The sequence below is a fragment of the Providencia sp. PROV076 genome (genome assembly GCF_028483405.1).
In the GTDB taxonomy this organism is placed as follows: domain Bacteria; phylum Pseudomonadota; class Gammaproteobacteria; order Enterobacterales; family Enterobacteriaceae; genus Providencia; species Providencia huaxiensis.
In genome coordinates this window covers 1-56,764 of record NZ_JAMPRR010000004.1, presented here as the reverse complement: position 1 = coordinate 56,764, position 56,764 = coordinate 1, and the positions used below count along the sequence as shown (strand labels likewise).

Annotated in this window: 52 protein-coding genes and 4 tRNA genes; 18 read left to right on the top strand and 38 right to left on the bottom strand. The window is 37.7% G+C overall.

Annotated features, from left to right (window positions below; all coding sequences use genetic code 11):
• Positions 1-3: 3 nt before the first annotated feature.
• From PSF67_RS04055 to PSF67_RS04035, 5 genes are all read right to left on the bottom strand, one after another.
• On the bottom strand, positions 4-966 hold the full coding sequence (locus PSF67_RS04055; RefSeq protein ID WP_004910275.1) for a sugar-binding transcriptional regulator: 963 nt from the start codon (positions 964-966) through the stop codon (positions 4-6).
• Positions 967-1,124: 158 nt separating this feature from the next.
• Positions 1,125-1,778, bottom strand: coding sequence for a dihydroxyacetone kinase subunit DhaL (gene dhaL / locus PSF67_RS04050; protein WP_210843390.1), 654 nt, complete (start codon positions 1,776-1,778; stop codon positions 1,125-1,127).
• Between the two features lie 10 nt (positions 1,779-1,788).
• A complete protein-coding gene (locus tag PSF67_RS04045) occupies positions 1,789-2,781 on the bottom strand; it encodes a dihydroxyacetone kinase subunit DhaK (protein WP_272676557.1) in 993 nt (330 codons plus the stop codon).
• 11 nt (positions 2,782-2,792) lie between these two features.
• Positions 2,793-4,064, bottom strand: a complete 1,272-nt coding sequence (locus PSF67_RS04040; protein ID WP_102139241.1) for an MFS transporter — start codon at positions 4,062-4,064, stop codon at positions 2,793-2,795.
• A gap of 129 nt (positions 4,065-4,193) precedes the next feature.
• On the bottom strand, positions 4,194-5,306 hold the full coding sequence (locus PSF67_RS04035) for an MDR/zinc-dependent alcohol dehydrogenase-like family protein (protein ID WP_004910265.1): 1,113 nt from the start codon (positions 5,304-5,306) through the stop codon (positions 4,194-4,196).
• Positions 5,307-5,629: 323 nt separating this feature from the next.
• Between PSF67_RS04035 and rpiB the strand changes: the two genes are divergently transcribed.
• Together rpiB and tkt are read left to right on the top strand one after the other, a co-directional pair.
• Complete coding sequence (rpiB, locus tag PSF67_RS04030; protein WP_102139242.1) at positions 5,630-6,082, top strand: ribose 5-phosphate isomerase B; 453 nt, start codon at positions 5,630-5,632, stop codon at positions 6,080-6,082.
• A 36-nt stretch (positions 6,083-6,118) separates the two neighbouring features.
• Complete coding sequence (tkt, locus tag PSF67_RS04025; RefSeq protein WP_272676556.1) at positions 6,119-8,128, top strand: transketolase; 2,010 nt, start codon at positions 6,119-6,121, stop codon at positions 8,126-8,128.
• 164 nt (positions 8,129-8,292) lie between these two features.
• Here the strand turns inward: tkt and PSF67_RS04020 are convergent, their stop codons facing one another.
• The gene (locus tag PSF67_RS04020) at positions 8,293-9,054 is read right to left on the bottom strand and encodes an SDR family oxidoreductase (protein WP_166265365.1); all 762 of its coding nucleotides are present in this window, start codon (positions 9,052-9,054) and stop codon (positions 8,293-8,295) included.
• A gap of 467 nt (positions 9,055-9,521) precedes the next feature.
• On the opposite strand from PSF67_RS04020, the gene fetA reads away from it, so the two are divergent.
• A complete protein-coding gene (gene fetA / locus PSF67_RS04015; protein ID WP_102139245.1) occupies positions 9,522-10,175 on the top strand; it encodes an iron efflux ABC transporter ATP-binding subunit FetA in 654 nt (217 codons plus the stop codon).
• Positions 10,176-10,184: 9 nt separating this feature from the next.
• Entirely contained in the window at positions 10,185-10,961 is a 777-nt protein-coding gene (gene fetB / locus PSF67_RS04010) for an iron efflux ABC transporter permease subunit FetB (RefSeq protein WP_166265368.1), read from the top strand.
• Positions 10,962-11,012: 51 nt separating this feature from the next.
• Here fetB and PSF67_RS04005 read toward each other — a convergent pair whose 3' ends face one another.
• Positions 11,013-12,047, bottom strand: a complete 1,035-nt coding sequence (locus PSF67_RS04005; RefSeq protein WP_272676555.1) for a LacI family DNA-binding transcriptional regulator — start codon at positions 12,045-12,047, stop codon at positions 11,013-11,015.
• A gap of 233 nt (positions 12,048-12,280) precedes the next feature.
• Between PSF67_RS04005 and PSF67_RS04000 the strand changes: the two genes are divergently transcribed.
• Both PSF67_RS04000 and PSF67_RS03995 read left to right on the top strand, forming a co-directional pair.
• Complete coding sequence (locus PSF67_RS04000; RefSeq protein WP_102139248.1) at positions 12,281-13,009, top strand: SDR family oxidoreductase; 729 nt, start codon at positions 12,281-12,283, stop codon at positions 13,007-13,009.
• A gap of 65 nt (positions 13,010-13,074) precedes the next feature.
• Entirely contained in the window at positions 13,075-14,682 is a 1,608-nt protein-coding gene (locus PSF67_RS03995; protein WP_272676558.1) for an FGGY-family carbohydrate kinase, read from the top strand.
• 125 nt (positions 14,683-14,807) lie between these two features.
• On the opposite strand, the gene PSF67_RS03990 is transcribed toward PSF67_RS03995, so the two are convergent.
• Positions 14,808-15,137, bottom strand: coding sequence for a hypothetical protein (locus PSF67_RS03990; protein ID WP_229597600.1), 330 nt, complete (start codon positions 15,135-15,137; stop codon positions 14,808-14,810).
• Positions 15,138-16,251: 1,114 nt separating this feature from the next.
• Between PSF67_RS03990 and PSF67_RS03985 the strand changes: the two genes are divergently transcribed.
• Entirely contained in the window at positions 16,252-16,539 is a 288-nt protein-coding gene (locus PSF67_RS03985) for a hypothetical protein (protein WP_102139251.1), read from the top strand.
• 70 nt (positions 16,540-16,609) lie between these two features.
• Here PSF67_RS03985 and PSF67_RS03980 read toward each other — a convergent pair whose 3' ends face one another.
• Positions 16,610-17,503 carry an endonuclease/exonuclease/phosphatase family protein gene (locus PSF67_RS03980; protein WP_272676554.1) on the bottom strand — a complete coding sequence of 298 codons (894 nt, stop codon included), beginning with the start codon at positions 17,501-17,503 and terminating at the stop codon, positions 16,610-16,612.
• A 256-nt stretch (positions 17,504-17,759) separates the two neighbouring features.
• On the bottom strand, positions 17,760-18,794 hold the full coding sequence (locus tag PSF67_RS03975; protein WP_272676553.1) for a LacI family DNA-binding transcriptional regulator: 1,035 nt from the start codon (positions 18,792-18,794) through the stop codon (positions 17,760-17,762).
• A 359-nt stretch (positions 18,795-19,153) separates the two neighbouring features.
• Between PSF67_RS03975 and PSF67_RS03970 the strand changes: the two genes are divergently transcribed.
• The 3 genes from PSF67_RS03970 to PSF67_RS03960 are packed head-to-tail and all read left to right on the top strand — an operon-like array spanning position 19,154 to position 21,178.
• On the top strand, positions 19,154-19,600 hold the full coding sequence (locus tag PSF67_RS03970; protein ID WP_102139254.1) for a PTS sugar transporter subunit IIA: 447 nt from the start codon (positions 19,154-19,156) through the stop codon (positions 19,598-19,600).
• Between the two features lie 22 nt (positions 19,601-19,622).
• The gene (locus PSF67_RS03965) at positions 19,623-19,910 is read left to right on the top strand and encodes a PTS sugar transporter subunit IIB (RefSeq protein ID WP_102139255.1); all 288 of its coding nucleotides are present in this window, start codon (positions 19,623-19,625) and stop codon (positions 19,908-19,910) included.
• Positions 19,911-19,921: 11 nt separating this feature from the next.
• Positions 19,922-21,178: a PTS ascorbate transporter subunit IIC gene (locus PSF67_RS03960; protein ID WP_036958647.1), complete on the top strand. Its 1,257-nt coding sequence runs from the start codon at positions 19,922-19,924 to the stop codon at positions 21,176-21,178.
• Between the two features lie 52 nt (positions 21,179-21,230).
• On the opposite strand, the gene PSF67_RS03955 is transcribed toward PSF67_RS03960, so the two are convergent.
• Positions 21,231-22,037, bottom strand: coding sequence for a bestrophin-like domain (locus PSF67_RS03955; protein ID WP_166265380.1), 807 nt, complete (start codon positions 22,035-22,037; stop codon positions 21,231-21,233).
• Positions 22,038-22,245: 208 nt separating this feature from the next.
• Complete coding sequence (locus tag PSF67_RS03950; RefSeq protein WP_272676552.1) at positions 22,246-22,728, bottom strand: DUF523 domain-containing protein; 483 nt, start codon at positions 22,726-22,728, stop codon at positions 22,246-22,248.
• 333 nt (positions 22,729-23,061) lie between these two features.
• Here PSF67_RS03950 and PSF67_RS03945 point away from each other — a divergent pair, with 333 nt between their 5' ends.
• Positions 23,062-23,805, top strand: coding sequence for an ankyrin repeat domain-containing protein (locus PSF67_RS03945; RefSeq protein WP_272676551.1), 744 nt, complete (start codon positions 23,062-23,064; stop codon positions 23,803-23,805).
• Between the two features lie 165 nt (positions 23,806-23,970).
• Here PSF67_RS03945 and PSF67_RS03940 read toward each other — a convergent pair whose 3' ends face one another.
• Together PSF67_RS03940 and PSF67_RS03935 are read right to left on the bottom strand one after the other, a co-directional pair.
• Positions 23,971-24,915, bottom strand: coding sequence for an SPFH domain-containing protein (locus tag PSF67_RS03940; protein WP_004263460.1), 945 nt, complete (start codon positions 24,913-24,915; stop codon positions 23,971-23,973).
• A 258-nt stretch (positions 24,916-25,173) separates the two neighbouring features.
• Positions 25,174-25,902, bottom strand: a complete 729-nt coding sequence (locus tag PSF67_RS03935; RefSeq protein ID WP_272676550.1) for an aspartate/glutamate racemase family protein — start codon at positions 25,900-25,902, stop codon at positions 25,174-25,176.
• A 120-nt stretch (positions 25,903-26,022) separates the two neighbouring features.
• Between PSF67_RS03935 and PSF67_RS03930 the strand changes: the two genes are divergently transcribed.
• Complete coding sequence (locus PSF67_RS03930) at positions 26,023-26,907, top strand: LysR substrate-binding domain-containing protein (protein ID WP_272676549.1); 885 nt, start codon at positions 26,023-26,025, stop codon at positions 26,905-26,907.
• Positions 26,908-26,985: 78 nt separating this feature from the next.
• Here the strand turns inward: PSF67_RS03930 and PSF67_RS03925 are convergent, their stop codons facing one another.
• From PSF67_RS03925 to PSF67_RS03915, 3 genes are all read right to left on the bottom strand, one after another.
• Positions 26,986-28,272 (bottom strand): dicarboxylate/amino acid:cation symporter, encoded by a 1,287-nt coding sequence (locus PSF67_RS03925; protein WP_195698558.1) that lies wholly within the window; start codon positions 28,270-28,272, stop codon positions 26,986-26,988.
• An 809-nt stretch (positions 28,273-29,081) separates the two neighbouring features.
• On the bottom strand, positions 29,082-29,852 hold the full coding sequence (map, locus tag PSF67_RS03920) for a type I methionyl aminopeptidase (RefSeq protein WP_195698557.1): 771 nt from the start codon (positions 29,850-29,852) through the stop codon (positions 29,082-29,084).
• Positions 29,845-30,051 carry a ParD-like family protein gene (locus PSF67_RS03915; RefSeq protein ID WP_004910200.1) on the bottom strand — a complete coding sequence of 69 codons (207 nt, stop codon included), beginning with the start codon at positions 30,049-30,051 and terminating at the stop codon, positions 29,845-29,847. Before PSF67_RS03915 ends, map begins: the two co-directional genes overlap by 8 nt.
• Before the next feature lie 326 nt (positions 30,052-30,377).
• Between PSF67_RS03915 and PSF67_RS03910 the strand changes: the two genes are divergently transcribed.
• Both PSF67_RS03910 and PSF67_RS03905 read left to right on the top strand, forming a co-directional pair.
• On the top strand, positions 30,378-30,803 hold the full coding sequence (locus PSF67_RS03910) for a universal stress protein (RefSeq protein ID WP_166265395.1): 426 nt from the start codon (positions 30,378-30,380) through the stop codon (positions 30,801-30,803).
• Between the two features lie 137 nt (positions 30,804-30,940).
• The gene (locus tag PSF67_RS03905; protein WP_272530123.1) at positions 30,941-31,372 is read left to right on the top strand and encodes a DUF5339 family protein; all 432 of its coding nucleotides are present in this window, start codon (positions 30,941-30,943) and stop codon (positions 31,370-31,372) included.
• Positions 31,373-31,377: 5 nt separating this feature from the next.
• Here the strand turns inward: PSF67_RS03905 and PSF67_RS03900 are convergent, their stop codons facing one another.
• Both PSF67_RS03900 and PSF67_RS03895 read right to left on the bottom strand, forming a co-directional pair.
• Complete coding sequence (locus PSF67_RS03900; protein ID WP_272676548.1) at positions 31,378-32,151, bottom strand: nucleotidyltransferase domain-containing protein; 774 nt, start codon at positions 32,149-32,151, stop codon at positions 31,378-31,380.
• Positions 32,152-32,157: 6 nt separating this feature from the next.
• A complete protein-coding gene (locus PSF67_RS03895) occupies positions 32,158-33,363 on the bottom strand; it encodes a nicotinamide mononucleotide deamidase-related protein YfaY (protein WP_102139266.1) in 1,206 nt (401 codons plus the stop codon).
• Positions 33,364-33,583: 220 nt separating this feature from the next.
• On the opposite strand from PSF67_RS03895, the gene PSF67_RS03890 reads away from it, so the two are divergent.
• A complete protein-coding gene (locus PSF67_RS03890) occupies positions 33,584-34,141 on the top strand; it encodes a toxin-antitoxin system YwqK family antitoxin (protein WP_272676547.1) in 558 nt (185 codons plus the stop codon).
• Positions 34,142-34,246: 105 nt separating this feature from the next.
• Here PSF67_RS03890 and fabV read toward each other — a convergent pair whose 3' ends face one another.
• From fabV to PSF67_RS03805, 17 genes are all read right to left on the bottom strand, one after another.
• Positions 34,247-35,446 carry an enoyl-ACP reductase FabV gene (fabV, locus tag PSF67_RS03885; protein ID WP_102139268.1) on the bottom strand — a complete coding sequence of 400 codons (1,200 nt, stop codon included), beginning with the start codon at positions 35,444-35,446 and terminating at the stop codon, positions 34,247-34,249.
• 327 nt (positions 35,447-35,773) lie between these two features.
• Positions 35,774-36,334 (bottom strand): hypothetical protein, encoded by a 561-nt coding sequence (locus PSF67_RS03880; RefSeq protein WP_195698551.1) that lies wholly within the window; start codon positions 36,332-36,334, stop codon positions 35,774-35,776.
• A 125-nt stretch (positions 36,335-36,459) separates the two neighbouring features.
• Complete coding sequence (locus tag PSF67_RS03875) at positions 36,460-36,612, bottom strand: MbeCy (protein ID WP_102139270.1); 153 nt, start codon at positions 36,610-36,612, stop codon at positions 36,460-36,462.
• Positions 36,613-36,879: 267 nt separating this feature from the next.
• Positions 36,880-36,966, bottom strand: a tRNA-Leu gene (locus PSF67_RS03870).
• Positions 36,967-37,089: 123 nt separating this feature from the next.
• Positions 37,090-37,176: transfer RNA gene (locus PSF67_RS03865), tRNA-Leu, on the bottom strand.
• A 7-nt stretch (positions 37,177-37,183) separates the two neighbouring features.
• Positions 37,184-37,257: transfer RNA gene (locus tag PSF67_RS03860), tRNA-Cys, on the bottom strand.
• A 23-nt stretch (positions 37,258-37,280) separates the two neighbouring features.
• Positions 37,281-37,356, bottom strand: a tRNA-Gly gene (locus PSF67_RS03855).
• 166 nt (positions 37,357-37,522) lie between these two features.
• Positions 37,523-38,071, bottom strand: coding sequence for a CDP-diacylglycerol--glycerol-3-phosphate 3-phosphatidyltransferase (gene pgsA / locus PSF67_RS03850; protein ID WP_102139271.1), 549 nt, complete (start codon positions 38,069-38,071; stop codon positions 37,523-37,525).
• Positions 38,072-38,128: 57 nt separating this feature from the next.
• Positions 38,129-39,961 carry an excinuclease ABC subunit UvrC gene (gene uvrC / locus PSF67_RS03845; RefSeq protein ID WP_102139272.1) on the bottom strand — a complete coding sequence of 611 codons (1,833 nt, stop codon included), beginning with the start codon at positions 39,959-39,961 and terminating at the stop codon, positions 38,129-38,131.
• Complete coding sequence (locus tag PSF67_RS03840; protein WP_102139273.1) at positions 39,928-40,614, bottom strand: LuxR C-terminal-related transcriptional regulator; 687 nt, start codon at positions 40,612-40,614, stop codon at positions 39,928-39,930. Before PSF67_RS03840 ends, uvrC begins: the two co-directional genes overlap by 34 nt.
• Positions 40,615-40,810: 196 nt before the next feature.
• Complete coding sequence (gene pepT, locus PSF67_RS03835) at positions 40,811-42,043, bottom strand: peptidase T (RefSeq protein WP_102139274.1); 1,233 nt, start codon at positions 42,041-42,043, stop codon at positions 40,811-40,813.
• A 67-nt stretch (positions 42,044-42,110) separates the two neighbouring features.
• Positions 42,111-43,664 carry an AbgT family transporter gene (locus tag PSF67_RS03830; protein ID WP_102139275.1) on the bottom strand — a complete coding sequence of 518 codons (1,554 nt, stop codon included), beginning with the start codon at positions 43,662-43,664 and terminating at the stop codon, positions 42,111-42,113.
• A 295-nt stretch (positions 43,665-43,959) separates the two neighbouring features.
• The gene (psiE, locus tag PSF67_RS03825) at positions 43,960-44,367 is read right to left on the bottom strand and encodes a phosphate-starvation-inducible protein PsiE (protein WP_172412229.1); all 408 of its coding nucleotides are present in this window, start codon (positions 44,365-44,367) and stop codon (positions 43,960-43,962) included.
• 183 nt (positions 44,368-44,550) lie between these two features.
• Complete coding sequence (locus PSF67_RS03820) at positions 44,551-44,964, bottom strand: GFA family protein (protein ID WP_272676546.1); 414 nt, start codon at positions 44,962-44,964, stop codon at positions 44,551-44,553.
• Between the two features lie 73 nt (positions 44,965-45,037).
• Entirely contained in the window at positions 45,038-45,310 is a 273-nt protein-coding gene (locus PSF67_RS03815; protein WP_166266979.1) for a hypothetical protein, read from the bottom strand.
• Positions 45,311-45,474: 164 nt separating this feature from the next.
• Complete coding sequence (locus PSF67_RS03810) at positions 45,475-46,959, bottom strand: DUF3999 family protein (protein WP_272676545.1); 1,485 nt, start codon at positions 46,957-46,959, stop codon at positions 45,475-45,477.
• Positions 46,956-49,784: a DUF2339 domain-containing protein gene (locus tag PSF67_RS03805; protein WP_272676544.1), complete on the bottom strand. Its 2,829-nt coding sequence runs from the start codon at positions 49,782-49,784 to the stop codon at positions 46,956-46,958. The genes PSF67_RS03810 and PSF67_RS03805 overlap by 4 nt, the downstream gene beginning before the upstream one ends.
• Positions 49,785-50,379: 595 nt before the next feature.
• On the opposite strand from PSF67_RS03805, the gene PSF67_RS03800 reads away from it, so the two are divergent.
• On the top strand, positions 50,380-51,303 hold the full coding sequence (locus tag PSF67_RS03800; protein ID WP_102139280.1) for an AEC family transporter: 924 nt from the start codon (positions 50,380-50,382) through the stop codon (positions 51,301-51,303).
• A 161-nt stretch (positions 51,304-51,464) separates the two neighbouring features.
• Entirely contained in the window at positions 51,465-52,442 is a 978-nt protein-coding gene (gene glpX / locus PSF67_RS03795) for a class II fructose-bisphosphatase (RefSeq protein ID WP_181490166.1), read from the top strand.
• 75 nt (positions 52,443-52,517) lie between these two features.
• On the opposite strand, the gene dtpA is transcribed toward glpX, so the two are convergent.
• On the bottom strand, positions 52,518-53,984 hold the full coding sequence (dtpA, locus tag PSF67_RS03790) for a dipeptide/tripeptide permease DtpA (protein WP_102139282.1): 1,467 nt from the start codon (positions 53,982-53,984) through the stop codon (positions 52,518-52,520).
• 947 nt (positions 53,985-54,931) lie between these two features.
• Between dtpA and PSF67_RS03785 the strand changes: the two genes are divergently transcribed.
• Positions 54,932-55,960 carry a tetratricopeptide repeat protein gene (locus PSF67_RS03785; protein WP_272676543.1) on the top strand — a complete coding sequence of 343 codons (1,029 nt, stop codon included), beginning with the start codon at positions 54,932-54,934 and terminating at the stop codon, positions 55,958-55,960.
• A gap of 113 nt (positions 55,961-56,073) precedes the next feature.
• Here the strand turns inward: PSF67_RS03785 and dpiA are convergent, their stop codons facing one another.
• Positions 56,074-56,754: a two-component response regulator DpiA gene (gene dpiA, locus PSF67_RS03780; RefSeq protein ID WP_102139284.1), complete on the bottom strand. Its 681-nt coding sequence runs from the start codon at positions 56,752-56,754 to the stop codon at positions 56,074-56,076.
• Positions 56,755-56,764: the final 10 nt, after the last annotated feature.

Genomic DNA, 56,764 nt, shown 5'->3' with positions numbered 1-56,764 from the left:
GAGCTATTGGGACATCTTTAAAATCGTCCGCACATTACTCGCACTCGTTGCAATAATATCAATCGCCCCCGTACGCAGGGCCCCCATAATCGCCATCGCTTTTGATGACTCTGAGGCAATCGCTATTACGCAAGGAATTTTCTTGAGTTCGTCTATACTTAGGCCTATCACGCGGTCATTCATCACGGTATCAACATGTTGCCCTTGCGCATTGAAAAAATCATAACCTGCGATATCGCCAATCACCCCTTGATTCAAACTCGCATCAACAATTTCACGCGGTGTAAACCAGCCTAGCTTGACCATATAGCTATCTTCATTCATATCGCCAATACCAATTAAGGCAATATCCGCTTTACGGGCACGATCTAAGGTTTCCTTAATGGTGCCATTTTTCATAAATGATTGCTTTAATTCGTTATTTTCGACATAAGCAGGCGCGTATAAGGTTTCGCTGGTTCCGCCAAACTTTTTGGCTAAACGACGGCTGATATGATCCGCATTAATGGAATCACCTGGGCGATGGGTTCCGCCTATTCCGCAAATAAAACGGCAATCTTTTTCAGGGACGGCTCCACCGCTATCAGCCACTACCGCAACATTGCGACCTTGGCCGACCGTGACTATCATGTTGTCTCGTAACGTTGTTGACAAATAGTTAGCGACGAGAGTGCCGACTTGGTAACGTTGCTCTTCTTCGTCGGGATGATCGAGGGCAATCAATGCACGGGAAATCGGGAAGCGAGAAAGTAACTGTTGTTCTAACTGAGTGCTAAAAATAGGATGATAGCGAACATTGATCTCTACAATACCTTCTTCCTTTGCCCGCTTGAGTAAGCGGCCTACCTTAATTCGCGATATACCAAACTTATTGGCGATCTCTTCCTGAGTAATTTCATCACGATAATAAGCTATCGCAATTTCAGTCAGTAGCTCGATTTCGGAAGATGTTTGTGATCTATCCATAAGATAGTGGTTTCCTCTTTATTGGTGTTAATCGCAACAAGGGTGATAAGGTTTTAGTATAGCGTTTCTAGTGGCAATTAATAAGTGAGTTATAAAAGAGAGTGGATATATAGCAATGATATTTGACTATATATCCACGAAAGAATTATATAAAACAATTATGCATTAGCTAATGCATCCTGTTTTTCAATACTCTGCGCTAATTGACACAATAATAAACAACAAGAAGTGGCACCTGCATCCAATACCCCTCTTGAACGTTCACCAAGGCGGCTTGCACGGCCAATTTTAGCCACTAAATCTACTGTGGAATCACGACCTGCAACAGCAGCTGCCTGCATCGCATCAAGTGCTTGTTTAAAGTTTTTCCCTGCTTTTGTCGCCTCTTCAAAAGCATTAACTGCAGGGATCAATGTATCCATCAAGCACTTATCACCCACTGTCGCGCTGCTGATGTCTTGCAGCTCAGATAAACCATTTTTCAGCATATCGAGAAAATCTTGTTGCGATAACGTATTTTTTCCTGAAATACTGTCTGACATTCCCATAAAGAAGCTACCATAAAGTGGCCCCATCGAACCACCAATGCCTTCCATCAAGGCGTCTGAAATTTCTTCAAACCCTTCACTGAGTGATAATTCACGGTCTGCAATTGCTTTAGCGCATAGATTAAAGCCTTTAGCCATATTAATGCCATGGTCTCCATCCCCTATTGCGCCATCAATTTCACTGAGGTATTCACGGTTAGAAACAATAATGTTCACTAAATCAAGGGTAATTTCCTTGCCGTTGCCCGTTGAAATAACTTGCATAATTGTCTCCTTATTTAACCTGTGTTAAACCCAATGAATATGCAGGGACATCCATCAATGTTTTTAATTCATCATCCACTTTCATTAATGTCAGTGTGACCCCCATCATTTCTAGTGAGGTAAAATAGTTACCAACATAGTTACGAACAATCCGCACACCTTTCTCACTGAGTTGTTTTTCAACCTCTGCATAGTAGATGTACAGCTCCATAACTGGTGTCGCACCTAGCCCTGAAACCAAGACGACAACTTCATCACCTTGTTTTGCTTGCATATCATCTAAAATTGGCGCTAACATGGTTTGTGCCATTTGCGCGGCCGATTGAATTGGCATGATTTCAATGCCTGGCTCTCCATGATGGCCAATGCCTAGCTCCATCATCCCGTCTTCAATATGAAAATTTGGATGACCCACTGCTGGAATGGTGCAAGACGTTAACCCAACACCAATAGAGTGGCAGTTATTAATCGCTTTTTGTGCTGCATTAATAACACCGTCTAAATCATAGCCTTTGCTTGCTGCGGCAGAGCCCACTTTCCACATGAGAATTTCGCCAGCAACGCCACGGCGCTTTTCTTTTTCACTCGCAGGTGCTGAAGCGACGTCATCGGTAGCAACCACGGTTTTGACTTGCATACCCGCTTTTTCTGCCTTTTTCATCGCCATCTTGACGTTCATGTTATCGCCCGCATAGTTACCATATAAACAGGCAACACCCGCACCGCTATCGGCTGCTTTAAACGCGTCTAAAAAAGCGCCCGCAGTGGGTGAGGAGAAAATTTCCCCAATGGCCACCGCATCTAACATGTTTTCACCCACGTAGCCTAAAAACGCAGGTTCATGACCTGAACCACCACCAGTGACAATGCCCACTTTCCCTTGTATTGGGGCTTTTGGGTATTTTAGAACGCGCGCGTTATCAGTTTGTGCAAAATATTCAGGGTGCGCACCTTGAATCGCATCTTCAACAACGAGATCAGGTTCATTAATGATTCTATTCATAATTCCCTCATTTACTTATTTTCTGGTGTTAGCTGCATCTTTGCCGTCTGTTCAAGTAATTCTTCCGGCACAGTAATAAATTTCATCAATATCGCACTAAATAAATAGAGCCCTGAGAAGATCCAAATCACGCCAAAGGCTCCAACACTACTAATAAAGAGCCCAACTAATGCAGGTCCGACAAAAGTACTTAAGCCTGCACCTAAGTTAAGGACTGACATTGCAGCGCCTTTATTTTCAGGCGCTAAACTCGGCATGATGGCTGAAAGCGGTACGTATCCGGCAAGACATGCGCCGAATAACCCAGCGGCAATCATCATCAGGGTATAATTGTGCCCAAAATAATAAGGCACGTAGTAAAACATTAAGGTACAAACCATACAGCCGACACAACCAAACCAAATCACAATATTGCGCCAACCAATACGGTCACTGACAACACCAAAGATCAGATTAAAAGCGATGTTCACTGTCCAAAGTGCCGCGTAGATATGTAACCACTCTGTGCGGGAAAAACCAAAGTCAGCAAGAAACATTGGCATGAAGATCACAAAACCGTACGCTGCAGAGGTATTAATAGTACGAACAATGCCACCTAAACCAATTTTGGGGTTTTCAAACGCGATGGTGATCCCTTTAAATACATAGCTGAGCGATACTTTTTCTTTCGGTGAGTCCGTTGTATCTCCCGCTTTGTTGCGGTTAAGCGCAATAGCAATAAATGCCCCGATAGTGACAAAAATCAGTCCACTCCATAACGTTGCCATTTCACCTAAAACTGGCAACGCATAACTTGAATACATCACGCCTAAAACACCGAGTCCGCCACTATAAACAAACCAGAAGATCCCGACTGCAGAGCCCAGTTTTTTAATTGGCGCCTCATAGGCTACCCAAACTAAGAAGCCATAGGCAAACATTGGATAACCAAAACCACGCAGCGCATAGGTTGGGATCATGATAGACAGGCTGTTACTCGGTAAGCCAACAGACAAGAAAATAATCGAGCCAATGACAAACATCACAAAACCAAAAATCATCACACGACGGGCGGTATAAATTTCAGCCAACACACCGGACAACCACGCGGCGACAGCGGCAAAAAAACCATACACACTAAATAGTAATGATGATTCTTCAATACTCATTCCACGGCTAATTATAAAAGGTGACAGCCAGCCTTGTTCTAGGCCTTCCCCCATCATAAAGATCAGGACGCCAAAATAGCCAAGTAGTAACTTTGGTGAAAACCCCGTTACTTTAGACAGTTTATTGATTATCATATTGTTGACCTCAGTGCTTGTTCGCTGGGTTAGGACCTGAATAACAAGCCTTGGTAGGGTGACATTTATTCAGGTCCAATTTTTATCGTTATATTTTTAATTTCGTCTTTTTTTCAACCCACGACAGCTCTACAGGTTCGGGTCGAGAACCACTTTAATGTGCGGGTCGCCTTTCGCCATCATCGAAAAACCTTCCGCAAATTTATCTAAAGGTAAAATATCCGTCACAACCCCCTTGGTTGGGAAATCGCCATTACCAATACCTTCAATCACTAATGGGTAGCAATATGGGCCAAGGTGAGAACCTAATAAATCCAGTTCTTTACGGTCACTGATGATGCTCCAGTCCACGGTCACTGGGTCTTTAAATACAGAAAACTCAACAAAAGTACCTAATTTACGGATCATCTTAAGGCCTTGCTCTACCGATTTAGGCGCCCCAGTCGCTTCAATGTAAATGTCACAGCCATAACCTTCAGTCATCTCTTTGACAATTTTGTCTACATCATCACGTTTAGGGTTTAATACGATATCGGCACCAAATTCTTTTGCTAATTCAAGGCGTTTATCAAATAAATCCAGAACGACTAACTTACCAGCACCCGATTTTTTAATCGCTCCAATCATACCGAGACCTAATGTTCCCGCCCCTGAAAGCACGACAACATCACCCAACTTGACATTAGCGCGCTGCACGGCATGTAAAGAACAGGCGTAAGGTTCAATCAAAATGGCATCTTCGATTGGCATCTCAACAGGCACATGGTAGTTGATGGCTTCTTTGGTGAACTTCATATATTGCGCCATACCGCCATTCACATTGTTTTGGAAGCCATACAAGTCATGTTTTTCACACATCCAGTATTCACCGCGTTTACAAAAGCGGCATTCCCAACAAGGTACGATTTGCTCAGAAATAACACGGTCACCTAATGCAAAACCTTCAACTTTTGAGCCAAAGCCTACAACATGGCCAATAAATTCATGCCCTGGGATCATTGGCGCTTTGATATAAGCGGGCTGTTCTGCATCCCCCCAAAAACTAGGGGCACCTTCAAAAGCCTTCACATCACCCGCGCAGATACCACAAGCTTCTACGCGAACCAAAATTTCTTCTTCACTAATTTTAGGGACATCGACAGTTTCTAAACGGTAGTCTTTTGGTGCATAAGCAACCACGGCTTTCATTTTTTCTGGAATGCCTGCGCTCATCGTTGCTTTTGAATCACAGTGTTCACACATAGTTCTATCCTCGGCGGTTTGTAAAATGAACATAAGTTCAATGAAGATACAAATTAACCATACCCTCTTTTCTTCATCCTTGCCCATAGTGAGAGTGTGAAAGTGTGATTCAGTGCAAAAATTCTCATGAAATCGTCTTAAAACGCCTGTTTTTTACATTTTTGGCAAAAAAAATTAAATTTGAAGCTGTAGATCACAGAATTCATCATCATAAAAATAAAAACATATGTTCACCTATTGATTATTTGTTCATAAGATCCTATTTTCTAGGTAGCACATTTGATTGACTAATGAACTTTTGTTCAACAATAAGGATCTCTATCATGCTATCTATTGCTATTGGCGCGGATGACGCTGCATTTGAAATGAAAGATTTGATTAAGGCTCACTTAGCAGCATTAAACATTGAAGTGACTGATTACTGTTTAAATACAGGGGTTGCAGATGAAATGTACCCTGATGTTGCCCATGCGGTTGCAACTGCAATCGTACAAGGTAAGCACCAGCGCGGTATTCTAATTTGTGGTACCGGAATTGGTATGTCCATTGTTGCCAATAAAGTTACAGGGATCCGTGCAGCACTGTGCCATGACACATACTCCGCTGAGCGAGCTCAGAAAAGTAATGACGCGCAAATTATTACCTTTGGGGCACGAGTGATTGGCCCTGAACTGGCTAAAACCATTGTCGACACATGGCTAGCTTCCCATTATGAAGGGGGACGGTCAGCGCCGAAAGTGGCTCGAATCAGTGAGTATGAAAATGGGGAACGTTAGTTTTACTTTAGGCGCTTTTACTTTGGGAGCTTTGTAATGTCCACTCAACCACAAAATAAATTAGCCAATGCCATTCGATTTCTTTCAATAGATGCCGTACAACAAGCCAATTCAGGCCACCCTGGAGCCCCAATGGGAATGGCTGATATTGCTGAAGTTCTTTGGCGAGATTATTTACAGCACAACCCCGCAGACCCACATTGGCCTAACCGTGACCGCTTTGTATTATCAAACGGCCATGCCTCAATGCTGCTCTATAGTTTGCTTCATTTAACAGGCTATGAGTTATCCATTGATGATTTAAAACAGTTCCGACAACTCCATTCCAAAACACCGGGTCACCCTGAATTAGGCTATACCCCCGGTGTTGAAACCACGACAGGCCCGCTGGGGCAAGGTATCGCCAATGCGGTTGGTATGGCAATCGCAGAAAAAACCCTAGCGGCTACGTTTAATCGCTCGGGGTTCCCCGTTGTTGACCACTATACCTATACATTTTTAGGTGATGGCTGTTTAATGGAAGGGATCTCCCATGAAGTGTGTTCATTAGCAGGAACATTAAAACTCAATAAACTCATTGCGTTTTATGATGACAACCGCATTTCTATTGATGGAGATGTGGAAGGCTGGTTTACCGATAATACCGCAAAGCGTTTTGAAGCCTATGGCTGGCATGTAATTAGATCAATTAATGGGCATGCGCGCCCTGCGATTAAAGCGGCTATCGAACAAGCACGCCAACAAACCTCGAAACCCACACTCATTATCTGCAGAACCACGATTGGTTATGGTTCGCCCAATAAAGCCGGTACCGCAGATTCTCATGGTGCTCCTCTCGGACAAGATGAAATAACACTGACTCGCCAACAACTCGGTTGGGCGTATCCGCCTTTTGTGATCCCTGATGAAATATACCAACCTTGGAATGCCTTAGAACGTGGTGCTGAACAGCAATTACGTTGGGAACAAGCACTACGAGAATACGCCAAACAATACCCAGAACTCGCAGAGCAACTAACGCAACGATTATCCAATCAACTCCCTGAAAAATTTACAGATATCATTGATAACTTCATTCAACAATTAAATGATAACCCGGCAACGATAGCTACACGTAAAGCGTCACAAAATACACTCAATATTATTGGCCCTGTTTTATCTGAATTAATCGGTGGCTCCGCAGACTTAGCCCCAAGCAACCTGACTTATTGGTCTGGGTCACTGCCAATTAATGAACAACCTTCAGGCAACTATATTCACTATGGCGTCAGAGAGTTTGGTATGACCGCCATTGCCAATGGCATTGCATTACATGGCGGTTTTCGCCCTTACACGGCAACTTTCTTGATGTTCTCTGAATATGCACAAAATGCCGTGAGAATGGCTGCGTTAATGAAATTGCCACAAATTCTTATTTATACTCACGATTCAATTGGCTTAGGTGAAGATGGTCCAACACACCAACCCGTTGAGCAACTTGTTTCGCTGCGTGCCACGCCTAATTTGTCGGTATGGCGCCCTTGTTGCCAAGTAGAAACCGCTGTGGCTTGGAAACAGGCTATCATTCATCAACAAAAGCCAACTGCACTTGTATTATCCCGCCAAAATCTAATTCAATATTCACGAACAGCCGAACAGCTCGCTAATATTGCGCGTGGTGGATATATTTTGCGCAGCAATAGTGAGACGCCTGAATTACTATTAATTGCTACTGGTTCTGAAGTCACATTAGCGGTTGAAGCATGGAAGCAACTGACTGAACAAGGTTTTCATGTAAATGTTATTTCGATGCCATCAACAGATACCTTTGACCAACAACCCTTAGAGTACCAGCAGCGCGTTTTGCCAAATCATGTTCGCCATCGTATTGCTATCGAAGCCAGTATTAGTGATTACTGGCGTAAATATGTAGGGATTGATGGATTAGTTATGGGAATGAACAGTTTTGGAGAATCAGCCCCTGCAAGTAAATTGTTTGAATATTTTGGGTTTACCGTAGAAAAGCTTATTACTATGTCACGTTCATTATTAAAACCTAATGATTAATTGATATAGGAATAATTAATATCTGTTATCCTACTTTGTAATTTCCTATTACAAGCCAAATAATATCTATGTTATTTGGCTTATTTTTATCTAAATAAAATCATAAACAATAAAAAAGCGAGTACCTATTCATACTCGCTTTATTCATTATTAATTTAATATCCTTATTGGATACTATAACCACCATCAATTACTAAATTATGACCTGTAATCATATCAGATGCATCACTGGCCAAAAATAACGCACATGCGGCAATTTCAGATGGCTCCGCAAAACGCCTTGCAGGAATTTTTTCTTTCATTTCATCACCTTTTTTACCTTCCCACGCTTTTTTACCGAGTTCAGTCATGACAATCGTTGGAGAAATGGCGTTGGTTTGTATACCTTTTGGGCTCCACTCAAGTGCTAATACTTGGGTTAAACCAATAATCGCTGCTTTACTGGCACAGTAGGCTGCATGTTGGTCTAAGGCAATCACCCCAGCTTGAGATGCCATATTAATAATCTTCCCTTTTCCATTATTAATCATTACATTACCTGCAGCCTGGCAAACCAAAAAAGTCCCTTTTAAATTCACATTCATGGTTAAGTCCCAGTCTGATTCACTTAAATTTTCCGCGGGAGCAAGTGCGACTATCCCTGCACTATTGACGACAATATCTAACGTACCATAATGCTCAACAACCTGTTTTACCATCTGAGAAACTGCCTCAGAATTTGTAATATCACATTGAATACCAATTGAATTCCCTAATTTTTCCGCAGTTTTTATCACTTTATCTGACTTGTCGATTAAGGCGACTTTAGCCCCTTTTTCAACATACAATTGAGCAATCGCGAAACCAATACCTGCTGCTCCCCCTGTAATTAATGCAACTTTGCCATCGAGTGAAAAGTTGGTGCTATAGCCACTAAATTTTTTCATTTCAATTCCTTAATATCATGATGTGATATTCAATATATAGGTGAAATAAATATAGGGTTGCCTTAGAGAGACAACAAAATATTAAGCGAAGGTTAAATTACTTGGTATTATTAATATAATATTATCACTGGTTAAATTCTATATTATTCATCTAAAAAAAAGAGATATCTCTCAAATTAAATATCTCATTAAATTCTAAATGGGCATATGTTCAAAATAATAATTTAAATGAATATTTGTACTTTATTTTTGACTGTGAAAACCCTCCGAAAAATTCATTTACGTTGTAACACCCCGTCAAAAGTGTATTTTTTCTTCCCCTATAATTTTCCTGTTAATTGGCGCATAATATTAGTTATATCTAAATTGATATTGAACAATATCAACCGTGAGTGATTGAGTAAGATATTGGAATGAATATCATTTACACTAAATACTGCACATTTAATTTATAGGTTATTGATAATATGGAAGAAAGTAACTTACTATTACAACTGAATAACATTGGCTATAGTATTGAGCAAAAAACAATTCTTGATAATGTGCAGATTAACTTACAGGCAGGCGACTTTAAGCTGATTACGGGCCCTTCTGGCTGTGGTAAAAGTACCTTATTAAAAATAGTGGCCTCGTTAATTTCCCCCACTCAAGGAACAATCAAGTTTCAAGGGAAAGATATCACTACCATCCTCCCAGAGACGTATCGTCAGCAGGTTTCATACTGTACTCAAACGCCTACTTTATTTGGGCAAACCGTGTATGACAACCTCGTTTTTCCGTATCAAATCCGAAAATTGCCATTTAATAAAGACAAAGTCATCAGTGATTTACAGCTGTTTTCTCTGCATCCTTCTATTTTAGAGAAAGGGATCAATGAGCTCTCTGGAGGGGAAAAACAGCGAGTGTCACTTATTCGAAACTTACAATTTCTTCCGCAAGTCTTGCTATTAGATGAAATCACCAGTGCCCTAGATGAAGAAAATAAAATTAAAGTGAACGAATTTATTCATCATTTAGCAAGTGACAAAAAAATAGGGGTGCTATGGGTAACTCATGACCAAGATGAAATCGCTCATACCAATGAAATTATTACGCTTCCTGTTCACCACACCGAATCATAGGATACCACTGTGCATCAACCAACGATTTCCAATGAATCACTAACCTTTTCTATCCTGTTAGTCCTAGTGGCTATTTTTATTAGCCATAAAGAAAAACTGTCCCTTGAAAAAGATATTATCTGGAGTACTTGCCGAGCGATTATTCAACTGTTGATCGCAGGCTATATTCTAACATACATATTTAGAGTGGATCACGAATTGCTCACGATTGCATTGGTGATGTTTATTTGCGTCAATGCCGCGTGGAACGCTAAGAAAAGAAGTAAATATATTGATAAAATTTATGTTACTGCATTAATAGCCATTAGCTCTGGTACATTTCTTACATTGTTAATTCTGATATTAACCAATGCCATCGCATTTACGCCTATGCAGGTCATTCCTATAACGGGAATGATTGCGGGTAATGCCATGATTGCTGTAGGGCTATGCTTTAATAACCTTGGTCAACGGTTTTCAAGCCAGCAACAACAAATTCAAGAAATGTTAAGTTTGGGGGCGACCCCAAAAATTGCTTCCGCATCTATAATTCGCGACAGTATTCGTGCATCACTGATCCCAACGGTGGACTCAGCCAAAACAGTCGGAATTGTTAGCTTACCGGGTATGATGTCAGGGCTGATTTTTGCTGGAGTTGACCCGTTACAAGCCGTTAAGTACCAGATTATGGTGACTTTTATGCTGTTAGGCACAGCCAGCCTTTCGACCATACTAGCTGGGTATATGACCTATACAAAATTCTATAACCAACGCCACCAATTATTGGTTACAACACTGAATAAATAATGACCTCCCACCGCTTATTGGTCATCAACGATAAGCGGTACTTTCTTAATATCACCCTTTGACCACCCCCACAGGTAGCACTTCAATTAATTGTGCTTTGCTATTTTCATTATCTATCAACTTAAAAATATGATTTAGCATCGTTGGCACATCCTGTTTGACCATTTCGATGTCATTACCTAAAAGTGCAACAAAGGGATCCCAGTCAAAACAGCCTAAATGTGGTTGGTGTGAACCGATATACCCCTTTTTACCTAACCAATCAATAACCCCTTCTAATGAAATGGTTGAATTAATAAATAAACCGCATTTCACTATTTTCTGTGGATCATTACTATTCTCTTCAAAAAACTGAGAGAGCGCTTTTTCTGCTTTTTCGGGGGCATAACCACAAGCCAAAATATTTTCTTGTGGAACCGCGATACCTTTTTCATTATGTGCATCAATAAACCCACGAATACGTTCACGTGTATTGTGGTCATGTTCACGACCACCAATGAAAATTAAGGCTTCATTTATTGATGTTTGAGGCTTATTTTTACTTAAAATACGTTGAGTTAAATTTTTTGCACCAAGATAGTTATCTGAAATAACCGAAGGCGCCAACGAGCCCGGTAAGTCTAAATTTAAGGTTGAAACCCCCGAAGCTTGGCAAATTTCGGTAATTTTATCTGGATTCGTTGCCCCCGTTGAAATCAACCAATCCACCTGATAAGAGATCATTGCGCGCGCGGCTTCTATTTCTAACTCAGGGTCACGTCGCGTGCAGGTAATGATTGGAAACAGCCCTCTTTCACGCGCCATTTCCTCAAAATGTTCGACAATAGAGCCAAAGTAGCGGTTGTCATATTTCGGGACTAACATACCGATTATTTTGGATTTATTACTGCGCAACAAGCTAGCTTGCTTATTGACTGCATAATTTTGTTCTTCGGCGATGCGGATCACTTTTTCAGCAAGCTGTGCACTAATTCGCCTTTTTTGCCAATTACCATTAAGTATTGCACTCACTGCACTCGCTGAAACTCCGGCTAATTCAGCAAGGTCATAGATCGTTGTTTTCTTATTTTGTCTGATCTTTGTCACAGATTCTCATCTCCATTTTTTACTAGCTTGACACCAAAGTCGAAAAGTCGCAATACTGCTACATCGATTGAGCAACATTGAAATTGATGATGCCTGAGTTGATAGACTGCAAAATAAATACTATCAACCATCGCATGTAGCCACCTATCCATCCCTGTGACTCATTGCTGTTTCATTAATTTCAGACGCTTTTTATTCTTACATTTCGCTAAAATATCCGATTGGAGTAAATTATGGCCATTTCTATTGAAAACAAAGTCGCAGCAATTACCGGAGCTGCTTCAGGTATCGGTCTTGAATGTGCACGTACACTAATTAAAGCAGGCGCAAAAGTCGTTTTAATTGACCGCGCAGAAGAGCGATTAAACCAACTTGTTGAAGAATTAGGTGAAAACGCGATCCCATTAGTTGTCGACCTAATGAAACCAGAACAAGTTGATGGAATGTTAGATGCCATCTTACAAAAAGCTGGCCGTTTAGATATTTTCCATGCTAACGCCGGTGCCTATATTGGTGGCCCTGTTGCTGAGGGTGACCCAGATGTGTGGGATAAGGTATTAAATTTAAACATTAATGCGGCTTTCCGTTGTGTCCGCGCGGTGTTACCTCATTTTATTGCCCAAAAATCCGGTGATGTATTATTCACCAGTTCAATTGCTGGTGTTGTCCCCGTGATCTGGGAACCGATTTACACCGCATCAAAATTTGCTGTTCAAGCCTTCGTCCATTCAACGCGCCGCCAAGTCTCTGAACATGGTGTTCGTGTTGGTGCAGTATTACCCGGCCCTGTTGTCACTGCCTTACTCGATGATTGGCCAAAAGAAAAAATGGAAGAAGCCTTAGCAAATGGTAGCTTAATGCAACCGATTGAAGTCGCTGAAGCCGTATTATTTATGTTAACTCGCCCACGCAATGTCACTATTCGTGACCTTGTTATTGTGCCAAACAGTGTTGATCTCTAACTTGTCATCTCGCAATTCATTGCAGTTAGCACCTTGGAGGGAAAATGAATAATTTACATACACAAATAAAAGATAACGATAAAGTCGTTATTGGTATCGATGTTGGCACAGGCAGTGCTCGCGCAGGTGTCTTTGACATGTCAGGCAATATGTTAGCCTCTGCCAAACGTGATATTACGCTATTTCGTGACAATGCCAATTTTGCAGAGCAATCAAGTAACGAAATTTGGGACGCTGTTTGTTATTGTGTCAAGCAAGCAATAGCATCATCAACAGTAAAACCACAACAAGTTGCAGGTATTGGCTTTGATGCAACCTGCTCACTGGTTGTCATTGGTTCAGATAAACAGCCTATTACTGTTAGCCCATCGAATGACCCTGAGCGCAATATTATTGTTTGGATGGATCACCGTGCAACAGAGCAAGCTGAGCGCATTAATCAATTAAAACACCCTGTTCTAAACTATGTTGGCGGTAAGATTTCGCCTGAAATGGAAACGCCTAAGATTTTATGGCTAAAAGAAAATTTACGTCAATCCTATGATAACGCATGGCAATTTTTTGATTTAGCCGATTTTTTAACATGGAAATCGACTAACTCCTTAGCTCGCTCAACCTGTACTGTCACCTGCAAGTGGACATATCTTGCCCATGAGAAACGCTGGGATGAGGATTACTTTCAACAGATTGGTTTATCTGAACTGGCAGATGAAAATTTCGCACGTATTGGCCAGCTTATTGTGGAACCAGGAACGCCTTGTGGTGAAGGCTTAACTGAAGCCGCGGCCCAACAAATGGGCTTGCTAGCAGGAACTCCTGTCGCCGCTGGTATGATAGATGCTCACGCAGGCGGTATTGGTACTGTTGGCGTTAATGGCGATGCAACCGCCAATATGGCATATGTATTTGGTACCTCTTCATGCACAATGACAACCACCAAAGAACCTGTATTTATACCGGGTGTATGGGGGCCCTATTTCAGTGCAATGGTACCGGGTATGTGGCTAAATGAAGGTGGCCAAAGTGCGGCTGGCGCAGCAATTGACCAGCTACTTTCCTTGCATCCCGTTTTTGCACAAGCAAAACTCACGGCAAAAGAGCAAGGTAAACCTTTGCCTGTTATGTTAGCGGATTTAGTATTAGAAAAAGCATCTTCACCATCACAGTCTGTTGAGCTAGCTGAAAAAATACACGTAGTTCCTGAGTTTTTAGGGAACCGAGCACCTTTTGCCGACCCTCATGCCAGAGCCGTCATTGCTGGATTAACCATGGATAACAGCATGGAAAATTTACTTTCTTTCTATGTTGCTGGTGTGTGTGGAATTGGCTATGGATTACGACAAATCATTGAAGCACAAGCAAATTCTGGTGCTGCGATTGAAAATATTGTTGTCAGTGGCGGTGCTGGTCAACACCCGTTGATCCGCCAGCTACTTGCTGATGCGTGTGGTGTCCCAGTGATTTCAACACAAGCCAGTGAGCCTGTATTGCTTGGCTCTGCAATCCTTGGAGCAGTTGCAGGGAAAGTCTGTGAGGATGTCGCACAGGCTATGGATCAATTTAGTGCGATTGACTTAACCTACCAAGCAAATAACGCTTATAAGACTCGTCATGATGCAAGATTCGCCTCTTTCTTACATTTGCAACAATGTGCTAGAGAGTTAAAAGGTTAATCACGTAGATACAACACTCAAGCCATATTTAGACTAAAGAAAGCCGTAAACCGGCTTTCTTTAATTAAAACGCGTATGACCTAGCAAGTTTAATTCAATAAGAAGATGGGTGTTATAACTCACTTTTAAAAGCAATATCTTGTCCATAGCGAATCAACCATTTCCTTTGGCATCAAATCGTAATCTCCCTCAACCATTGGAATAGACAAGGATACTTTCCCTTGTTTATCACTATACGCTTTCATAATGAATTTTTTATACCCTTCTAACCTTGCATTTTTAATTCGAAACACTTCACCACAGACATAACCTAACTCCCCCTTATCCGTAGTTTGACGAATAAAATTATATTTCACATTTCTAAATGAAGCAGACTCTGGGAAAGATAAATAGTCTTCAACACTACTCTTTGCCATTTTCACAAGATCAGGTTTAGGGGAGTAGTTCAATGTCACTCCTAATATAAAAGAGCTCCCAGCTAACAATAAAATTGTGAGCAACTTTATGATATTCATATTCTTAAGCTCTCATTTATTCAATAACAAGCCAGTTGACCAAAATGACCTAAAAATTTTGCCCCAAGAATAGACTTAAATAGTTACCTTGAGTCAGTTGTAAGTAAATAATAATTTTTTTAATAATGGTTAACCCTATCTATATAAGAATACCTTATTAGATGACCTGCTTTTTCTAATTATCACCCTCGATAGCTACCACCAGCAGAGTAAAAAAATACAATTAGTTTTATATAACCATCCGTATTTATACTCTACTTCACGCCCCAAGAGAGTAAAAACGTCAATATTAAACTATGAATATAAATAGTACTTAAAACATTAACTGTTTCAATTTGTATTTTTTAATTAAAAAAATTATTTTACCAAAAACAGAAAACAATAATAAGATTTAAGTGTTCATCATAACTTAACAAAAACGAGCAGGAATATGTAATAAAATAATTCAATTCAATAATAGTTATGTCGAAATATTAATTAACTCACTTGGTAGGTGATTTAACTCAATATAAGCGTAAATTTGAATTAATTAATAATTTATTCGTTATTTTCAAATAAGTCCCCCTTGGCCTACTCTCGCAGCCAAAAACAAAAAAATACTTTAAATTCAATTAAATGAAAATATTCACATTGATTTAAATTATCTTCCATCTTTATTCTTAACGTCTCGTTATCTTGCATTTTTTTTAGAATAAATTAGCCAAATTGCCGCTTTCCCTTAAGCGCAATAGATTTTAACCAATTGATTAATAAAAACAAAATAACAAACAAATCAATTGCTAAAATGTTAATTTTTTGATATTAAAAAGTTAATCATAATGAACGAACCCAAAAAACATAAGAATTTCTAACAATATCTATATAGTAATTTACCATTAGACTCTTATATATACCTACTTTTTCCCAATTTTTGATATATCCCACCAAATCAAATTACAGAATATTCCTAGAAAGAATTGCTTCTTTTAGCCAATACATAAAATTATCCGGCTAAATTTGACAAAATATTTTTTCCATCTCATGTAGCATTGCTTTCCAAAGAAAAGGGTAAACCATGACAAATATTCAATTACTATTACTTGCAACTAATAACATCAAAAACAACACAGAGCTAAGCCACTCTCAAGAGTCTTATGTATATCAATTTTACTATGCTAATATCGTCGGTCATTTCGATAGCATTCAAAAATTCCTTACCGTATTTAAACAGCAGACGAGTGCAACATTAGATACATCACAACAATTAACTGAGCAGCGGCAGCAGATATACTCAACAGTTGAGTATTATTTAGGCATAGCTGAAAAACGCTATATTGAAAGGAAAAAAATACTAGCCAATTAACTTATCATTACAGTTGGAAAGGCCTACAAACTAAATGAGGCCTTTTATCGAAAATTTTTCTGTTAAGTGTTTATTGCTCTTGTAGCTCTAATTCAGCAATTATAGGTAGGTGGTCACTAACATTGGACCATTGAAACTCTTTACTATCCGTTGGGATTTCCATTTTTTTCACATCCCAAACTTGGCCTTTAAATGTAAAAATATGGTCAATATCAATGGCTGGGTTCGCAGCTGGCCAACTACGATAATCAACACCTTTTAACTCAACTGGGTTCCACATATAACGAATTTCTTGGATAGGCTGTTCATTAGCTGTTGAATTAAAATCTCCCGCTAATATTTTTATTGAGGCCGCAATATTATCAAATCCCGTATCCGTATCCCCAATACTCGCATCTAAAATATGGCGCACTTGCCCAATGCGAATGGTTGGATCTTTCTGCCAATCAAGGTGTGTACCCATTACAATGATTGGCGCATCAAAGCCTGGTTTTGATATCTGGGATATTAATACAACACGTTGTTCTGCATCACCTGAGGGTAAATTAATCACTTTAGACTTATCGATTTTATATTTTGATAAAATTCCCACACCGTACTCTCCACCATCAAAATCTAGAGCCTTACCAAAAGCAAAATCCATCTTATTGGCTTTAGCTATTTCTTCTAGCTGGTGAACTTTTTTACTGCGAGCTGTTTTGTTATCAATTTCAGTTAAAACAATCACATCTGCATCTATTTTTGCAATCGCTTTATTCAGCCCATCAAGGTCACTGACATCTGATGCCAACTCATTTTTACCAATGTTATAAGTGGCTACTTTAATGGTTGGTTTGTCTGAAGTGTAAACTTTATTCGGTGTTCCCCCATCCTGTACCTTCAGAATTTCAGAACCCGTCATCGTAGCCATCGCACCACAAGAAAATAAAATTGCGCTGGAGATAGCTGTTTTTAGTAATTTCATAATTTTCCCCTGTTAATATCTAATACGGCAAAATAGTGCAAGCATTCAATAAAATCCTAGCTGAACCGAATTCATCTACCTGCAGTTTTCATACATTAACAGAGAATAAAAAAGATATAGTGACCAAGCCGACAATCTTATTTCGAGAGAAAAAAAAACCACTTTTTAGCCCCCGAAATAGTGAGCAAATGCACCATTATTTACTAAGGACAAGCAAGATATTCAAAAAAACGTGATCAATAACGATAAATTAAATTTAAGCACTTTGCCTTGCTTCAAATTTATAGGGGAAAACAACCCCTTCTTTACGTTCAATGAAATCACAATCGGCATCAGCAAGCCATTTTTGTAATCTTTTCGCTGTCTCTCTAGCCATTTTACTATAATCAATCCGTACTGAAGTCAGTGATGGGTGGATGTGATCACAATTTGAAGAGCCTTCGACGCAGGCAATCGCTAACATTTTAGGTATCTGAATTAAACGCCTTTGGCACTCAAAAATGACACCAAGCGCGATCATTTCATGGCTACAAATCACCGCTTCAAGCTCAGGTTGGCGGGTCAGCATCTCACTAATTGCTTGGCGACCAAAGTCCATCGTTGCAACATACGGAGTTGTAATACTTTGGTCTGCACTTTGGTTATACGCCAGCATTACTCGGTTCCAGCCACTTAGTTGCTGACTTTGCATTTTGCTGTCCATTTGAGCACCAATATAACCTATCTTCTTATACCCTTTTTGTAACATATAGTTGGTTAAAAAATTAACCGCGTCTCCAACATTACTTTTGATATTCAACGTGACTGGATGATTAGATTCCCCCGCAACACTGACCACAGGGATATCTAAATTCTTCAAATAATTCGAAACGCTTTCTGAGTTTATCGCCCCAAAAACAATCAAAGCTGCGGGGTTGCTCTGTAATAGTGTTGATAAGACCTCAGACTCTTTTTTTTGCTGGTAATCATGGCTACCAATAACGACTTGATAACTATTTTTGTTCAGCGCTTCTTGTAAAGATTGCAGAAAAACTGAACTAGCATGATCACGCAAAGACGGAATTAAAACAGCAACAGTACGGCTTTGGCCTGAAGCTAAAATACCTGCCGCTGAATTAGGTATATAACCAAGCTCTTCAACTGCAGCATTAATTTTTTCACGTAACTTATCGGATACTAATTCAGGTGTGCGCAAAGCCCTAGATACCGTCATGGATCCAACACCTGCGTATTTTGCGACATCCTGCAATGTGACTCGCCCTGTATTTTTTCTTTTTCGTATTTTTTGCATGTAATACTTTTACTTAGCCTAAACTATTATTAACCCTAAGATATTCAGATCTTTGGTGGCCATTTACCCTGTACTTTTACTTTTTCTCGTGTTTTCAAACTAATACATTAAAAACAGCCAATATGATTGTCTTAAATCTAAAGAAACAGTAAAAATCACCAACTCGGGTTAACTTACCACAGGTTGAATTTGTTAATCAGCCGACAAGTGTACTCATTTCATATTTGTTCGCTATATTTTCTTAAAATGATAGCGCTATCACGAAAATGAAATATTCAACTAGATAGCGCTACCATAGAGCACTACTATTCATTCAACCATTACAAAGATAATAATTTCACTCTACCAGGAGCAACCCGATGCTAACGACATTACTGACCCCTAACGTCATTCAAGTCGTCGACAGTGCCAGTAATTGGCAAGAAGCGATAAAAATCGCCTGTAATCCATTAATTAATAATAAATTCATCGAACCGAGATATATTGATGCAATAATTCAATCACACGAAAAAATTGGCCCTTACTATGTATTAGGCCCTGGTATTGCCATGCCTCACGCACGCCCAGAAGACGGAGTAAACCAACTATCTCTTGGGCTAACCGTTATTAAGCAAGGCGTTGAGTTTGGTTCCGAAGGCAATGACCCAATCAGATTATTAATTGTATTGGCAGCAACTGATAGCAATAGCCATATTGGTGCTATCGCAAAATTAGCTGAACTATTTGATAATCAAGAAGATGTAGATAACATCATGCAATCAGAAAACGTTGATGACATTCTAAAAATCATCGCTAAATACGAATAAACTCAATATTAAGGTAAACATTATGAAAATTACTGTTGTTTGTGGGAATGGTTTAGGTACCAGTCTGATGATGGAAATGAGCATCAAAAATATCTTGAAAGACTTGCAAGTTAACGCTGATGTTGACCATGTCGATTTAGGATCTGCAAAAGGCACTGTGAGTGACATCTTTGTTGGGACAAGCGATATTGCAGAACAATTAGTTGCACAACAAGTTGGTGGCGAAATCGTTGCTCTCGAAAATATGATTGATAAAGTAGCAATGAAAGAACGCCTGACTGTTGCTTTACAAAAACTTGGTGCAATGTAAGCGGAGGCACTATGTCATTTTTTCGTTTTCTGATGCAGGATGTTTTATCTGAGCCAGCCATTCTTGTAGGTTTAATCGCACTTATTGGTTTGATCGCGCAGAAAAAACCAGTAACTGAATGTATTAAAGGCACCATCAAAACCATCATGGGTTTTGTGATCTTAGGTGCTGGTGCTGGATTAGTTGTCAGCTCGCTAGGTGATTTTTCAGCTATTTTCCAACATGCTTTTGGTATTAATGGTGTGGTACCAAATAACGAAGCTATTGTTTCTATTGCACAAAAAAGCTTCGGTCGTGAAATGGCCATGATCATGTTCTTTGCGATGCTAATCAATATCTTGATTGCCCGCTTAACGCCTTGGAAATTTATTTTCCTCACAGGGCATCATACTTTATTCATGTCCATGATGATTGCGGTTATCTTAGCCACCGCGGGAATGGAAGGTACACTATTAGTCACTGTTGGCTCACTGATTGTTGGCTTTTGTATGGTATTTTTCCCAGCCATTGCCCACCCTTACATGAAAAAAGTGACGGGTTCAGATGATGTTGCGATTGGCCATTTCTCAACGATTTCTTATGTCCTAGCAGGGTTCATTGGAAGCAAATTCGGTAATAAAGAACATTCAACAGAAGATATGAATGTCCCGAAAAGCTTACTATTCTTGAGAGATACACCTGTCGCTATCTCTTTCACCATGTTCATTATTTTTATCATTACATGCTTATTCGCAGGCGGTGATTTCGTTCGCGAAGTCAGTGGTGGTAAGAATTGGTTCATGTTCTCATTAATGCAATCTATTACATTTGCTGCGGGCGTATACATTATCCTGCAAGGTGTGCGTATGGTTATTGCAGAAATCGTCCCTGCATTTAAAGGTATTTCTGACAAATTAGTCCCTAACGCAAAACCTGCTTTAGACTGCCCAGTGGTCTTCCCATATGCACCAAACGCAGTATTAGTCGGCTTTTTAAGTAGTTTTGCTGCGGGTGTTTTGGGAATGTTCGTTCTATATGCATTAAATATGACGGTTATTATTCCAGGCGTTGTCCCCCATTTCTTCGTAGGTGCAGCTGCTGGTGTATTTGGTAATGCAACAGGCGGTCGTCGTGGCGCTATCTTGGGTGCATTCGCTCAAGGACTATTGATTACCTTCCTACCCGTATTCCTGTTACCTGTTCTTGGGGATATTGGTATTGCTAATACTACATTCAGTGACGCTGACTTTGGCGCAATCGGAATTCTATTAGGCATTATCGTCCGCTAAAACAGAACTCCCCATGGCAAATTTGCTAGCGGGGAGTTTTTTTACAGCTACCCTACTTTCCCAACCAAACACCATCCCTAAATAAGAATTCCTGTAATAAAATCAAATCATCCGGTGTCACGTGGATCATACCTTCACCAGGAACATCAATTTCAGCAATCATAAATAGAGCCAACGTGGTTAATGAAGGCAATATGAGTATCAACCAATTTTTCCCTTTTGTTCCGCGTATATTGTAGCCAATAAGGATATTTGAACAGATAGCAAAAAAGATCAGTAAAAACCAAGTGGCATTTGGAATTTGGTGTCGCCAACTTGCCATCGTCTTTTGTTGAGAAAGATAAAGGTCACTAAATGCACTTAATACAGAAGCCACAATCGGGTTTGGTGTTTGGCTGGCTTCCTTTACTGCTATTTCCCACAACTGGCTTTGCTTCTCCAAAGAAGTCATCCGCCATTGGTTATTTTCGTCACTGATACCCGACTTAAAAAACTCAATCCGAGCTTCCAAATATTGTTGAATAAGCTGTGAGGCTTTACTTCTATCATCTGTACTCAATAGCTGTGCTCGCTGGTATGCTGTACCAATAGCAATAGCTTCATTTTCTTCTGTTTGTTGGCGGTTGTTATAACCATTAATCGAAATTGATAAAACAAACCCTATCAATAAACCCAATAAAGATAAAATCGCCCCTAAAATAATTTTAGCTTCATCATCTGTCGCTTCTTCGTGGGCTGATTTACGCTTGAAAATATATTTACCGACATAAGCGGAAATAACTAACAAGATAAATGTGATCACAAATAAAAGAATGGAATCGATTGGAGAGTCATTGATCAACTCAGAAATATTGAACATTGCATTAGCTCATAAAGTTTATTTACTAATGATATAGCACAAGAACAATACAATTATCTAGGCAGTACTATTTTTTTACTAAATTTCAGATAATAACAGCAATTAGGTATCATAATACGACACCCAATTAGCTAACAATAAAGCACAAACTCACTAATGCAGTACTCCCCTAAATTAACCCTAAGTTGATTATCTATAGATATTTTCATTACAATATTTCTAAATAACCGTTAATTTTCATGATTAAATCAGGTGAGTTTTCATCCAATATATCAATATTATGCCGTTTAAATAGTGCGGCACAAACACCCATGCCAACTTTTAAATTACCATCAAACTGGCCACTATAGATATGCTGACTACCGCACGAGGGGCTATTGCTTTTAAGTACAACTAATCGCACATTCATTAGTTGGATTTTTTCTAATGCAATATGCGCACCGCGAATAAACTCCTGCGTGACATCGACATTATCGCTACCGGCCACACTAGCTCGACCAGCGAGTACATCATCACCATTTCCCCCCATTATTTCTGCCGATGCTCTTGGTGTTGGTAACCCACCAAAAACTTCAGGGCAAATACTGATGACTAGACCATCCTCATAGAGTTTTTTCAAAGGGGTATATAATTGATGCTTCCCATCATATCTTACACAATACCCTAATAAACAAGCGCTTACCGCAATCATGACCAATCCTATTAGTAGTTCTAACTCTTTAAGGCGTTTCGCACGATTATATTAGACTATAAGTTCACAAAATACTTCGCGCTAATAGTGCTCGCAAAATAAATAAAACAAGAAATTAATCCCTAGTAGATATATCCACCTGAGTTAGAAAAAATGGGTTATTTGCTATCGCAGATCCAGATTATGTCATCGTTCCTTGAGATCAAGATACAAATTAATATATTCAAATAAACCAGAATAACCACATAAAAGTATAATGAGTATGATTTGTATTGCTTTGTATCGTTTATTTTTCAATACTAATACATAACCAAATATTAATAAGGCTTCAATATGTATATTAAAAAATTTATGTTTGCTTTTTCATTAATTACTTTTGGGGCAGTATCTCAAGCCCAAGTTATTAATAATAATAATCCTTTAAAATATAGGCAGTTCAAAACAGATTACGCCACGATGCTTGAACTCGCGAATAAAGAACGCTTACCTTGGAGAGTCTTCTATGAAAGTCCTAGCGAAGGCGCCAATGCCGAATGGTTTGATGCCGTAAAGCAGGGAGATTTAGATAAAGTAAAACAAATGGTTACTGAGGGGCAAGATATAGAAACCAAAGACACAGGTAGCTTAGACCAAACAGCTCTGGGATGGGCTGCTTTTATTGGCGATGAAGCAATGGTTGATTATCTTATATCGCAAAATGCAAATCTTTGGGCTACCGATACAGGTGACGTATATAACGTACTAAAATCAGCGGTGCTTGGTAATAATGTCAATGTTGTAAAAAAAGTCCATCAGCTAATGAAAAATGAAGTAGATTTGAATAATCAACAAATTGAAAGTGATGGTGAAACATTAGTCATGATAGCTGCGAGTAATAATAGAATGGAAACGGTTAAATACTTATTATCGCAAGGTGCAGATATTAACCGAAGCACAACGACTGATGATGTGACCATGTTTTCTTATGACCAAAGTGCATTAACTTATGCATGTAAGAATAATCTTCCAGAAATGCAAAAATTCCTTATTGATAACGGCGCGTTGAATCATCGTACCGGTAAACCATCTTGCGATTAATTTATAGAAAAATTGGGTGTACCATTCTATAAATTAAATGGCCTGATTCCGGTTGAATATCGGAATCAGGCCATACAACCCGCTGACTAACAGTACACAACTTTGTGTGTGTCACTTCAAGCTTAATAGAACGAGCTTTAAATACAGTAATTATTTTAATTAATATTACTGGCTATTACGCATATCCATAATCATTTTACCATCGTAATCTGCACCAACAACAATATTAGGTACCTCACCTTTATATTTGTGTGCTTTAATTTGTTCAATCTCTAACTGTTTCCAATTGATCATTTCACGGGTAATAGTACGTTGCAATATTGCATTAGCTTCAGCTTCTTTCTGTGCAGCATACAATTTTGCATCAGCTTCTTGGCGCATAGCAAATGAGCTTGCTTGTGCATTACGCTCTCTAGCGATGGCTTGTTGTTCCGCAGACTCTCTCTCCGCTTCAGCAATAACAACCTTCTTCTGAGCTAATTCACGCTCTTTTTCTGCCTCCGCTTTTGCTTGGTTAATTTGCTCTTGACGCATTTTAGTATTAACCACTTGCTCTTGAACAACTTCAGGCAAAGTAATATCTTGGATCATGATTTCTTTTATTGTATAGCCATAAGGGGAAGCGTAACCTTGAATAGCATCACGAATAGATTCTTGTAATTTTCTTTGTGTATCTGCAGTATAAAGATCTTGCGCATTAGCGACATCTTTACCAAATTCCAAAATCGTTGAAATCAATTTTTGGCGTACATATTTATCTAAAGCTTCACTTTCGGTACCACCATTAATACGTAATACCGGAGCTTTAGCACCATCAAACTGAAGCATCACTGTAATATCAACAATAGATTTTAATTTATCTTGAGAAGGTACTCTAAGTTCTTTAAGTGATACACGGATATCTTTTGTCGAGTATGTATCAAACGTTGTAAACGGGTTAATTGGAAAATGTAAACCTGCATCATAGGCAACTGGATCAACTTTTCCTAAAAATGTTCCCACCTTAACCGAGCCATCTTGTACAATAGTGTATGAATTAATACCTACGAGACCAATAACTAGAAGTAATGCAGCGCCAACAACCAATTTAATCATTGATTTAAATTGCATGAGTTAATCCCTATCAAATTAATAATTATAGTAAAGCGCCTTATTGTCACCACTTATTTTCTAACTACAAGTCTAACATTCCTAAATTTTAGCTGTTCAATGGAAGAATCGTTCAAAATACCATCAAACTTCATTTATCTAATGCAAACGTAAAAAGCACACATATGACTTTCATGTGTGCTTATACCTTCATAATTTAATGAATAGTTGTTATAAAACAATTAAATTCCCTAGTGCTGATCTTATTTAACTATCTAATTAAATTAACTGATTATTCCCTATTTCTTTAAAGCCGTTACTATAACTATACCAATCAATAGCTTCATTTATTAACGCTTCTGTCGCATCAATAAATTGTTCTGGACTATCCTTTGATATATCTTCTAATATTAAAGGGATTTCTGTACATCCCATAACAAACTTATCAACCCCTATTGATTTTAATTGATTTATATAAGGATAAATAAGTTCTTTTGCTTTTATAAAATCCCCTGATTTATAGGAAACAATACTCTGCATTATTTTATATTGATTCATTTCATCAGGTTCGATACATTCAACACCATGTAAACTTAATTTATTCTGATATAATTTTGTTTTTACAGTTGCTGTTGTTGCTAATAAAGCAACTTTCTTTATATTATCTTTTAAAAATTTATTACAGGCCGCATTTATAATACTAATAAAATGAACTTTTGTTTCTTTGATTAAATCTTCATACCAGAAATGAGCCGTATTACAAGGCATTATAATACAAGACACACCTGCATTTTCCAGTATTTTTAGGGATTCTATCATTGCTGGCAAAGGTGAAGAGCCATTATGAATAATATTTTCCGTTCTATCAGGAATATCAGGTATCGATACAATAATAACAGGAATATGCTCTTGGTCTTTTTTTGCATCTGTATTATTAATGAGTTTTGAAAAAGCATCTGCGGTTGCACTGGGACCCATCCCCCCTAACATACCTAATATTTTTTTCATAATACCTCCTTCAAATTGATGATATCATGACATAATGTTTTCCTTTCGTAATTGCAGAGTTTCTATAAGTTATGCTAAATTTGCATAGCAAAATTAATAATTATGATACAAGAGGACACAATGATCAGTAATCTTGAAATTAAATGGTTGCACGATATTGTTGTACTGGAAGAGTGTCGCAGTTTTACATTGGCGGCAGAAAAAAGGAATATATCTCAATCTTCTTTTAGTCGAAGAATTCAATCCATTGAATCTTCTATTGGTTTTGAAATATTCGATAGAAATACTAACCCACTACAACTCACACTTCAGGGAAAAAGCTTTATTGTCTATGCAAGAAATTCACTTGATGATATTTACTTCCAAATAAATAGAATTAAAGGGGTTGATAATGAAAAACAGAGGGTAAATATTTCGGCAGCTCATTCACTTTCTGTATTTTTACTCCCTGATTTTATATCTCAGTTCTCTAAAAATATTGATAAAATTTTCTTTGTTGAGTCAATAAATGTCGATGAAGCTGTTCATAAGCTAAAAGAAGGACAAAGTGATTTTATTTTATCATTTTATAATGAAGAACTGATGTCATCACCTTTCTTACATGCAAAAATATTAGACAGTCAATTACACTTAGTCTCTCTATGTGATAAAGAGAAAAAATCCATTTACACTCTTGATGGTTCAATACTTCCCTTAATGAAATATACCGATGAAAGTTATATGGGAAGGCAGGTTAATCAATTAATGAATAAATCAGCCCATCTGCCCTTTGAACTCTCATTTGTTTCATCGATGAGTGATGTATTAAAACGTATGGTATTAAATGGTAGCGGTGTTGGCTGGTTACCCGATTACTCAATTAAAAATGAAATTAAGCAAAATGAACTCGCCATTCTCGACCCCAGCTTATCGATAAATATGGGTGTTTATATTTATCGTACTGAAGCTAGATTAAATATTTCCTCAGAGCGTTTTTGGCAATTTATGCGTAATCAAACAACTTAATATGTTTCATTTTGTATAGAAACCCCTTCTATTGCTATAAGAAGGGGTATACCGAGTATTAATTACTATAGCTGTGAATTATTCTAGTGTAGGTGTTACTTTATCATTCAGTGTAACTTCTGGCTCTGAATTAATACGCCCTTTCCTTTCTTCTAAACGTGATATTACAGCGGTAGAAATACTATTTCCAACGACATTTGTTGCAGTTCTTCCCATGTCTAAGAACTGATCAATTGCCAGTAATAATAATATACCTGCTTCCGGTAAACTAAACATCGGCAACGTTGCTGCAACAACTACAATTGAAGCACGAGCCACGCCCGCCATACCTTTGCTCGTCACCATTAAGGTTAACAGAATAAGAATTTGTTCTGTAATACTCAGGTCAATACCATAAGCATTCGCAATAAATAACACAGCAAAAGACTGATACATCATTGAGCCATCAAGGTTAAATGAGTATCCAAGTGGTAGTACAAAACTGGTCACTTTTTTAGGTACACCGTACTGATTCAAGGCTTCCATTGTTTTTGGATATGCAGACTCACTACTTGCAGTCGCAAATGCAAGTGCAACAGGTTCACGAATAAGCTTCCCTAAATTGAATACAGATTTTCCTAAGAAGACATAGCCTGCAAAGAATAACACCGCCCATAATACCGCTAATGCAACATAAAAAAGCCCTATAAGTTTGCCATAATCATAAAGCAACCCTAAACCTTCGACGGTAACTGCTGAAGCAATCGCGGCAAATACTGCAATTGGAGCAAAACTCATCACATAGTCAGTAATACGGAACATAATACGTGATAAATCTTCGATTAATGTAACGATTGGACTTTTTTTATCTTTGCAAATATATGCGAGAGCTGAACCAAAGAAAATGGAGAAAACTAATATCTGTAGAATCTCATTATTTGCCATCGCTTCCGCAAAACTTTTCGGGAAAATATGGGTAATAAATGCCTTTAAGGTAAAACCAGATGTATTTAAGCCACTATCTACAGCAACTGCCGGGGCCGTTAAATTTAATCCAACACCTAGTTGGAATACATTAACAAAGATCATACCTATTAATAATGAAATTACTGCCGCAGAAATAAACCAAACCATAGCTTTAATTGTAATACTGCCCACCGATGAAGAGCCACCCATGGAGACAATTCCAGAAACAATTGTCGCAAATACTAATGGTGCTATTATCATTTTAATTAGACGTAAAAAAACATCAGTAATGATATTTAGATAAGAAGCAATGTCTTTCGCTTCTTCTACCGATGCAGCATAATTATGACAGCCCCAACCTAATATGATACCTAAAACAATCGCTATCATTATTTGTTTCATAAGTTTATGTCTATTCATTCGTACCCCTATTTTATTTATTTATCGTTATAGAAATAAACTATAACTCTTTATTGGATGCGACTCTTGAGCCTGAAGCCGATAGTTACATTTTTTTAACTTAAAGAGAAATGCAAATGGGCGAAAAGCCATGCAAAAAATGCATAACCATTTATTTCATTTAAATACAATAAGATATCATCATTTATCTTAAATATGACTTATTTTAGTCCATATGTATTTTTTATAAGTTACAATATTTTTTAATATTTATAATTTATTTAATTATAAATCACCTACACTTATAAAATTCAACAGATAAAAAACACTTAGCTCTATAATTAAATTAGATGAGCTTACTATCAATTGTCTTTAGCTGATCACAAAGGTATATGGTTTCTAATTTACTTTTGACATTGATGAATTCCAATAATAAAAATAGTGATCTCTTATTTTTATCCACCACTCATTCAATACTCTATTTTTAGCCCGTATTCTTTTGCCAATATCACATAATCCCCTGCTTATTCACTATTGATTAGCTTAACTAAAATATACATTACTCCATTTTCAGGTTGAGCCTCAAATATATTGAGTAGCACCTCTGAAATGTTCTCTATTAGAACGTATTTTTTTGACGATATAAGTTGCACATCTTTCGTAAATGTCGCAAAAGTGTCCATCATGAATAAATTGACTAGCTATCTGTTGCTATTGGTTTAATGAGTGCGTTTAACCGTATAGCAGTAGCATTGAGACAATAGTAAAAATTAATCTAAAAAAAGCCTGTTACCTTTATGGTAACAAGCTTATAAAGTCTATTTTTAACGCTATTTTTCTTCATCACGTAATGTTAAAACTTCGTATCCATCTTTAGTGACTAATACCGTATGTTCGGATTGTGCAGATAATTTTTTATCTCTAGTTACGACCGTCCAGCCATCTTTCTTTGTTTTAATTTTCATTCCACCTTGGTTAATCATTGGCTCTATCGTAAATGTCATTCCTTCTTTTAATTCAACCCCTTTTCCTCGTACGCCATAATGAAGAACTTGTGGATCTTCGTGCATTTCACGCCCAATACCATGCCCACAATATTCGCGCACAACACTATAACCTTTAGATTCCGCATAATGTTGAATAGCAGAACCAATATCACCTAGCGTTGCGCCTGGTTTAACTTGCTTTATACCTTCCCACATAGCAGCATAAGTATCTTTGACCAATTTACGTGCCAGTGGTGAAGCTTCAGGCATCACATACATTTTACTTGAATCAGCAATGAAACCGTTTTTTTCTAGCGTAATATCAACATTAATAATGTCTTTTGTTTTTAAAATTTCATCTGTTTTTGGAACACCATGGCAAACAACTTCATTTAACGATGTATTCAAAACATATTGGTAGCCATATTGGCCTTTACTCGCAGGCCTTGCTTCTAGCTCATTAACAATATAGTTTTCAACTTTATCATTAATCTCCATCGTGGAAATACCCGGTACGATAAATGAATCCAACATTTTGAAAACACTAGCCAAAAGTCGTCCAGACTCACGCATCAGTTCAATTTCTTCTGCTGTTTTAATTGTAATATTATTCATGAACCTTTCCTTTTAATTCAATTGACTCTTTCTCTAACATTTCATTGATTAACATAGTAAATGTCTTATTCGGGTTTAGTTCAGCTTGCATACCAATTTTAATCCAAAATTCTGCCTGTGAATTAATTGAACGGGACATAACCTGGCTCGCATGGCGTAGATAATCATGCAGTTCATCTGAAATTTTTACGATACCCAAAATAACCTCAACAATATGATATGTATACAAACCATGTATAGATCATATAACAGGAAGATGATGATTCAAAGTACTCAAGTTTTGCATAGCACAAAGCGCATGAAAAACAGCCTACAAACAACACCACTAAGTTGCCTAAGTTGAATCCGCCGTCAAAGTATTTATCATATTAATCTGCTATCATAAATTCCGAATAATGTAAGCCCTATACGTAAATTAACCTTATTTTAATTAACTAGGCCATCTACTGATTTAACTGAGTTACTCCTTATAAACCAATGCCCCGATTACTGCATGGACTCAATAAATAAAAGCCGGAGAAAAACATGTACAATAATATTTTGGTTCCTATTGATATAACAGAAAAAAGCTTAGCACAATTAGTTATGGCTCATATTCAATACTTTGCTAAATATGAAAAAGCACATATTCATTTTCTAGCGGTTATTCCTACTGTTCCTTTCTATACCACAATGGGGTTTGGTTTTGCTGAAAAAGCGGATAGTGAACATGAAAATGTCACGAAGCAGCTGGCTGAGATAATTAAAGAATTTAATATTCCTAGTAATAAGTACAGTGCACAAGTTTTAATGGGAACACCAAGGGATGAGATTTTACGTGTTGCTGAAGAAATTTCAGCAGATTTAATCGTTATTGGCTCAAAGCGCCCTGGCATGTCCACATATTTTTTAGGCTCAACCGCATCGATGGTTATTCAGAATTCAAAAATTTCTGTTTTGACTGTTCGATAACCTCTATCAACTATAATAATCTAGGTAGCCAATTGTTCGGTTACCTTTTTTTTCGTGTTAATCTTAAATACAAGTATTAATCACGAGACTAAACTATATATTGATATTACAGATTTATTTTTCGCTCAAGGAATGTAATGAAAAAATACTTACTTTGGATCAGTATTAGCATCAATATTATTCTAGCCATTGCTTTAGTTATAGCTATTACTTTGTTTTTTAACATGAAAAATCAGGTAATGACTATAGTTGATCAAGTAAAGTCTGGGAAGTATATCGAACAAGTACAGTTGCAAACGAAACAGCTTATTCCAAACGCACTTAATGAACTAAAAGCCTTAGAAACTGATGGTGACTCATGTGAGCAATTTTATCAAAGAGTCGATGAGGTTATTGAATACTTAAATAATAATCCTGAGATTATTGGAGCACAAACCTACACAGATCAATTGTCTTCTGTAAAAATGGCCATTGATAAAACTCCGACAGTTTTAAAAGACAAAGCCTGCAAGAAAGGGGTTTCAAGTATTAATTACATCATTAATGCACTACAACCGGATGAGCCATAATTGGCTCATTTATTAATAATATTTGAATGTTCAACATCCAACCAGCAGATAAACTGGACTAAATGTTCCAAGAATTGCTCATCAACAAAAGGCTGTAAACTTTGACATAAAAAATAATTTATTTCATTTTGTCGTTCTGGATAACGTTGAACGAATTTCTGTGTATATTCAGATAATGTTTCTGGCCAGTCATTATCATTTTTCCAACGTAAAATATCAGTCGAACGAATAAGCTTTCTCGATGCCGCCCGATATAATAACTTTAACTCAGCGTCATCATTACAATGATTGATTTGGTCAACATAAGCATTAAGCACATCAACAAAATCACCATTAACAGCTTCGGCTATTGCTCGTGAAGGGGTAAATTGGCTAAAACATGTTGCTAAATCACCCCCATAAATGCAACGGCAGTGATGCTTAATCCAATACCCCCAACTATATAAATTAGCCTCACTCATCACATCCGTAATAATACCAATATCAAAATCAATTTTGCTGACTTCGGTGTGATTAATCGTTAATTGAATTTGTAATTCATTAAGTTTGGTAGCCTCTAATTGAGTAAGACCATCACACAGTATAATACACAGGTCTAAATCTGATTGTTGTGGCTTTGCACAGCCTTTTGCCACACTGCCATACACATAAACGCTATGGAGTTTTTCTTTTAATATGCACCTAAGCCAATTAATAGATTCAGTTATAATTAACTTAAATTCCGATTGAAACGGTTTCTCTTCAAGAACAGGAATATACTCATAATCGTTTAACTTCATAACCTGCTAACTCTCAAGGATAAGTGTTTCAGTTTGTACTAACCATTCATAATAGCCAATAACCTCTCGACCATTTAACCAACGAGACAGCATATCTAATATTAACATTACACTGACTTCTTGCTTTTCTTTCTGTGAATGGTTGTTTGGTAAATAGTGAATTCTTTGCGCATAACACTTATCAGGTGTTGATAATACAACGTTTAAATATTGCTCATGATATTCACCAACGACTAAAGCAATAGATAACGGATGATTAGCCGCTATTTTTTGAGCTCTTTGCACAAGGGTTTCTAATGTTTGTCCCGCATCAAGAGACAGGATTTGGCTGGAAGACATGACTATTCCTGCAGAATTTAATGTCCAACTTAACAACCCTGCACTAAATTGTTCACTGACGACTACATGTAATTTCTTTTCTTTTAGGGATTTTCCAATTTTTTGAGCTAAACCTTCAGTGCCTTCAAATATCAAATTATCCCCTACTCCTTGCTTCACGAGTTGCCAATCCCTCTCCATCAACTCTTTTTGTGACGCAGGGCCTGTTAATTTTAATTCAATAATAGGCATTGAAGAACGGTAACCTAAAACACAATTTTCAGGTAAAGGTAAGCTATCAAATTGCTTCGCAAGACTACTTTCGCTGCGGCCAAAACTCGTTAGGCGTAAACAAATTGGCGGCTCTGGCAAAGTAAAACGTGCACGTAACCTTGGCAAAATTTGCTCATTTACCATGACTTTGAACTCAGAAGGTACCCCTGGAGTAAAAAAAATCAGACAATCATTCAAAACTAAGGAAAAGCCACAAGCCGTCCCTACAGGGTTGTCAATTAATTCAGCATTGGCAGGAAGTAGCGCTTGTTTGCGATTTGTTTCAGGCATAACTCGCCCTCTAGCAATAAAATAACGCTCCATAACTTCAATCCACTGCGAATGCTCAACTAATGGGACTCCCGCAGCTTTAGCCGCAGCCAAAGCACTTAAATCATCACTCGTTGGCCCTAACCCTCCATTCACAATCAGAACATCTGCAGATAAACTACGTTCAAGAAAAGTAGCTACTAAACTTTCTAAATTATCGCCAACAGTGGTTCGGCTACTCAAAGGGAGACCTTGCTGAAAAAAACAGTCTGCTAACCAAGCTGCATTTGTATCAACTATTTGTCCGTGCAAAACTTCATCACCAGTACTCAACATTTCAACAACTAACATTCATGACTCCCTGAATATACAAATCGTATTAACTTACTAAACTACCTTATTATCAAGATGACTAACATCAATATTTGTTCAACTCCCACATCCTAAAAATCGCTCATAATTCATTAAAGCAAATAGTTTAGGATAATTCTCACAATATATAGTCATAAAAAGGCTATAGTTTTATATGCAATTGAATACATTATTTTTTTACAGCAATAATAGGGGCTACATGTTCAAGCTAAAACCAATTAAATCTGTTGCATTACTGTCTTTAATTTTATTAGTTTCTGGATGCCAACTTGGAGGCTCTACAAATTCCAATTCAAACTCAGATTCAAAATTTGGAGAATTAAGTGAGTTAAAAACGATGGAGTTTCCTTCCACAGAGGCACCGAAAGGCCTTGCTGAAGGGGCATTTGAAACTGAGTATGACAATGGTCAGCCAAAATTCAAAGCATGGGTATCTAAAGGATGCTTGGATAAATACATCAAAACCTATTATGAAAATGGCAAACCAGAATCCATAATTCAACTAAAAAACTGCAAGATAGATGGGACTGTCCGTAACTATCATGAAAATGGCCGTATTGATGTTGAATTAACCGCGCTACAAGGCAAATTATCAGGACCATTTAAAATTTACCACAATACTCCAAGTAATAAGCCAAATATTACTGGCACTTTTAAAAATGGAGATCTCGTTGGCACACTCACCGAATTTGATGAAAATGGAACTGTTATTTCTAAAGCAGTGATCCGCGATGGCGAAATTATCGTATTACAATAATTCAGCTAACAAGACAAAATAAAATATGTGATTTATAAAGATAGCTAAAAATAGAAACCCGCAAATAGCGGGTTTCTACGAAATATTACATAATGACCAATATGATTAAATCAGCTCTTTCACTTCAAAATTTACTTCACCGCTGAGATCTGCATCATAATTGACACCATTTAAGCCGAAGCCAAACAAACGGAGAAACTCAGCTTTATAGCCTTGATAATCCGTTAGCTCATTGATGTTATTATCATTCAGCTGCTGCCAAATTTCACGGCATGTATTTTGTACGTCATCACGTAATTCCCAATCATCTAAGCGTAGACGATGTTTTTCATCAGTATCTGGCACTGAGTCATTGAATAATTTAGTAGCAAATAAGCGCTGAATTTGTTCAATACAACCTTCATGGATCCCTTTCTCTTTCATAATTTTAAAGACAATAGAGATATATAAAGGCATGACAGGAATTGCAGAAGAGGCTTGAGTTACAACAGATTTTAGTACTGCGACATAAGCGGCTCCACCCTTAGCTTGCAATTTTTGGTTGATTGCATAAGCCGCACGGTCCAAATCTTCTTTCGCTTTGCCTAATGTACCATGCCAGTAAATTGGCCATGTTAAGTCCGTACCAATATAAGAATAAGCCACGGATTGTGCATTATCGGCTAAAACGCCTGCTTCATCTAATGCGTCCATCCACAGTTCCCAGTCTTGGCCGCCCATGACTTTTACTGTGTCTGCGATTTCTTGTTCATTTGCAGGTTCAACAACCGCTTCAATCAGTACATCTTTGTTGGTATCTAACGCAACAGATTTATACGGCTCGCCAATAGGTTTCAATGCTGAGCGTACAATTTCGCCCGTTTCAGGCATTTTACGCACTGGAGAGGCCAGTGAATAAACAACTAAATCAATTTGGCCTAAATCTTGTTTAATTAAATCAATGACAGTTTGACGGCATTCATCAGAGAAAGCATCACCATTAATGCTTTTCGCATACAGGCCTTCTTCTTTTGCTGCTTTGTCAAAACCTGCAGAATTGTACCAACCCGCAGAGCCTGTTTTACCTTCACTGCCTGGCTTTTCAAAAAATACGCCGATGGTAGCTGCACCACTGCCAAATGCAGCATTGATACGAGAGGCAAGACCGTAACCGGTGGATGCACCAATAACTAAAACTTTCTTAGGGCCATTTTTCAGTTCGCCACGTGATTTCACGTAGGCAATTTGCTCACGCACATTGGCTTCACATCCTGCTGGATGAGCTGTAGTGCAGATAAAACCACGAATTTTAGGTTTGATAATCATAGTAATTTTTTCTTGGTAGCTAACAATCAGGCTCTAATATACCTGATATTATCCATTTACTTAAGACAGAGTGACAATAAATAAGGAGAACAGACCAGTTTACTGATGACTTTCCCATTAATTGCTCATTTAAAACCAGTAGAACTTTAATAGCACGTCGTAACGGATCTAATTCCCGCGCTATTGTACCTGTCCAACATCGACGCGTATTTCCGCCTACTCGACAGCCATTGAAGAGTGCATCTAGAGACAAAACCATAGATGAAAACGCATTGCCAAACGAAAGAACAAATAGCATTAACGAGTATGAAATAGCTTAATAGCTGCTTATTGTGGCATAGTTGGTATTAAATTATGGATAACCATCACTGAGTAAACAATGTCTTTTTTATCGTGGATTTTACGAAAATGGGCATTACTAACAATACCGACCATAATCTGCATGCCACTTTTTTCATAAACCCGCTTAAATGGCGTTGTTTCGTCATCCGATATTTTATCTAAGAAATAAACATTCCGTTTATAGCGTTCAATGGTTTGCATTGGTAAACCATAAACTTCAAACATTTTCTGGTTAATTGCATCATACTCAGCCAAAATGGCTGATTGGTCTCGACTATCTTTTCCTTGGGAAGAAACTAGCATTAACGTATTATTCTCCCGAGAAAACATCAATAAAAACAGCTTATTTGCTATTTGAGGGGAGTCTGTTGATGAACATAATGCACCTCCTTCTTGAAACTCAGTACATTGCAATCCTTTTAAATGCAGTTTTCGTATCTGCTCGGGGGTTTGCCCCCACTTAAAACCATAAGGGGCATCTAGTTTTTTCGTTGTACAACCAGAAACGAGTACGAGTATTAACGTAAACAAAATTCCTTTTATCATCACTTCTCAAATTCCAATTAAGTCATCTAATTTGATACTATCAAAAACGAATAATTAATCAAAAAATTAACTTTTCTATAAGCACATTAAATGACTCGATTGATTTCTGCATAATTAAATCTGCCTTACTCTTTCTTATTTTCCTGCTGCTTAACCTCTGCCATGGCAATTTCCTTCAACCAGTCGGCTAATAAAGGTTTTGTTTTCACTGTATCTAATAATGCTCGTTCGTGTTTGGTTAATCGTACAACTACAACTTCAGTTTTCATGTTAGACATAGCTCGTTCCTCTTCAAGGATCAGAATAGTGACATAAAATACTAACGGAACGGTCTGACTTACGGTTTTTTACACGAATAGCGAGTTAATTGACACAATGAAACAACAGCTTCATTTTTTAATAAACCATTGAATATAAATAGGAAACATTACAAAGAATCGATATTAATTGAGCTGGTATAAAATACTTGAAAGGAAGTAAATACAAAAAAACCACCTAGAGGTGGTTAATTGCTAATTTCAAACCATAACTGATTTAAATTTAGATGGTGCCCAGGGCGGGACTTGAACCCGCACAGCCTAAAGGCCGAGGGATTTTAAATCCCTTGTGTCTACCGATTTCACCACCTGGGCTAAATTTTCGTTCTCAAAAACTTGGATAAATTATTAACTTACCCGGCTAACCCATATATTTGATATATTGTAGTCAGCTAAACTTAAAATAAAACACTTAATCGTGTTTAGATTACTTTAAGATGGTGCCCAGGGCGGGACTTGAACCCGCACAGCCTAAAGGCCGAGGGATTTTAAATCCCTTGTGTCTACCGATTTCACCACCTGGGCTAAATTTTGGAGGCGCGTCCCGGAGTCGAACCGAGCTACACGGATTTGCAATCCGGTGCATAACCGCTTTGCTAACGCGCCTTATCCGAATTTCTTTCGAAATTTGGAGCGGGAAACGAGACTCGAACTCGCGACCCCGACCTTGGCAAGGTCGTGCTCTACCAACTGAGCTATTCCCGCATAAAGCTTCACTTTTCAGCTTATGCTTTTCAAACTGGCTGATTTACTTATTTATTTTCGTAAACCATGTTGCCGTTCGATGCGTTGCATTCTACTGATTTCACCTATCGAGTCAATACAATTATTTAAATAATTGGATCGTTCGCTGTTTTTTCAATCATTTCGATCACGCTTCGCTCAAATCGGCCCATGCAGCCTTTAAATATTGGAACATTGACCAAAATGTTAAGATAGCCGCAACATACATTAGTGCAATTGAAAGATTTTCAATTAATGGCGTTGGACGCCACAATAGACCGACTAATGACATCATCTGAGCAGTTGTTTTAAATTTACCAATCCAAGAAACGGCCACACTGCTGCGTTTACCAATCTCTGCCATCCATTCACGTAAAGACGAAATAATGATTTCACGTGCAATCATCGTTGCTGCAGGCAAAGTTACATACCAAACATCATAACTTTCTGTAACTAATACTAATGCCGTTGCAACCATAACTTTATCGGCAACAGGATCTAAAAAAGCACCAAACTTTGTAGTTTGCTTCCACAACCTTGCTAAAAAACCATCAAACCAATCAGTTACCGCTGCAATAACAAAAATAAGCGCACATGCAAACGGCCCCCAAGCGACAGGGAGATAAAAGGCTAATACAAAAAACGGTATTAGGATGACGCGAAATAATGTCAACCACGTTGGTATGTTTAATTTCATCACGCTCACTAACTTTTTGACCAAGTTGGATATTATGAATATGTTGCCCTAAGACACTCACTGTTTCAATGCATTATAAATCTTTTCTGCAAGGGCGTATGAGATCGAGGGCACTTTTGCGATTTCTTCTATACTTGCATTACGTAAAGGTTGTAACCCCCCCATATATTTTAGCAACATCTGCCGACGTTTTGGCCCAACGCCCTCGATTGACTCTAATGCACTCGTACTTTTGACTTTTGCTCTTCGTTGCCGGTGCCCCGTAATCGCATGATTATGTGACTCATCTCGGATATGTTGGATAACATGCAAAGCGGGAGAATCAGGTGGTAGTGAAAAACCTTCGCCCTCAGGCTTTAAAAATAACGTTTCAAGCCCTGCTTTGCGGTCACTACCTTTAGCAACACCAATTAACAATGGGTGTTTTTTATCCCAATCAACCTCAAGTGAATTAAATACATCCTTTGCCTGCCCTAGTTGCCCTTTACCGCCATCGATAAAGATAATGTCAGGAACTTTGCTTTCATCAATGTGTTTACCATATCGGCGCGTTAAAACTTGGTGCATTGCTGCGTAATCATCACCAGGAGTGATACCAGTAATGTTATAACGACGATATTCAGATTTCACTGGACCCGATTTATCAAACACAACACAAGAAGCGACGGTTTGCTCCCCCATCGTATGCGAGATATCAAAACACTCCATACGGTTGATATTTTCTAAATTAACCACTTTTGCAAGCGCTTCCATGCGCTGTTGCACCGTCGAGTGTTGTGCAAGTTTAGTTGAAAGTGCAATCGATGCATTCGTTCTCGCTAGTTTTAAGTAACGAGCTCTCACACCACGAGGCTGACTTTGAATATTAATTTTGCGCCCAGCGACCTCTGAAAGAGACTCCGCTAATAATTCTTTTTCTGTTAATGCAAAATCTAATAATATTTCGCCAGGTAACGTTCTATTTTCACTACCTTGCAAATAAAACTGACCTAAAAAGGTTTGAACCACTTCCTCAAGCTGTGTATCTGTTGGAATTTTGGGGAAATAGCTGCGACTTCCAAGCACTTTCCCTTGGCGAATAAAAAGTACATGCACACAAGCAAGGCCAGATTCAAAAGAAACACCAATAACGTCCAGATCATCGCTGTCACCCGATACATATTGCTCCTCAGTGACTGCCCTGACTGCTTGAATTTGATCTCTAAAACGCGCTGCATCTTCAAAACGTAGCTCTAAACTTGCCTTTTCCATACGGTCAACTAAGCCAGCCAAAACTTGTTTATCTTTTCCGGTCAAAAATAAACGGACATATTCAACTTGTTGGTTATAGTCTTCATCGGAAACTAAACCTTTAACACAGGGGCCTAGGCAACGGCCAATTTGATATTGTAAACAAGGCCTTGAGCGATTTCGATACATGCTATCTTCACATTGACGTATTGGAAACAACTTCTGCATTAATGCCAATGTTTCCCTTACTGCATAAGAGCTTGGGAAAGGACCAAAGTACTCACCTTTAGCATGTTTCGCCCCTCGGTGCATCGAAATTCTAGGATGAGCTTCGCTGCTTAAAAATAGATAAGGATATGATTTATCGTCGCGTAACAATACGTTATAACGTGGTTGGTACAACTTAATATAGTTGTGTTCAAGTAATAGTGCTTCTGTTTCAGTATGAGTCACCGTCACATCAATAGAGGCGATTTGCTTAACCAGCTGCTCTGTTTTGCGGCTCCCCACATTTTCACGAAAATAACTTGATAAGCGCTTTTTAAGATCCTTTGCTTTTCCTACATAAATAACCGTTTCCCCAGCGTCATACATACGGTATACACCAGGTTGATTAGTCACTGTTTTTAAAAAAGCCTTTGGCTCGAACTGTTCTGACACTCGAATAAACCCTGTTTTGCTGTAATTAAACCATAACTGATGGCTATATGAGTTAATTCTACATCACTACAGATATTAAGTTTACTAAACATTCGATATCGATAGGTATTGACTGTTTTAGGGCTCAAGGAAAGTGACTCTGCCACCTGCTTGATAGGCATTCCCTGAGTGATCATCAACATGATTTCTAATTCACGCCCTGATAATAAATCATATAAATCTTGTTGATTACTATAGACTAACCGCTGAAGAGCAAGATCTTGGGCAATATCTGGAGATATAATCCGTCGTTTAACACTCACAACTTGGATAGCTTCAATGATATCCTCTTCTGTCACATTGATACTTAGTAAACCGAAAATACCGATATCTAACGCTTTTAAAAAAAACGAAGGATTATTTCTGACATTGTAAATAATGATCCCGACATCCGGCTGAGTTCGACGGAGTGTTTGTATGGTTTTTAGTGAGTCATAGCGGAAACTATCACTGCTGATTAAAATCATATTTGCTTTTTGGCATCTATTCCATGTAACTACATGTTCCACTGATGGAAACGAAGCAACAACTTTATAGCGTATATGACGTGAAAAAAACGCTTCAAAACCACGAATTGCAATATTATTATCGTCAATTATTATTATATTAATCAATTAATTCCCCTATTGGACTTTTAAATTAATTGCAAAAATAATAAATGAATAAATAAAAAAATTATATACACTTTTTTGTTTATCTTTGTTTTATTAAAAATAACATTAAATTATAATTTAAAGGAATGATTCGTGGTGATTAATAATTAAAGACCACCTTATTGAGTGGTCTTAATATTAAAAATAAAATGATACGCTATTTTTTTCCAACTAAACGACAGATGGTTTCTGATACTAGATAGCTTTTCTCAAAAGAACGGACAGGTAGAAACTCAAAGCATGAGTGGAAATTAAGTGCTCCCGTAAAATAATTGGGAGTTAAAATGCCTCTTGCCGATAAAGCAGAACCATCAGTACCACCACGCATCGGAATTACCTTAGGCTCAACCTCTTGGATTTTCAGTGCTTCAAAAATTAAATCGATCGCTGTACGGTCATCTCCCAATGAGTCACTAATATTGCTATACACATCAACAATATTACACTCAATTTTTGCACGCGGATGACGAGCTTTTATTAAATCAATCGCTTGTTCTATAAAACGTTTCCGTGCCGCAAAGCTATGGCGGTCAAAATCACGGATCGCCATTTTAATTTTAGCGTTATCTGGGTTTGCGATTAAATCTGTGACATAAAAATAGCCTTCGCGATGCTCTGTGTGTTCTGGGGTATCAAAGCGGTCAAAACAACCAATAAAATCATGTGCAACACGAATAGGATTCAACAATACATTCTTAGCTGACATGGGATGTGCGGTAATACCTTTAATTGAAACCTCGATAGAAGCGGCATTAAACGTTTCATACACAACCTCACCAAGTGCGCAACAATCAATGGTATAAGCAAAATCAACGTTAAAGCGGGATAAATCCATAATTTTAGAGCCACGCAGGCCAATTTCTTCATCCGGTACAAACGCAACGTAGATATCGCCACAATCAAAATCAGCATGCTGCAGCTTATTCATTAATTCCATAACAACCGTTACAGCGGCTTTATTATCGGCACCCAGAACGCTGGTTCCATCACTAAAAATAATATCTTCACCAACATAAGGAGCTGCTTCTGGATGCTCTGCTACCTTAAACCAAATATTTTCTTTTTCATTTAAACATAAGTCATGACCTTCATACTTCAAAGTTTGAGGCTTAATGATGGGAGATAAACCAACATCGACCGTATCTAAATGAGTTACAAAACCTATTTTTGGTGCTGAAGGTTTATTTCCTGGGCGCATTGCATATAAGATGGCATGGTCATCAATATAAACATCTTTGAGACCATAACTTTCAAGCTCTTGCGCTAATAATTTTGCTAGTTCACGTTGCCCCTCTGTACTTGGAACAATCGTGCTTGCTGCGTCACTTTGGCTTTCAATAGCGAGGTAGCGGTAAAAACGCTGCTCTAATTGTTTACCTAATTCGTTCATTTTATATTCCTTGCATTAACTATACTTACCCTATCTATTTATTTAATAGACAGGGTATTGGCTCTACCTATTGTGCAGGATGCCACGTGTAACCGCTATCGAAACCAATTGGGATATCAAAAGCCCAGAACAAATATAATGTTGAAGTCAAAATAATTAATAACCCAACAGTGAATGGGATCATCATTGAGCACAATGTTCCTATTCCTGCATTTTTATAATATTTTTGACAATACATCAGAATTAACGGATAAAACGGAAACATCGGTGTGCTCACGTTCATCGCAGAGTCACTGACACGAAATGCTGCTTGTGTTAATTCAGGTGAAATTCCCACAGCCATTAGCATAGGTACCAATACTGGCGCCATAATTGCCCATTTAGACGTCGCTGAAGTAATCATAATATTTAAAATAGCGGTTAATAGAATTACTCCAAAAACAGTCATTCCAGATGGCATATCGAGTGTACGTAATAACTCAGCCCCTGAAAGCGCCAATAATGTGCCTAAATTAGAATGTTGAAATGAATATAAAAATTGGGCAGCAAAAAAAGCGAAAACAATAAATGGGATAAGTGATTTAGTAATATTCTCCATTGCTTTAACAACATCTTTTGTTGATGTAAAAGATCTCGTCATGTAGCCATAAACAATGCCTGGCAAAGCAAAGAAAATAAACAGTAAAGGCACAACAATTTGCATAATAGGTGCTTTCGGGCTAGTTAAGCTACCGTCAGGCCCACGTAATGGTGAATTTTCTGGCCATAACAATGCAAATAACCCGATACCTAAAGCAATTAGTACTAAACCTGCAATTCGAAAAGCACGATTTTCAGCAACAGTAATTTTACCTAAATCTTTTTCAGAATCAGTGTCAACTTCATTTAAACTGATCGGGCAGTTTTTATTCAGCCATGGCTCAACAATTTTTTCAGTGATAAACCAGCAAGTAAAAATAACACCAAATGTTCCGCCCAAACTAAAGAAATAGTTACATAGAACATTCACGCTATAACCTGGCGCTAGCATTTGCGCAGCATCTTGCGTAAAACTTTGCATTATTGGGTCAATAATTGATGGTGTATAGCTTGCAGTAAATCCACCTGCTAAACCTGCAAATGCAGCAGCAATCCCAGCTAACGGGTGACGACCACTCGCATAAAACATCATCGCTGCAACTGGCATTAAAATGACATAGGCAGAATCCGAAGCAATATGAGAAACGATCCCGACAAATACTACTGTAGGCGTTAGCATTCTAGGTGAAATAAACGACAGCATTTTTTTCAATGCAGTATTAATAAAACCACTACTTTCCGCAATACCAATACCTAACGTTGCCACTATCGTTATACCAAGAGGAGGGAAGTTAATGAAATTTTTAACTGCCGCAGTAATAAATAATATTATTTCCTCATACTGAAACATATTAACTATAGCGATTTTATCTTTTGAAATAGGATGGTAATAACTAAAATCTACGAAAGAAAGCAGATAAGATAAAAACCAACATATAATCAGGGCATAAACAAACAGCATAGTCACATCAGGCATAACATTACCAATGCGCTCAACACGGTTTAAAAACCCTTTCTTCTTGGGGAGTGTTTTTGTTGTCATATTTACAAGCTACTTATGTTATTAGAATAGAAACTTTATAACAGTAAATAACCTATATATAAAAGTAAAATACTTTTGTGATTAGTTTTAACAGGATAAACCAGTTTCAAAATAAAATATTAGAAATTTTTATATTAATTTTAATTACCAAATATCACATATCTTAAATTTTATTAATTTATAGATTTAGATGCAGAATATATAGCTTAAGTATTTGCCTTCGATGTCACACATACAAAAAAAGGAATAATAATTACACCTTTTTTTGCATGCCAGTAAATTATACTAATGTATGCTATTCACGCTTTAATTTTTCAGTGTTTGCAATATAAAGTGCAACAACAAGTACTAAAATTGCTCCTGCATGCAAAAGCGTTGTCATTGGGTCACTATGGTCAACAATAATTAAACGAATTATTGCCGTTATACCTATATATATAAAGTACCTTAATGGGAAGTGATACCCTGACATAAAATACTTTATAATCAAGGCAATAAACTCAAAATACAGAAAATAAATGACAATGCCTTCTAATAATTCATAGGCCGTTGCCCCTTTTGAGCTACCAAACATTAATGAGGCCATTGTTACCGTTTCTTTAGCTAAAAAGAATACAAGTACAGCAGCGAGTGAGATCAAGCCAATATTTAGTATCCATTGTAGTACCCACGCAATATTACTCGCATGACGCATTCCTTTCATACTATTCATTTGTTATCCCTCTGAACAACGTTTAAACCTAGTTATTTTCTTAATTGTAAAACAAATTTAAATCACTCGCATGACAAACAAGAAATTAATTTAACGAATAGTATCAAAAAATACAGTCTGAACAGCTACCGTTAAACCCCTTATGGCTTACTATTAACGTAATAATTAGAAATTTTAATCCGATGACGGTGACATCATTTCCATAATGTCTTTCTCTGTCAACATGAGCGTTTTTTCTACAAAATTATAATATTGGGGCTTACTATCTATGTAAATCTGCATACTCATTTGCGCATCTTTACTCTCTTTAAATAAGGTTGCTGATACATAGTATGTTGACGGTGAAAGTAAATGGTAAAAAAGGTGTGAACCACAATTCTTACAGAATGCACGCTCTCCCCATTCGGATGATGCAAAGATCGTCACAGCTTCTTGCCCCTCTACTATTAAATCGTTACCACAATCAACACTAAAACCTGGGCCACCATTCCATTTTTGACACATTCCGCAATGGCATACACTGACATGGCTAATATCTTTTGCTGTTGTGATTTTTACAGAACCACATAAACATTGGCCTTGATGCATAGAATTTCCTTTATTTAGATAGTTGATTTATTACTCAATATGAATATAACCACAGTAAAAATTTAGTTATTACTTACTTTGTATCTATTCTAAATTGCCGACCAGTAAAACGTTTATCATTAATAATATTACGCAGTTGAGAACTATCAAGCTCTTTTGTTTCTCGTTCAAACTCTATGTCTGCTTCACTTTGGTTTGTATTTTGTAACACATACTCATACGTCACTTGATTATGTGCTATAAATTCTGTTAATACGGTATTATTTGCAGCTTGAGCTACTATTGAAGAACCGGTCAAAATAACAATCACAATAAATATACGAGCCAGTAATGTTCTTTCCATCATTATCTCCTATTTCGTTATGATTGTTTTAGCGCAAATCCTTGTCAGAAAAAACAGACTAAAGGTAAGTGTGCTCATGCTTGAGTAAAGAGATGTCAGAATTGTCAAAGACGTAAATTGGAACCAAATAGGGTACTATTCCCTATTTGGCTAATAAAAATATCTAGTTATAACTCTTCATGATTAGCTTTATCTGAAGAATTAACTTCTCTTAATAAATACCAGCAAAAATAGATCAATACTAAGATACCAATAAATAACAGTATCCATAAAGTAATTGTCAACCAGTTAAAATTATCATCAGCCTCTTCTACTGAAGTTAATCTATCTACCCCTCCCAACTCAATGATTGTGTTATCAAGAAATAACTGGGGGTAATTCGTCATTAATTCATTAATACTATCTGGTTTTCCTACAAGCTGACTTGTGGTTAATTTATCAAAGCTTGCTTGTTTATTTCCCCAAACAAGCAAATACGGCGAGGGACCTTGTAAATTAAAAATAAGGTTATAAGCATCTCGTTTTCCCGTTAATCTTGGCGGTTGATCCTCCCAACTGCCTTTGAGCGCAGAAATTTTTACTTTCCCTACCATTTCGCCATAAAGTGCAGTGCTTGGATTACTGACTAAATCACCATCTATTGTTTGATTATAGGCGACAATATTAGTGAGTAATTTCCAGCTTTCACCGCGATCAGATGAATACTCGATTTTTAAGGGGATCACGCGGTTTGGTTGTTGCAACTGTATTTGTAATTCACTTAACGGCAGTGCTCTAGGTAACTGATAGATTATATGATCTTTTGAAACTCCATCGTTCGTCATCTCAAAATGAAATAGTTCTTGACGGTGAGTTGAATTGAATACGCTAGAAGTTGCATCTACTTTTAATAAATCGGGTATAACAATATCTGGAGCACTTACAATTACAGCCATAAGATAAGGTGCATTTAATGCTTTTGAATTACCATTCAATAATTCAATATTATTACTTACAATAGTTTCAGAATTTAATTTTAAATTCATAATTGGCTGGTTCGATGCTACATTTAACCAATTTTCTTTATCATCGCTAGCAAAAATAGATACCTTTGCCTGCCACTCTTTCTCACTTTTAGCCCAGTCTAATGTCAGGCTCTTAACGGGGGCATCTTTAGTTTGGTTTTGATTTCTCGTTAATAAATAAGCCTGATAAGCAACATTATCTTTCACTTGCATACTAGGCAACTCAATTCTATTCACTTTACCTGGGATAGATTCGACTAGTAGATGTTGCCTTTCTCTACGCACATCATCATCGGAATTAACGCTGTCAACTTGGGTCACTAAACGTTGTGGTGTAAAAACCACTTTTTCATTAGAGACGGATTTTTCAGTATCAGAAAATAATACGGAAGGCATTTCATTACCAGTGCCATTAAAAACTCGAACATCTTGCAACGTTTTAGGGTACGCTGAATTAATATACGCATTTGCGGGAAGCTCTAACCAATAAAAAGGGGTCGATGTATCAAGCACATTTATTTCTGAGCCTTGATAAAAACTATAAGGTGTCGTCTCTTCTACTGTCTCTGCATTCATGTAACTAGAAAATAATGATAAAGAGAGGACAGCAATAAACTTTCCTAGTCTTGTGTTTTTTATTAAACTCATGGTTGCATCTCCTGTTCGACTTTCCCTTTTGCTTCTTTTGGTGGTAATGGCGAAAAATACCCAACAATTAAAATTAACAATGCAACACCAATAAAGGAAATTGCACGAGAAATACCACCTTGTCCATAAATATCAACTAAGAATAACTTGGCAATAACACATGCAAAAATACCTGCCCCTATAAACCAGCAAATACGGTTTTTCTTGAGAGCAGCAACAATAATGCAGGCTAATGCAGCCAATGCCCAACTGATAGAAAGTACAGTTTGTACTAAGCGCGAATCATAGAGGGTTTCATAATTCCAGCTCAGTGCTGCGAAATCTGCTGTTGCACGAATTAAAATACCGTTAAACCAATAAGCAGAAAGTGCAATAGTGGCCACTAATAAACTACGCAGAACCCAAAAATTAACCGCTGTCACTTTACGTATTTTCTGCGTGAACCCTCTACGTATCAAAACTAGCGCCGCGATACTAAATAACCCAGCTTCATCTAATGGATTGATTAATGGTATATAACTCCAAAACGTCAGTTTGCCATCTTCTAAATTAGCATAGCTAGACAATATAATTAGCCCGACAGCGACAGGAAGCATCGAATACCAATAAATCAGTCCATTTCGTTTCATCGGTGGCATTCTACTTTGTTGTAGCCAATACAGAACAATAATGGTTAGTGTTATGGCCATGATATACATAAAATACCCGACTTCGTGCATTCCCCAAGGTAAAATAGAAACGAACCAATTTACTTGAGTACCAATAAACGCAAGAATTAACCATAAATTAGCGCTATGGAGACATCTTTGCATCCAGGGGTCACGAAGCTTATATGCATGAATAACAAATAAAACAGAGCTGCCCAAAACAACTGGCCATATAAGAGAACCTTCGCCACGTCCCATTGGGTTTTGGTCGTTAACGAAATCTAAACTAAGATAATAATAGCCCGCAATCCACAAGATAGATTGGCACAGTAACAACGGCACCCAATTAATATGGATAGCATATAAACGCCAAAACCAAACAGAAATAACAACCAAGACTAAAATAATAAAGCCTTCAGACTCACGGCTCCACGATAAAATATCGGTAAATAAAGGTAACCAACAAAACCACGTTACCAACCCAATAATTAAGAAACCATAACTAAATAAAGTAAAGTTACTATCTTCTTTACGACGAGTATGGAAAAGCCCACCCGCCATAAAACATGCGACTAATAGCACTGGAACCATATAAGTACTACTGCGACTCCAATATAGATAAGGATAATCACTTAATAAAGTAATTGCGCTAATAACTATCAATAAAGAGCCAATCGCCGCCATTTTTTTCTGGTTTTGCTGTAAACCAAACCAAAGGATTAACAGACCTTCTAATGACCAAATAATGGAGGTCCACTCAAATGTTAACGCTAGTGGAATAGCTAACGTGATAAATCCAGCACCAATAATAATATTTGCTAATGCCATATTCTTGCCAGCAGATTTATAGCGTTTATGCACTTGCAAACCAGTAACCAGATATAACAAGCCTATCATCAGAGAAATAAAGGCCGGCAGCAAACCTTCCCCTTGTGAAATAAAGAATTGAAGAGCAATACTGACAAAGGGAGGAACAAACAGAAGCGTATTATCAACAATAAGTTGCTTGCTATGTTCAAAACGTAGTGAAAATAGTTGAGTTAAAGCATTAAATACGACTAAATTAGCAATAATAAAGAGTTGGCAGGATAAATAATAGTCTGGCTGGTAATTATCTACCCCCCATAAAACGGCAACGCCATAAGTCATCACCATACCGACTAAATTTAAAGGGCGCCAAGCCTGCCACACACTAATAACTAAAATACCAATAGATAGCATCAGGTAATAAGAAAATAAAACAACATGGCTTCCACCACCAGTCGATAGTAATACAGGTGCTAAATACCCGCCTATTGATGCCAAAACCGCTAAGCTAATCGTTCGCTGCAATAATGCCAAAGCAATACTTGCAGCACAAATAAGCAACATAAATGCAAATGCCATTCCATATGGCACCATCGTATATAATTTAAAGGCAGCAAAAATAGTGATATACAAGCAGCCTATTGCTCCCCCTTGTAAAATCAACCCAAATAATGCCTTTTTATTCCGTAACCACCAGCCAACGCCAAGTAAGCCTAAGCACCCTACTGCACTGAAAATTAAACGCATTTGTGGTGAAATAATGTCATTTTGCACGCTATAATTCAGTAAATACGCCACACCTAGGAATAACAACAGAATACCTATTTTCGCAACAGGATTTCCTTTTATTAACCAGCTAAAGAAATGGCTGAATATTGATTTATCATGACTAACCGCATTTTGATTATTTTGATCTGTTTTACGTTCATTATGATTAAACCGATTTGGGTCTATTTGCGGTGCTGTCGAGTTATCAAACCTATTTGAGTTGATGTTTTCATTAATTGGAGAGCGTTCGAGAGGATCTTCATAGACAGTTTGTTCCGTAATGGGAACCGAGCTAGCATGACTAGATAAAACATGATCAGATAAAGCATGTTCTTTTTCAGCCTGCTGATAAGTAGCATGGCTCATTGAGAAGACATCTTGTTTTTCATCGAAGCTTGGTTGGGGAGCCGTTACATCATCAACAGATACACTTTGTGAGGGTTTAGAGTTAGAAAGGAGAGCTTCTAATGAGGAAACCTTCTGATTTAATAGCGAAATTTGATACTGCAACCGACCAGTTCGATTGATGGCAATGATAGCAAGTATCGGAGCTAGCACTAGCAGAAAAACTAATACGAGTCCTACTAGTATCCAAGTATCCACAAATAGGTTTCCTCATAATAAAATTCACAATTTAGAATCTGGAAAATAAAGACCACGATTACTGCTAGTGTAGATAGCATTGATCCCCTTGCCAACCAAATGTAATAAACTGTTACAAAATAATTCATTACACTCTACTTTTAGCTATACTCTGAACAAAAAAGAAGCAATACCCTCACCCGTTTTTTATGACTTATTAATACTCTCATTCGTTATTTTAGTAACTAAGAAAACCCTTAATCATCATTTAATGATAGTTTAATTCATGGAAAATAGATAATTGATTGAGTGTCTATTTTTCGATATTCATTTTCAGATACTTAACTAATTAATAATAAAAATTTTATTAGTACAATTATTTTTATTATGTTATTTATATAATATATTTATTTTAAAATATTTACTCTAATATTTATTATCCTTAAATGACTATAGCCACTTAAAGATAATATTAATTATTTTCTTTATTACACATTGATGAAATGTATAAATTTTTTAATTAGACTGAGATTAATCGCAAGGGAAAGTGTTAACTGTCATTTAACTGAATTTTTATGAAATAAGGCCTACCGCATAATATCGGGAGAATTTTTTAATGCTAACTCACATTATACTTGCTGCTTTAGGGCCCATTGTTCTTGGATTAGCCGTTGGTTGGCTATCGGGTAAATATGGGTTCATCAAACGAGAGTATTCCCAAGCTTTTGCTGACTTTGTTGTTAAAATAGCATTACCGTTTGCACTATTTCTTGCTGCTGCACAAGCACCACCCTCGGTATTACTCAATATTGACTATTTATTAGCATTGGCCGTAGGATTAATTGCAACATACGTGATTGGTTTTATTTTTGGTAAATTTATTTTTCGCCATAATAAAAAAGATGCAGCTATGCAAGCCTTGTCGGTATCTTTTCCTGATATGGCCTACTGTGGGCCACCTGTATTACTTGCAACTGTCGGGTCATCAGGCTTAATAGCAATGGTATTAGGTAACCTTATTTATACCGTTATTATTATTCCATTTACTCTCTTAATGATCAGCGGGTCACAACAAGGAAACAGTATCTTAAAATCTGTTGGTAAAGCCATTGCCCAACCCTTAGTTTTTCTTCCTATTCTAGGGGCAATACTGGCTATTTTGGGCGTTAAATTACCGGAGATATTACAAAATTCAGTCAATGAATTAGGGAAAACAGCAGGCGGAGTCGCCCTATTCTTCCTTGGATTACTCCTTTCTGGGATCAAACTGACAATTAGTAAGGAAATTGTATTTAACGTTTTTATTAAAAACTTTGTTCAAGCAGCCCTAATTTTAGGAACTGGACTCGCTTTAGGTTTACAAGATGATTTACTGAAAGCGGCATTTATTATTGGTGTATTACCCACCGCGACCGCAGTGCCCGCATTGGCCATTAGCAACCAAGCCTATACTGAAACCTCAGCAGGAACCGTGTTATTAAGTACATTAGCTGCCTTAATTTCGATTATTGGCGGTATCACTATCGTCGAGATGCTTTAATTTTCAATTAATGGTAGCCGATGTTTAGGCTACCATTACATTCTGCCGCCAAATTCTCTGTCGATTTAATCACCCATTATTTGCCAGATAGATCACAAAAAACGTATCATAGTGATAAATACTTTTCTTTTATACATCTGGGATACAAACAAAAAATGAAAATTAGTGATGAGTTAGCTTCTGCTATCGCTTCCGTTACCGAGGTCGCTGCAGTTGCTGCCTTCGATTGGGTGGGTAAACAAGATAAAAATGCTGCAGATAAAGCCGCGGTAGAAGCGATGAGAAATCGCCTAAATGAAATTGATTTTCATGGCAAAATTGTCATTGGTGAAGGTGAAATCGACGATGCTCCCATGCTATATATTGGTGAACAAGTTGGCAAACAATCTGGTTCTGTTGGATTAGATATTGCGGTAGATCCTATCGATGGAACTCGCATGGTCGCTTGCAATGAAAAAAATGCCATTGCCGTACTGGCGGCGGCACCAACAGGAACACTACTTCAAGCACCTGATATGTATATGGAAAAACTTGTTGTTGGGGCCGCAGCTAAAGGGGCCGTACACCTTGCCAATCCCCTAGAGAAAAATTTAGAGTTCCTTTCCTCTGCATTGAATAAACCAATCTCAAGTCTTTCAATCGCAGTGCTTGATAAACCTCGCCATCAACATATTATTAAGACTATCCGTAATTTTGGTGCAAATGTGATTACCATTCCTGATGGTGATGTACTCGCCTCATTACTGACTATCCTTCCTGAGCACCCAATTGATATGATGTATGGAACTGGCGGTGCTCCTGAAGGTATTATCAGTGCAGCCATCGCACGCGCTTTAGGTGGTGACATGCAAGCAAGGCTAGTTTCTCGAGATAAAGCTAAAGGAGATAGCGAAGAAAACAAACAACTCGCGGCACAAGAAGTTTTGCGTTGCCAACAAATGGGGTTAGAAATTGGTGAGGTTTTATCTTTAGACCAGATGGTCAGCACTTCTGATGTTATCTTTGCCGCCACAGCCATCACACCAACAATCTTGATGGATGGAGTATCAATAGATGCGTACAGCCGTATTTCGAATACCATTTTGGTTAATGGCCGTGACCGCTCGCTAAAACTGATTAATAACCGCTATTTTAATTAATACGTCTATTACCGTATGTCACATATATCAAAAGGGCTTCTTAGCCCTTTTGATTACTGCAACTTAAGATGAAAATTAACGCTCAAGAGTCATACGATTTAACATCGGAGCGGTTAAAACCATCAAAATTGCAATCACACCAGTCACTAAACCAATCTTCAAGAATACGTCACTATACACCGCCAAAGATTCGACTTTGCTGGTAAGTTCACCTTCTGGTGCCGCCGCCATTGAGGCAACATATCCCGCAATAAATGCAGCTGCTGAGTTGGTTAGGAACCATGCGCCCATAATGAAGCCCATTAAGCGTTGCGGAACTAACTGAGCCACCATCGCAAGCCCAAGGCCAGAGATCATCAGCTCACCAATGCTTTGGAAGCCGTAACAAATAATCAGCCATTCAACGGAAACAATACCGGCTTCATTTGCAAATTTAGCGCCTAGTGGTAAAACTAAGAATGCAGCTGAACATAGCAACATACCAATCGCAAACTTATGTGGCATTGGTAAGTTATCACCCATTTTATTATAAATCGCGGCTAAAATTGGGCTTCCAATCATAATCCATAATGGGTTCAGAGCTTGATATTGCGCAGGTTCAATAGAAAAACCAAGAACTTCATGTTCTACGTTATGTAATGCAAAGAAGTTTAATGAGGTAGGCATTTGACTATAAAGAACGAAGAATACTATCGCTTCAAGCATTAGAATCAATGCAACAATCATGCGACGGCGAGCCGTACCTTTTAGTGCTAATGTTTCTTTGATAAAGATAACTAAAATACCCAAAGAAATAATCGCTAATGCTGCACGTGCGATACCAAGGTTATGCAATAACCATGTAGAAATCGCAATTAATGCAATAACGCCTGCAACTGTAGCAACTAACCTTGAAATAACGACAGGTGCAAAGTCAGGCTTTGAGCCATGTTGAGAAACCCATTTTTTACACATATAGAAGTTAATCAATGTGATAATCAGGCCCACAACACTAAGAGAGAACGCAACATCCCAACCATAATGTTTCGCTAACCATGGCGTTGCAATCATTGAGAAAAATGAACCAATATTCACGGACATATAGTACATGGTAAATGCGCCATCTAACCGTGGGTCATCTTTTTCATAGCAGGTCGATAAGAGTGATGATGGATTCGCTTTAAATAAACCATTACCAACCGCAATAGTCGCCAAGCCAACATAGACCATCGACACATCATGCCCTGAGAAAGCAACAAATGCATACCCTGCAATCAGAGTGATTGTTCCAAGAACAATCACACGTTTTGTGCCAAGAACTTTATCCCCTAACCAGCCACCTACCGCAACAAAGCCATAAACTAACGCTGCGAACGCTGAGAAAAGTGTAATTGATTCTTTTTCTGACATACCCAGCACTTGGCTTAAGTATATTGGAAGGATCCCTTGAAGACCGTAGTAACCAAAACGTTCCCAGAGTTCGATAGAAAAAATAAGATAGAATGAGCGAGGTTGCTTAAACGCGTTAAGACTAACTTCCTCTTTGTTATTTGTTGTGGACACAAGTTACCTCTAGTACAACCTGTACATATGCAAAAAAACCACGGAACGCTCTATACGCTCTCGCATTGTTATGATCTCAAGAATTCAAAGTTGAAAAGATTCACTTTTGGTAGGAGGAGTATCATTCCCTGACCTCAAAATAAACAAAACTGTGTGTAGGCTTGTTTATGGATCTCAAACATAAATTCAATGAGTTAAAGCACATTTGATTATTTATTCAACATTAACCGGTAGATAACCCGCCAAGAACCCAATAATCAATTGAGCCATATACGGTATTTATGCACCAAAATTAAAGAATTAGCTAGTATTAATTACTACATCAATTGAATTTAATCGTGATTAACTTCAATTTTTTACAAAATTACCAAATTATTATCGATTACTAATTAGTCATTTGTTTATTAAATGTTAAGAACATTATTCTGCATTGAAACTATAATGTCGCGATTTATAACCTTATGATTTATTGCTGTAAGTATTATGTGAAACAAAAATCATCCATATCAAACAGACGCTTTTTATTTTACTGGTAGGAAAGACTTTAAAGGAGTGCGGTGAAAAGTACATGCAAACTGGAATTTTGGATAAAAAAAAGCCCAGTATTAAACTGGGCATAATGCATTCTACTCAAGGATCTTTTGCTAAATTCAAACTATCACTACGTAGATGCATTATTACATTACTTCATGTAAAGAAATGAATGATGAGGGTAAATATATGAATGTTTACGCAAGCAAACAGTATATAGATACTACTAAGAGTGGTTATAACGGAAAAAAGTTCATCTTTTTTTAAAGTTTTTTATGTGTTTTTTGCCCAATATGCTAATAGCAACAATTAACCATTTGATTTAGTAGAATTAATATAAAATATCTATCAATCGTTGCAGGAACTTACCTAACAAGATAACTTAGCCATTGAGCGCTTAGTCGAAAGGATGTCATGTGAAAAAAATATTTTTATTATTTTTTATCTTTATTAACGTATTTTCCCCCCAGGCTTTCGCAGAAGAGACCACTCCACTCATCAATGAAGAAGCGCTAATCGCACTTGCAGAACAAGGGCAAGCTGAAGCTCAATTTAATTTAGGAATGTTTTATCAGTCTCATCAACAGTTTGACCAGGCTTTACACTGGTACCTTCTCTCTGCCAATCAAGGGTTTACAAAAGCTCAAATTAACCTTGGCTTAATGTACCAGCAAGGAACCGGTGTTGCACTCGATGAAAAACAAATGCTCCATTGGATGCAAACTGCAGCCGAAAATGGTGACCCTATTGGCCAGATGAATATGGCCGAATACACCTTATACGGTCTTGATAATTTATTAGAGAAAAACCCAGAAGAAGCCGAACAGTGGCTAAAAAAAGCGGCTGAACAACATTTTCAACCTGCGATGCTCACCCTAGCCTATTGGTATGAAGAGGGAAAAGCCATCACAAAAGACCCACAAAAGGCACAAAAAATATACCTTGCTCTCGCTGAGAAAAACCACCCTCAAGCACTCTATTTATTGGGTTATCAAGCTGCAGTAGGTATGTATGATAAAACAAACTACCCCCTCGCCTTTCAATATTTTACCCGCGCAGCCGAATTAGGGTTTTCACCCGCTCAAAATAGCTTAGGTATGTTGTACTTAACTGGACAAGGCACTAAAAAAGATATCCAATCCGCCATAAAATGGCTAACCCAAGCGGCTGAACAAGGTGAAATGTCAGCTCAATTTAATGTTGCACTTATCTATGCACGCGGTGATGGTATCAAAGCTGACCAAGCGAAAGCATGTCATTGGTTTATAAAAGCTGCCCAGCAAAATAGTGCCGATGCGCAATATGCAGCAGGAGCTTGTTATCAATATGGCATGGGTGTTGAAACTGATGATAAAAAAGCCCTACGCTGGTATCAGCTTGCAGCGGCTAAAGGCCATGAAAGAGCTGAAAAGAAAGTGTTAATTTTAGAGCATCAACAGCAATAAATTCTATTTCTCATGCTTACTGTTGTACCACCAATATAAACAAGGTAAAGAAAATCTGCATTGGTAATAACCAATGCAGGGCGTCTATCGACATATACTATGAATACAAACACTCACAATTTGCTACGGTAAATCCGCTGCGGCCGGCCAACTTTACCATACTCAATTTCAGCTTCGATTTTATCCTTCGCTAAACAATACTCCAAATAACGTCTTGCTGTGGTACGACTGAGCTTGATTGTTTCAGCAATACTTTCTGCCGTAAACTGCACATCAGGCTCTGTGAATAAAGCGAGTATTTTTTCGAGTGTAATAATATCAATACCTGTTGGAAGTTCTTCCTTAGATTCCCCACGTGCATAGGTATTAAACATATCATCAATTTTACTTTGATTCGTTTTGCTGCTGTCTTGTAAAACAGATTTACGTTGAATATATCTATCCAACGTTTGACCTAAGCGCTCGTAGGCAATTGGCTTCACCAAATAATCAAAAACGCCTAAACGAATCGCTTCAGAGACTGTATCCATATCACTTGCAGCCGTAGTAAATACAATGTCTGCATTATTTCTTTCTTGTATTAATTCGTGAACCAGATCAATGCCTTTTCCATCAGGTAAATAGTTATCTAACAAGATCAGGTCTGGTTTCATGTATTCAACCATTTTTCTTGCTTCTGCAAGGTTACCAGCAAGCCAAACTTTGTCACATGCAGGATAGGCTTTTATATATTCACTGTGCATTTCGGCAAGCAGCAACTCATCTTCCACAATGAGGATTTTTATCTTAATCATTTTATATCTT

What these genes read in the sequence shown, in the direction of transcription:
- PSF67_RS04000 (WP_102139248.1), top strand. Translation starts at nt 12,281, where the DNA reads ATGGCCATTTCTATTGAAAACAAAGTCGCAGCAATTACCGGAGCTGCT.
- PSF67_RS03940 (WP_004263460.1), bottom strand. Translation starts at nt 24,915, where the DNA reads ATGCAATTTAAATCAATGATTAAATTGGTTGTTGGCGCTGCATTACTT.
- PSF67_RS03950 (WP_272676552.1), bottom strand. Translation starts at nt 22,728, where the DNA reads ATGATTGCGGTAAGCGCTTGTTTATTAGGGTATTGTGTAAGATATGAT.
- PSF67_RS03960 (WP_036958647.1), top strand. Translation starts at nt 19,922, where the DNA reads ATGTCATTTTTTCGTTTTCTGATGCAGGATGTTTTATCTGAGCCAGCC.
- PSF67_RS03935 (WP_272676550.1), bottom strand. Translation starts at nt 25,902, where the DNA reads ATGAAAAAAATATTAGGTATGTTAGGGGGGATGGGTCCCAGTGCAACC.
- PSF67_RS04055 (WP_004910275.1), bottom strand. Translation starts at nt 966, where the DNA reads ATGGATAGATCACAAACATCTTCCGAAATCGAGCTACTGACTGAAATT.
- psiE (WP_172412229.1), bottom strand. Translation starts at nt 44,367, where the DNA reads ATGAAAGGAATGCGTCATGCGAGTAATATTGCGTGGGTACTACAATGG.
- PSF67_RS03965 (WP_102139255.1), top strand. Translation starts at nt 19,623, where the DNA reads ATGAAAATTACTGTTGTTTGTGGGAATGGTTTAGGTACCAGTCTGATG.
- dpiA (WP_102139284.1), bottom strand. Translation starts at nt 56,754, where the DNA reads ATGATTAAGATAAAAATCCTCATTGTGGAAGATGAGTTGCTGCTTGCC.
- PSF67_RS03830 (WP_102139275.1), bottom strand. Translation starts at nt 43,664, where the DNA reads ATGACAACAAAAACACTCCCCAAGAAGAAAGGGTTTTTAAACCGTGTT.
- fabV (WP_102139268.1), bottom strand. Translation starts at nt 35,446, where the DNA reads ATGATTATCAAACCTAAAATTCGTGGTTTTATCTGCACTACAGCTCAT.
- PSF67_RS03955 (WP_166265380.1), bottom strand. Translation starts at nt 22,037, where the DNA reads ATGTTCAATATTTCTGAGTTGATCAATGACTCTCCAATCGATTCCATT.
- PSF67_RS03895 (WP_102139266.1), bottom strand. Translation starts at nt 33,363, where the DNA reads ATGTTAGTTGTTGAAATGTTGAGTACTGGTGATGAAGTTTTGCACGGA.
- dhaL (WP_210843390.1), bottom strand. Translation starts at nt 1,778, where the DNA reads ATGCAAGTTATTTCAACGGGCAACGGCAAGGAAATTACCCTTGATTTA.
- PSF67_RS04040 (WP_102139241.1), bottom strand. Translation starts at nt 4,064, where the DNA reads ATGATAATCAATAAACTGTCTAAAGTAACGGGGTTTTCACCAAAGTTA.
- PSF67_RS03890 (WP_272676547.1), top strand. Translation starts at nt 33,584, where the DNA reads ATGTTCAAGCTAAAACCAATTAAATCTGTTGCATTACTGTCTTTAATT.
- PSF67_RS03905 (WP_272530123.1), top strand. Translation starts at nt 30,941, where the DNA reads ATGAAAAAATACTTACTTTGGATCAGTATTAGCATCAATATTATTCTA.
- PSF67_RS03875 (WP_102139270.1), bottom strand. Translation starts at nt 36,612, where the DNA reads ATGTCTAACATGAAAACTGAAGTTGTAGTTGTACGATTAACCAAACAC.
- PSF67_RS03985 (WP_102139251.1), top strand. Translation starts at nt 16,252, where the DNA reads ATGACAAATATTCAATTACTATTACTTGCAACTAATAACATCAAAAAC.
- PSF67_RS03810 (WP_272676545.1), bottom strand. Translation starts at nt 46,959, where the DNA reads ATGAGTTTAATAAAAAACACAAGACTAGGAAAGTTTATTGCTGTCCTC.
- PSF67_RS03815 (WP_166266979.1), bottom strand. Translation starts at nt 45,310, where the DNA reads ATGATGGAAAGAACATTACTGGCTCGTATATTTATTGTGATTGTTATT.
- tkt (WP_272676556.1), top strand. Translation starts at nt 6,119, where the DNA reads ATGTCCACTCAACCACAAAATAAATTAGCCAATGCCATTCGATTTCTT.
- PSF67_RS04020 (WP_166265365.1), bottom strand. Translation starts at nt 9,054, where the DNA reads ATGAAAAAATTTAGTGGCTATAGCACCAACTTTTCACTCGATGGCAAA.
- PSF67_RS04045 (WP_272676557.1), bottom strand. Translation starts at nt 2,781, where the DNA reads ATGAATAGAATCATTAATGAACCTGATCTCGTTGTTGAAGATGCGATT.
- PSF67_RS03880 (WP_195698551.1), bottom strand. Translation starts at nt 36,334, where the DNA reads ATGATAAAAGGAATTTTGTTTACGTTAATACTCGTACTCGTTTCTGGT.
- PSF67_RS03945 (WP_272676551.1), top strand. Translation starts at nt 23,062, where the DNA reads ATGTATATTAAAAAATTTATGTTTGCTTTTTCATTAATTACTTTTGGG.
- PSF67_RS03910 (WP_166265395.1), top strand. Translation starts at nt 30,378, where the DNA reads ATGTACAATAATATTTTGGTTCCTATTGATATAACAGAAAAAAGCTTA.
- map (WP_195698557.1), bottom strand. Translation starts at nt 29,852, where the DNA reads ATGAATAATATTACAATTAAAACAGCAGAAGAAATTGAACTGATGCGT.
- PSF67_RS03930 (WP_272676549.1), top strand. Translation starts at nt 26,023, where the DNA reads ATGATCAGTAATCTTGAAATTAAATGGTTGCACGATATTGTTGTACTG.
- PSF67_RS03925 (WP_195698558.1), bottom strand. Translation starts at nt 28,272, where the DNA reads ATGAATAGACATAAACTTATGAAACAAATAATGATAGCGATTGTTTTA.
- PSF67_RS03970 (WP_102139254.1), top strand. Translation starts at nt 19,154, where the DNA reads ATGCTAACGACATTACTGACCCCTAACGTCATTCAAGTCGTCGACAGT.
- PSF67_RS03800 (WP_102139280.1), top strand. Translation starts at nt 50,380, where the DNA reads ATGCTAACTCACATTATACTTGCTGCTTTAGGGCCCATTGTTCTTGGA.
- PSF67_RS03975 (WP_272676553.1), bottom strand. Translation starts at nt 18,794, where the DNA reads ATGCAAAAAATACGAAAAAGAAAAAATACAGGGCGAGTCACATTGCAG.
- PSF67_RS04035 (WP_004910265.1), bottom strand. Translation starts at nt 5,306, where the DNA reads ATGTGTGAACACTGTGATTCAAAAGCAACGATGAGCGCAGGCATTCCA.
- rpiB (WP_102139242.1), top strand. Translation starts at nt 5,630, where the DNA reads ATGCTATCTATTGCTATTGGCGCGGATGACGCTGCATTTGAAATGAAA.
- PSF67_RS03900 (WP_272676548.1), bottom strand. Translation starts at nt 32,151, where the DNA reads ATGAAGTTAAACGATTATGAGTATATTCCTGTTCTTGAAGAGAAACCG.
- PSF67_RS03820 (WP_272676546.1), bottom strand. Translation starts at nt 44,964, where the DNA reads ATGCATCAAGGCCAATGTTTATGTGGTTCTGTAAAAATCACAACAGCA.
- PSF67_RS03980 (WP_272676554.1), bottom strand. Translation starts at nt 17,503, where the DNA reads ATGAAATTACTAAAAACAGCTATCTCCAGCGCAATTTTATTTTCTTGT.
- fetA (WP_102139245.1), top strand. Translation starts at nt 9,522, where the DNA reads ATGGAAGAAAGTAACTTACTATTACAACTGAATAACATTGGCTATAGT.
- pgsA (WP_102139271.1), bottom strand. Translation starts at nt 38,071, where the DNA reads ATGAAATTAAACATACCAACGTGGTTGACATTATTTCGCGTCATCCTA.
- pepT (WP_102139274.1), bottom strand. Translation starts at nt 42,043, where the DNA reads ATGAACGAATTAGGTAAACAATTAGAGCAGCGTTTTTACCGCTACCTC.